A 57,671-nucleotide genomic window follows, 5' to 3' on the forward strand; every position below is an offset into this window, starting at 1 on the left:
TTGTATTTGGAGTCGAGCCACAGGGCTTTGTAGGAATTACTGGAGATCTTCTGGATCATCAGTGCCCAGATAAACGGCGACATCATGACAATACCAATGGCCACACAGAGCAATCGTACACCAAAGGAGTAGCCCAGATATTTGATCACAAAAGGACCGATATAATAGGTGTTCAGCAGGATAATAGCCAGTATGATCACCGTGTTCAGTATAATTACTTTTACATAACTGCGTAGTACAATGCGCCAGTCGCTTTCCGCTTGTAAGGTTTGTGAGCTGGCACTATACCGGTTCAGGGCATTCAACCAGCGTGCGGGAATAATTTTTTCCAGCCAGTTGTATAAGGGCACAGAAAACTTGATCATGTATGGTGTAGTAAACGTAGTAATAGCGGATACGCCTACTGCTACAGGGAACAGGAATTCACTCGTTACCCCAAGGGTAACGCCCAATGTAGCAATGATGAAGGCAAATTCACCCACCTGCGCCATGCTCATACCTACTTGTACGGCCTGTTTCAGTGGCTGACCGGATAACAGGGCACCAATGGTGGTACTGAGAAATTTACCGGTTAAGGTTAATAAGGTAATCCATAATACGGGCCATCTGTATTCCACAATCATTTCCGGGTTAATGAGCATACCAACGGATACAAAGAAGATGGCGCCGAACAGATCTTTTACGGGTTGTATCAGGTGTTCTACTTTTTCGGAAGAAGTGGTTTCTGCGATGATAGAACCCATGATGAAGGCGCCAAGTTCCGCAGAGAAACCTACTTTGGTGGCCAGAATCACCATGCCCAAACAAAGGGCTATACTCAGTATTAGCAGGGTTTCGCCATTCATGTACTTTTCCATTTTGCGGAGAAAAGTAGGGAGTAGGAAGATGCCTGCCAGGAACCAGATGGCGAGGAAGAACATCAGTTTGGCAATGGTAAATAACATTTCAGTGCCTTCAAACTGCCGGCTTACCGCCATGGTAGATAAGAGCACCATCATGAGGATCACTACAATATCTTCTATCACCAATACACCGAATACAATTTTGGTAAAGGGTTTTTTCTTGATGCCCAATTCTTCAAAGGCGCGTATAATGATGGTGGTAGAGGAGCTGGCGAGCAAACCGCCGAGGAAAAGGCTGTCCATGAAACCCCAGCCCATCAGCTGACCGGTAAAATAACCGGCTATGGTAATACAGGCAATTTCAACAAATGCAGTGATGGTGGCGGTGCCTCCTACGCGCATCAGTTTTTTGAAACTGAATTCGAGTCCTAATGAAAACAAAAGAAATATTACGCCGATTTCGGACCATGTTTTAATGCCCGCTGCATCGGCGATGGTAGGAAATAAATTAAAGTTCGGGCCTACTAAAAAGCCCGCGATGATATACCCTAGCACCATCGGCTGCTTCAGCCGCCGGAATAATAAAGTAATAACGCCTGCCGCTCCTAGAATTAATGCCAGGTCAATGATCAATGATGGTAGATGCATACAGTAAAAATCGATTTAAGGTTCGTGTGTTGTACATTTATGGCGATGAGAAATCAGCGCACATATGTGTCAGATGCCAGTTTCCGGATCTTTGAATATCGCTAATATATCATTTTTCCTGCGGAGGAGCAAGATAAAGTTTGAGGGGAGCCGGCAATAATGGTAGAAAAACGCCCGCTATGATTCTCTGTCCGACTGTATTTGCGCTACATACCTGGATGGCAGTATCCCAAACTGTTTCTGGAAATTCTTTCCAAAATTCGTCAGCGAAGCAAAGCCACTCAGCTCTGCTACTTCATTAATTTTATACGCACCGGTAGATAATAACGCCGCTGCTTTTTTAAGTCGCGCAATATTAATCAGTTCATGCGGTGTTAAATCTGATATAGCTTTTATCTTCCTGTAAAAAGTGGGGCGGCTCATATTCATGAAGTCTGCCAGCTGCTCCACATCCAGATCAATGTTGGTGAGATGTTGATTAATCAGGTCGTGTAATTTTTCGAGGAACTGTACATCGGCGTTGGTGTTGGCCATGCTGCGCATATGCACCAGCGGCGTGCTGGCATAATAGGATTTTATTTTATGGCGATTGCTCAGTAAGCTGGCAATTTGCGCCTGCAGAAATTCCGGAGAGAAAGGTTTTTCTATATATGCATCTGCGCCCAGTTCCAGGCCATGTATCTTAGATTGCAGGGTATCACGGGCGGTGAGCAATATCACCGGAATGTGACTGCTCTCTACACCGGATTTAATAATACGGCATAATTCAAAACCATCCATTACGGGCATCATCACATCACTGATCACCAGCTGTACGGGCTGTTCCTGCAGGATTTGCAGGGCAGCGGCGCCATGCAGGGCGGTGGCTACTTTGTATTTCTCTTCCAGGTCATCTGCAATGAAAGATAATATTTCTTCATTATCATCTACTAACAGTATCAGTGGCTTATTTTCCATTTGCTCAGATTGAATTCTATTTCCTGGTGAACAGGCAAGGTTAATGAAAATACGTTGACTCCTCCTTCCGCCGGTAATAGCTCCAGCGTACCTTTATGCAATATGGTCAGTGACCTCGACAACGATAAGCCGATACCCGTGCCGGATTGCGCCGCCGTGGCCTTCACCCGGAAAAAAGGTTCGAATATTTTTTCCTTCATCTCCGGAGGAATAATATACCCATCATTCTTTACCAATATGGTAAAGGTAGTATCTCCGTCGGATACGGGCAACAAGTGTATAGATGCTTTGGTAGCAGCATATTTGATAGCATTGTTCAGCAGGTTGCCGAGTATTTTGTACAATGCTTCTGCATCTACATAAGCAAAGAAATGTAAACTTGATAATTCTATTTTGAATTTGATATTTTTCTGTTCCGCTGCCGGCGTAAAACGCAGGTGGTTTTCTTTCAGCAACTCCGGAATATCGGTGCGTACAAAATTAAGACTGAAACCATGGATCTCCGTTTTGCGGAAGTCGAGCAACTGGTTAGTAAGATCCAGCAGCCGGTTGGTATTGCGCTCCATAATCCGCAGGTTCTTTTGTATAGGCGGCACCTCTGCAGCATGTTGGATCACCTTTTCCATAGGCCCTTTGATGAGGGTAAGCGGCGTCCGTATTTCATGCGCCAGGTGTGTGAAGAATTCTATCTTTGCCTGGTATACTTCCTTCTCTTTTTCATGCGCCAGCAATTCCATTTGTCGCTTTTGTTTTTGTAATGCCCGCTGATGATACCAGCGGATAATCGCATATACAATGCTGCACAGCAATAACAGGTACACGGCATAAGCCGGATAGCTGGCCCAGAATGGCGGCCGTATTTTGATGAAAAGCACGCGTGGTGCTTCTCCCCAGCTACCACCACTGTTGGCGGCTTTCACCATAAATCGATAGGTGCCCGGCGATAACTTCGTGAAATAAACTTTGCGATTGGTTTCCAGGTGGGTCCAGTCTTTATCCAGTCCCTCCATTTTGTAAGCATAGGCCGTCATCTCCGGCGACGTATAACTCAGCGCGGCAAAGTCAATACTGAAAGAGGATTGGTCGTGCGATAAGATAATAGTATCCGTATAGGAAATAGATTTTTTCAGAATATCGCCCACCTGCGCTTCTTTGTTAAACACCTGGAAGCCGGTGATGTACACGGGTGGCAGGAAATGATTGCGCAGGAAATGATCCGGGTTAAAACGAATCATCCCTTTTACGCTGCCGAAGTACATATTGCCTGTGCTATCCTGGTATCCTGAATTGTAATTAAACTGATCATTTAATAATCCGTTAGCTTTCGTAAAAACCACCGCCTTTTCTGTAGCCGGAGAAAAACAACTTAGTCCCTTGGATGTGGAAATCCAAAGCAGTCCCCGTTTATCTTCCTGGATACTAAAAATCATGTTGCTCAAAAATCCGTTGCGGGTATTGTAGGTGATAAAATTATTTTGTTCCGGATGAAACAAACAAAGACCATCATCTGTAGCCAGCCATAACCGATGGTGGCTATCTTCAAAGATACTGTTGGTCCGATTGTCGCTCACGCTGTGAGGATCGGCTGGATCATGCAGGTAGTAGCCTTTTTTGCCGGTGCGGCGATTATAGTAATAAAGCCCGTCTCTGACAGTGCCCAGCCAGATGGTACCTTCGCTATTTTCAAACACCGCCGTATAAAACATATACGGAGATACTTCCGGTACTTCTTCAAAATCGTCCCGTATACGGTTGTACTGATATAATCCCCTCGTAGTACAAATGAGAATATCACCGTTGCGGGTACGCAGCATCGCATAAATAAAATTGCTATGCAGCTGATGCGCAGCAGATCCGGCTTTGTAATGCCGGATGAATTTGCCGGTAGGGATATCCAGTATATCCAGTCCATGCTCGAAAGTACCTATCCACAGGGAGTCGCCGGTGACCATCAGGCCATGTATATTGGTGTGCGACAAGCCCGTTTGCGGCGGTGGCAGTGGCTTAATATTGCTGAAAGCACCGTTGGCAATGGTGAATTTATTGAGGCCGCCATCTTCCGTACCTATCCATAAATGTCCGTAGCGATCGGGATGAATTTCTCTTACGGCATTCCCGCTTAAAGAAGGAATACCGGTTTGTGGGAAAAACTTTTCGAAAGCGGTGTACGGTTGAGGGAAGTAGTTAATGCCACCAAAGTAAGTACCCGCCCATATACCGCCTTCTTTATCTTTACAAAAACTATATACTGCATTATCAGAAAGCGAGTAAGGGTCGTTATATTTTTTTTTCAGGTTGATGATTTCACCGCTTTGAAGATGATAAATATAGATACCTGATTCCGATGCTATCCAGTATTCATCCGGGGTGCGGGGAATGATATCCCGTGCATATATCTCTGCGTGATCCGGGGCGGTAGCGATGAAATCTTTGTAGGTACGGGTGCGCAGATCAAATAATTTAACGCCTTGCGTATTGGTACATACCCAGATGGAGTCTTTACCGAGGCAGGCAATTTTTTGTATCCATTGTGTGCTGGTGGCAGGAGAGTGATCAAAAAGGGGATAGCTGGTAAAGGTGTTTTTTTGCGGATCATATACTGCTATTTTTCCATCGGTAGAAGAAGCCCATAAGTGGCCATCACTCCCCATACAAACAGAGGTGGCATCAAATGCCCGCGGGGTATCGTATAAACTGTCGGTGGCCGTATGATAACGGAATAAACTGCCGCCGGATACAAACCAGATGTTTCCCTGCGTATCTTTTGTGATGGCCCGTATATCTCCGTTCATGCGTTTATTCATGGAACGGAATTTTTCACTGTGCGGATTGTATACGTACACGCCCTTGTCGGTTCCTACATAGAGGAGTCCTGTATCATCCTGAAAAAGACTCAATATAAAATTGCCGCCTAAACTGCCCGGTTCGTTGCTGCGGCGAAATACACGGAAGGTATTGCCATCAAAACGGTTCAAGCCGTAGAGCGTTCCGAACCACATGAAGCCTTGCTGGTCCTGCAGGGTACATATCACTGCACTATGCGACAAACCATTCTCTACCTGGTAGTGAATGAAGTTGGCTTCCTGGCTGTACGTTATTTTGCTCAGCAGCAACAGTAAAAGAAGAATATAATGTCTGGCATTTATCATGAGCACAAAGCATAAGGCATAAAGCAAAAAGCTATTTTAGCGGATAATCTGTCTAATTCTATCCATAGATAAAATACGCTTTGATCATCCGCTAAAATAGCTTTTTGCTTTCTGCTTTCAGCTTTTTGCTTTTTTTTATAAAGTTTGATACAAAAAAGTGAAAAATTGAGATAAATGGATACACAGTGAAGCAAAGGAATTCTTTTCTTTGAAGAACTATTTTAAGCGTGATTTTTACGCTTAACTAAGACCAAAAGCTAAATCCATGTTATGAAAAGTAGTCCACTACTTTCCCTGCTATGCCTGCTACTGATGAGCGTTGTTTGTCAGGCCGCTGCACCGGATACGGCGGGTGTGTTTACCAACCCTTTATTGGGTAGTGGTCCTGATCCCTGGGTGATTCGGGAAAACGGCCTATATTATTATTTAAACACCACCGGACATAATCTGGTGATGCGTAAAACCCCGGCCATGTCGGAGCTGGGGAAAACAAAAGAAATCGTAGTCTGGACACCTCCCGCCAAAGGGCCTAATGCCAGGGACATCTGGGCGCCGGAATTACATCGCCTGAATAATAAATGGTACCTGTATTACACCGCCGGATCATCTGATAGCATACATCCGCAACATACGTTTGTACTGGAAAATACCGCGAAAGATCCTACTACCGGTAGCTGGACAGACCGAGGACAAATAAAGGACACCGCTGCCAATTATTTTGCTATCGATGGTACTGTCTTCATGCATAAAGGTCGTCAGTACTTTATCTGGAGTGGCCACAATGGAAAAGATGGCATTCAGCGCCTCTATATTGCCCGCATGGCCAATCCCTGGACGCTGATATCGCCTCGGGTAGAAATAGCCGCCCCGCAGTACAAATGGGAGCAGAACGGCGTGAATGAAGGACCGGAGATATTGAAGAACGCCAAAGGAGAAATATTCCTGATTTTTTCGGCCAGCGGTTGCTGGACAGAAAACTATGCCCTGGGTATGCTGCAGTTGAAACATGGGGCCGATCCGTTGCAGCCACAAAGCTGGACCAAATTTCCGGAGCCGGTGTTGCAGCGCAAACCGGAGAATGGCGCCTATGCACCGGGCCACAACGGCTTTTTTAAATCGCCGGATGGCCGGGAAGACTGGATCATTTACCACGCCAATTCCAAAGCAGGGGAAGGTTGCGGGCAACGAAGAAATCCACGCATACAACTCATTAACTGGAGAGCCGATGGCAGCCCGGACTTTGGCGAACCGGTGAAAATAAATACCCCCATTAAAAAACCTTCAGGAGAATAAAATCATTTTAAGCAGACATATGAAAAAGACGCACTTAATTATTGCACTGGCATTGGGACTCGGATGGAATACCGTGGAGGCACAACAGCAGTGGAAAATGGTAACAGGGAAAATTGCTACTACCTGGAGTGAACAGGTAACGCCTACCGCTGTGTTGCCTGAATATCCTCGTCCACAGCTGGTTCGTGGCAACTGGAAAAACCTGAATGGCTTGTGGAACTATGCCATTAAACCAAAGAGCGACGACAAGCCCGCTACCTGGGATGGACAAATCCTGGTTCCGTTTGCAGTGGAGTCTGCTCTTTCCGGCGTAGGAAAAAATGTAGGAAAAGATAATGTACTCTGGTATAATACATCGTTGACCTTGCCGTCTGCCATGCAGGGCAAAAAAATACTGTTGCACTTTGGCGCGGTTGACTGGCGTACTACCGTTTACGTGAATGGTCAGGAAGCTGGCAATCATGAAGGTGGCTTTGATCCTTTTACGCTTGATATTACAGCATTCGTGAAAAAAGGCAAACAGGATATTGTGGTAAAAGTGTGGGACCCTACCGACGAAGGGGTACAGCCAAGAGGCAAGCAGGTAAAAAGACCGGAAGGCATCTGGTATACACCGGTAACGGGTATCTGGCAAACAGTATGGGTAGAAGCAGTAGCCGATACTTACATCGCAGGTACTAAACAAACACCGGATATTGATAACCAAAGTCTGACGATATCAGCCAACGTGCAAAATGCAAAAGAAGGAGACGTGGTAACGGTTACCGCTTTTGATGGTGGCAATAAAGTAGCAGAAGGCACGCTGAGTGGAGAAACCACGGTGCTGAAAATTGCGTCTCCAAAATTATGGTCGCCCGAATCTCCTTTTCTGTATGATCTAAAGTTAACGGTTACACGTAAAGGAAAAGTGATCGATGAAGTGAAAAGCTATTTTGCCATGCGTAAATCGTCTATTGGTAAAGATGCCAATGGTATTGAGCGTATGTTGTTGAATAACCGCTTTGTATTTCAATTTGGTCCGCTGGATCAAGGCTGGTGGCCTGACGGATTGTACACTGCACCAACAGATGAAGCGCTTAAATTTGATATTGCGCAAACAAAAGCGATGGGCTTTAACATGATCCGCAAACACATCAAAGTAGAGCCCGCACGTTGGTACTACTACTGCGATCAACTGGGTATTATGGTATGGCAGGATATGCCAAGCGGCGACCTGGGCAATGGCTGGGAACCCCGCCCTGGTGTTATTGACCGTGCTACCGATCAGCATCGTTCCGCTGAATCAGAAGGATACTACAGAAAGGAATGGAATGCGATTATCGATCATTTATACAACTATCCTTCTATTGTAGTATGGACGCCATTCAACGAAGCATGGGGGCAATTTAAAACCATGGACATTGCCAAATGGACCATGGAGAAAGATCCGTCAAGACTGGTGAATACTGCCAGTGGTGGTAACTTCTATCCCATAGGCCATATCATCGATCTGCATAATTACCCGGAACCAGCGATGCCAGATCCGGCTATATACGGCGATAAACGCGCCATTGTGCTGGGAGAATTCGGCGGCCTTGGATTGCCGGTAAATGACCACGTATGGCAGCAAAAAGATAACTGGGGCTATCAGAGCTTCAAAAATGCGGACGACCTCTTCAAACACTACAGCGGTTTTACCGACAGGCTGGAAACATTGATCAAACAAGGATTATCGGCGGCAGTATATACACAAACCACGGATGTGGAAGTAGAAATAAATGGTTTGATGACCTACGATCGTAAAGTACAGAAGATGCCATTGGAGAAATTGAAGGCCATTCATCAGAAGTTATATAACCCGGCTTTGGTAACCATAAAACCATAACAATGAGAAAGCGAAAGTCGTTTGGCTTATTTATTCTTTCTGCTTTTTTTGTAGGTGTTATTCCGGCGGATGCATTGCATTCGCCGGGTACCCGAGCTGATGGCAACACGTATGTAAAACCTGTGTACGAGTCATTACCACTGGGCGCTATTAAGCCACAGGGATGGCTGCGGCACCAGCTACAAATCATGCGGGATGGCACTACCGGTCATTTGGATGAAGTATATAATAAAGTAAAAAACGACAATGGCTGGCTGGGAGGAAAAGGCGACGGCTGGGAGGAAACACCTTACTGGCTGGATGGCGCTGTACCGTTGGCTTACCTGTTGGATGACAAAGTATTGCAGGAAAAAGTATTGCGTTATATCAACTGGACTTTGCAACAGCAGCGTCCGTCCGGCTATTTTGGTCCATTGACGGAGACAGAACGGAAAAACAATACCACCATTGGCGTGAATAACGCCGCAGCCGGGGAAGACTGGTGGCCTAAGATGGTGATGTTGAAAGCACTGCAACAATATTATACGGCCACAAATGATGCCCGCGTTTTACCTTTTATGACGCGGTACTTTAATTATCAGCTGCAGGTATTGAAAGCTTGTCCGCTTGGAAAGTGGACAGAATGGGCTACCTCCCGGGGTTCAGAAAATATCATGATAGCACAATGGCTGTATGGTATCACGAAAGATAAGAAGTTGCTGGAACTGGCGGCGCTGCTGGAGTCTCAGTCGTTTGCCTGGACTACCTGGCTGGGTAATCGCAGCTGGGTGATCGATGCTGCGGCGCAACAAAATGATCAACATTGGATGCGCCGTCATGGTGTGAATGTAGGTATGGGCCTGAAAGCGCCGGCACTAAATTATCAGCGCACCGGCAATAAACAATACCTGCAATACCTGCATACCGGCTTCACAGATTTGATGAACCTGCACGGGTTACCCATGGGTATTTTCTCCGCAGATGAAGATTTACACGGTAACGCCCCTACGCAGGGAGCAGAGCTGTGTGCCGTAGTAGAAGCTATGTTTTCACTGGAGGAGATTATCGGCATCTCTGGTGATCCTGCTTATGCAGATGCATTGGAACGCATGACGTTTAACGCCCTGCCCACGCAAACAACAGACGACTACAACGCCAGACAATATTTCCAGATGGCGAATCAGGTAAATATTAAAAGAGGGGTATTTAATTTCTCCTTGCCCTTCGACCGCGAAATGAATAATGTATTAGGCATGCGCAGTGGTTGCACCTGCTGTCTGGCTAACATGCACCAGGGCTGGACGAAGTTTACCACTCATCTCTGGTACAGTACCGCTGGAAAAGGATTAGCAGCATTCACCTATAGCCCGAATGAAGTGACCACTAAGTTAGGAAAAAGCAACACCGCGGTGACCATCAAAGAAGTGACCAGCTATCCTTTTGAGGAACAGATACAGTTTAACCTGACAATGCCGAAAGCCGTGGCTTTCCCTTTACAGCTGCGTATTCCGGCATGGTGTGCTGAAGCTGTTGTGTTGCTGAATGGCCAACCGCTTCGCAGAGATAGCGGCGGTCAGATCATTACCATACAACGTACCTGGAATAACAATGACCAGCTCACCCTGCAACTACCTATGTCCGTGCGTACCTCCAACTGGGGGCGTAATTCAAGAGCGATAGAGCGGGGTCCGCTCGTATATGCGTTGAAGTTAAATGAGCAGTGGGAGAAAGGACATGATGAGGTAGAAGGTGATTATTTCAGTGTATATCCTAAGGAAGACTGGAACTATGGCCTGCCGGAGAAAGTGATTCAGTCGCCCGCTCAATATCTGAAAGTCAGCAATGTACAACCCGCAGCTGCCGACTTTGTATGGAACCTGGCCCACGCGCCCATCGCCATTACCACCACCGGGAAAAAGATCCCTGAATGGAAGTTGGTAGATGATGTAGCGCCACAACCCATCACCGATAGAAATGGTGTTTATAAAGGCAAAGTAAACGATAAAGAAGAAGTGATTACCCTGGTGCCCTATGGCTGCACCAAAGTGAGAATAGTAGCATTCCCCGTAGTAAAATAAATCGACAGAACTATCAACCAGCGACAGTTATGGAAGACTGATCATTTATAAGACCACACAAAAAATAGTTATGAAAAAACGATTACGTATCCGGGATCAAATCCGGAATGTAATACTGGCCGGCCCATGCCTGTACTTAACAGTATTACTGCTCTTTGCTGTGCTTATTGCGCATGCTGCACCCACAGATATTAATATCACCGGTAAGGTTACAGATGAGCAGGGCGTGGCATTGCCCGGCGTCACCATTAGCCTGAAAGGTACCGCCAAAGGGACTTCTACCACCGCTAATGGTACCTATAATCTGGCTGTTCCCGATCAAAACTCAGTACTGGTGTTTTCTTTTGTAGGCTATATAAAGCAGGAAGTAACCGTAGGTGATAGAAAGGAAATTAACATACGACTCGTAACAGATAGCAAAGGTCTCGGTGAAGTCATTGTAGTAGGTTATGGTACACAAAAGAAAGAATCCGTTACCGGCGCCATTTCCGGCGTTACCAGCAAGGAACTGGAACGGGTACACGCTTCTACGGTGAGCGCTACCCTGGCGGGTAAAATACCAGGGGTTTCTTTCCGTATGCCCGACGGTCGCCCTGGCGCCGGCGCCAATATACAGATCCGTAATTTCGGAAACGCCTTGTATGTCATTGATGGTATCCAGAAAGATGCCGGTCAGTTTAACAACATTTCTCCCAATGATATTGAAAGTATCACGGTACTGAAAGACGCCTCTGCAGCTATTTATGGGGTAAGGGCCGCCAATGGGGTGGTTGTGGTAACCACCAAACGTGGTAAAGCCGGCAGTAATACAATTAACGTAGACGGCTATACGGGATGGCAGAACTGGTCGAGGTTCCCTAAAACGGTAAATGCCTACGAATGGATGTTGGGTAAAGCAGACGCTGAAATGAATGCCGAAGATCCCCGTACAGATATCACGAAAGAAGAACTCGCCAAATGGAAAGCAGGTACGGAAAAAGGCTACCAGAGCTTCGATTGGTACGATTTCATCATTAAGAAAAATGCGCCGCAACATTCCATCAACGTAAATGCTACCGGCGGATCAGAAAATATCAACTATTATTTGTCGGTAACACGACTGGATCAAAAGTCCGTGCTCGGCCGCGAGTTTGATTTTAATCGCACTAACATCCAGAGTAATGTAGATGCCAAAATAGCGAAGCGATTGAAAGTAGGTGTACAAATCAACGGGCGTATTGAAGAACGAGACAACCCAGGTGTGCCCGGAGGCGACGACTATTGGGCGCCCCGCTTTGCCTTATTCCGCAACCGCCCCACTGAACGACCCTATGCTAACGATAACCCGAAATATCCAAATGACATCGGACACAATACGGAGAACTGGGCAGTACAAAGCAAAGCCATCTCCGGATACTGGACAGAAGACTGGCGGGTGCTGCAAACCAACTTCAATGGTACTTATGAAACGCCCATCAAAGGACTGACATTAAAAGGCATGTATTCTTACTACTATGCCGATAAGCTCATGAACGGTCACGAATATACGTACGATACGTATACCTACCGGGCGGAAACAGATACCTATGACCGTACCGGCGGTAGCTCCAATCCATGGCGGGAACGCGGCACCCATAAAGTGCTGGAAAATGTACTGCAGGGACAGGTGAATTATAATAACACCTTCGGCAGACATACCATCGGCGGCACTTTTGTATCCGAAAGAATTAAACGGCGGGAGCTGGATGTATGGGTACATGCAGTGCCTAAAAGCAACCTGTTGCCATTGATCCAGTTTTCCGATATGGATACCTATAATGATGCCGATTGGACCGAAGCCAGGATAGGCTATATTGGCCGGTTTAACTATAGCTTCGGCGACAAATACTTCCTGGAAGTAGCTGGCCGTTACGATGGTTCCTGGAAATTTGCGCCGGATAAAAGGTGGGGCTTTTTCCCTTCTATATCTGCCGGATGGCGTTTAACAGAAGAACCTTTCTTTAAAAAATGGCTGGGTAGTAATAGTATCCTCACAGAATTGAAAGTCCGCGGATCTTATGGCGAATTGGGAGATGATGATATCGGCATCGGCGCTTACGATTATATGCGTGGTTATACCTATGCTACTTCTACCGTAATCCTGGATGGTACTGTTATCAAGGGTTCCCGCGATAAAGGGGTGCCTAATGACCGTCTTTCCTGGTTTGTGAGTAAGATTGCTAACGTGGGCGTGGATTACCAGTTGTGGAATGGTAAGGTGTATGGCGCACTCGATTTCTTCAACCGCAAACGGTCTGGTTTGCGCGGTCGCAAATACGATGTACTGGTGCCCGGTGAAATTGGCTATGGGTTACCCGATGAAAATGTAAACAGTGATCAGCAGAAGGGGGGCGAGTTTTCAGCGGCGTATACCACGCATGTAGGCAAAGTGAATTTCGTGGTAGGCGGTAATGTATCTTATTCAAGAAGCAGGTTTTTGCAGTCGTATAAGCCGGTGTGGGGCAACTCCCTGGATCACTACCGCAATTCCATTGAAAACCGCTGGAATGGCATCTATTGGGGATATGAAGCTATCGGACAATTCCAGTCGCAGGAGGAAATTAATAAGTATCCGGTGAACATAGATGGGAAAGGTAATAAAACGTTGTTGCCCGGTGATATCATCTATAAAGATATGAATGGAGATAATGTGATAGATGGAAACGATGAAAGGCCTATCGGCTACCAGACTACCGGCAACCCCACCGTTAACTTCGGTTTTAACCTGGGCATAAGATGGAATGGGTTTGACTTTGCGGCTGATTTCTCCGGAGGATCTATGTATTCTTATAATCAAAACTGGGAAATGAGATGGCCATTTCAAAATGGCGGCAACCTATTGAAGCAGTTCTACGATGACCGGTGGCACCGCGAAGATCCTTTCGATGTAAACAGTAAATGGATACCGGGTAAAAATCCGCCCTTACGCTTTAATAAGGGCGATCACAGCAACTACAATAAGCCTTCTACTTTCTGGCTGCATAATGTGCACTACATCAGGCTGAGAACCATGGAGTTGGGCTATTCCATTCCACAGCAACTGTTGGACCGGGTTCGGTTTAAGAAAGCCAGGGTTTATATCAACACGTACAACCTGTTTTCGCTGGATAACGTGAAAAGCCTGGGGATAGAGCCGGAAATTACGGATGAAAACGGGTTGCAGTATCCGCAGAATAAGCTGGTGAATATTGGGTTGAACCTTACTTTCTAAGTACTAAACAGATTCGTTATGAAAAAAAGTTGGTTATATATATGCATGGCCATACTGGCATTGAGTGCAGGGTGTAACGATAAAGATTTCCTCAATGTGGCTCCTTCCAATGTATTGCAGGACGAGCAACTTTGGAATGATGAAGGGCTCATCCTCTCCGTGCTGGCCGATTTGTACGACCGTTATCCGGATCGTCAAACAGATGTGAATAATAGTAACATTCCTTCCATGGTAGTGCAAACCATTGATAATTGGGGAGAATTTGCACGCCTCGATGAAGCATTTGCTTCAGAAAATGGCCAGTACTGGCGACACAGTTTTACGGAGTATCCGTATGTGTTTCCGGGTATGATTATAAAAGACGCCGGAGAGGTCACCTATTGGGATTACGCTTATATCCGCGAGCTGAATATCTTCATTGATAAATGTGGTACTTCTACCAAATTAAAAACCGATGTAAGGAACCGGTTTATTGCAGAAGCGCGGTACCTGAGAGCAGTGGTATATTTTGAAGAAGCGAAACGGGTAGGTGGCGTACCGCTGATATTAACGCCACTGGAATATAACTATCAGGGTGACCCTGCATATCTGCAGCATCCACGGGCGAAGGAGTCGGAGATCTACGACTTTGTAATCAGTGAAATGGATACGGTGAAGAGGTACCTGCCTTCCAGCCCTATTAGTAAAACCCGTGCTACTGTTGGGCTGGCGCTGGCCACCAAAGCACGTGCAGCACTATACGCCGGCTCTATTGCGAAGTATGGCGCTACAACGCCGCAGGTTACGTTGCCAGGTGGGGAAGTAGGTATCCCGGTTGCCAAGGCGAATGGCTACTACACTACCGCGTTGCAGGCAGCGCAGGAGCTGATCACCAGCGGTAACTACGCGTTGTATAAAAAGAACAGCGATAACCTGACACAGAATTTTATCAGCTTGTTTATCGACAAAGGTTCTAATCCGGAGGTGATTTTTGCGAAAGATTTTAAACTGCAAAGTGGCAGAGTACAGCCGTGGACGTTATGGAGCCAGCCCCGTTCCAATGCGGAAGAGCAGCAGGGTGGACGTTTGAATCCCTCTTTAAATCTCGTGCAGTCGTTTGAGTTACTGGACAACACTTTTGCGCCGTTGAATATCAACGCAGCAGGGGGCGGCTATGTATACTATAGTGATCCACAGGACCTGTTCGCCAACAGAGATCCACGTTTAGCCGCTACTGTTATTCTGCCCGGATCTGAGTTTAAAGACAAGAAGGTAGACATCTGGGCGGGATACCAGCTGAAAGATGGTCGCGTTATTACCGGTGACAACTTCGGCGCCAAAGGAAAGCTGGAGCCCAATGGTCCGGATGTACAGGTGGTGGGTTTTGATGGCCCGGTGAACAACCTGGAATTCAGCGCCCAGTCTGGTTTTATCATCCGGAAATATATGGACCCAACGGTGGGTTCCGGTCGTATTGGTACGCAGAGTGAGGTATGGTGGATCAGGTACCGGTATGCGGAAGTATTGCTGAATGCAGCGGAAGCAGCCTTTGAGCTGGGGCAGCGCGATGTAGCGGCGGGATACATGAACCAGGTGCGCGAAAGAGCGGGCTTCAAAACGCCGTTAACGGCTGCTGATATCACTTTTGATCGTATCGTGCATGAAAGAAAAGTAGAACTGGCATTTGAAGGCCATGAGTTCTGGGATATGAAACGCTGGCGTTTAGCGCATAAGGTATGGAATGGCGTGAAAACGCCGCTGACAACGCAACCCGGAAAAAGCGATGAGTCCAGCACGCGGGTGTTTGCATTATGGCCTTACAAGGTATATGATCCGGGTGGTGCCAATAACGGGAAGTATATCTTCAAGCAGGTATTGCCGGGAGCCGTTACTTCCGCGCATCTGTTCCGGATGGGCAATTACTATGGGTTTATCGGAGATGATATCCGGAACAACAATCCGAAAATAGTGAAAAATCCTAACCAGTAAAGCGATGTATGATGAGAACTAAGTTGCAATATATGATCATGATGGTGGCAGGTATATTGGCTGCCTCCTGTAAAAAAGATAATTATAAAGCGCCTTCCAACACGTTCAGCGGACGGTTGGTATATCAGGGCGAGTCCATCAATGTAAGTTACAACGATGTGTATTTTGAGTTGTGGGAGCCGGGATGGGGAAAAAGTATACCCATTAACGTGAGCATCAGCCAGGATGGTAAATTTTCCGCGCTGTTGTTTAATGCGACGTATAAGCTGGTCATTCCTGCGGCACAGGGGCCTTTTCGTTCTATTCCGGATAAAACCACGAATACAGATACTATTCCATTGACCATTTCGGGTAATCTCACGCGTGATATTGAGGTGTTGCCTTACTATATGATCCGTTCCCCGAAGTGGGTGGTAGCTGGTAAAACGGTGACCGCTACTTTCGCGGCAGAGAAGATTATAAAAGACTTGAATGCGCGGGATATAGAGCGGGTATCGTTGTATGTGTGTAAAACACAGTTTGTGGATGGACGTAATAGTATCGCCACGAAAGACCTGAGTGGAGGAAGTATTACAGATCCTGCCAACATTAGTTTACAGGTAGATGTACCCGCATTGGTACCTGCGCAGAAAACAGTTTTTGCCCGTGTGGGCATCAAAATAGCTGGCATCGAGGATATGATTTATTCGCCGGTGCAAGAAGTTTCCTTGTAAAGGGATGATGAATAAAGACAGATGCCCCCCGCTTCCGCGGGGGGCTTTTATTTAACGCCCTTTTTAGGCTTTTTACGGATGTCGTTCAGCTGTGTGGTGATGGTTTCATGCAGAATGTCGATCAGCCGTTTAATGGCCGGGGAAGGTGTTTTTTGGCGGGTGAGCATAAATACAGCCACCTCTGGTAACGAAGGAAGACCACTGGAAGTAGGGAGTACCTGGCAGGTAGGGGGCATGCCTATTTCTGTGCGGATGGTAACGCCAAGGCCTGCCTGGGCGGCGGCCCACATGCCAGCCACACTACCGCTGGTCAATGCCGGCCGCCATTTGCGTTTTACTTTTTCGAGTGCTGTGAGGCCGTTGTTACGGAACAGGCAGGGCGCTTCAAACAGGAGCAGGGGCAAGGGCTGCAGTAGTGCGGCGGTGCTGTCTTTTCCACCTATCCATCTTACAGGCAGCGTTCCAATGGGGAGTGCGTTTTTAGGAGTGGTTTCTCCGAAAGAGACAACGATATCGAGTTTACCGCTTTGCAGTTGTTGAGTGAGTATGAATTGCCGGTCCAGGGTGACTTCAATCTCCATTTGCGGATGTATGGCGGCGAAGCGGGCCAGCGCTATGGGAAGTCCACTTTCTGCAAAATCTGCCGGAAGGCCCAGTTTTACTTTGCCTGCTATCTGAGTGGCTGTGAGTGCGGTAATAGCCTGCTGGTTAATGTCGAGCATTTGCCGGGCATAACCCAACAGCATTTCTCCGCTGGCGGTGAGGCGCCAGCCACGGCCCTGTTTAAGAAACAGCTGCTGCCCTGTTATTTCTTCGAGTCGCTGCATTTGCAGGCTTACGGCCGATTGCGAACGGGCTACCTGATCTGCCGCTCTGGCGAAGCTGTCCAGATCTACTGCCAGTACAAATGTGCGTAGCAAATCAAGCTCCAGCAGGTCGATATTCATGATTTAGTTTTATTAAAGTGTTGTATTAAATGTTTCAATATTATAAATGTATGGAAAGATAGTAAGTTTGTGAGGAAATCTTCTTCCAATGAAAAAATTACTGGTGATTATGTCGGTATTATTAGCGGGAAGCGCCGGCGCACAAACGCCGCTGGCACGCAAAACATTATTGCAGCAACCATTGCCTGCCACAACCATAGAACAGGTAAGAATGGATCAAATTACGTTGGGCCCCGGAGAAGGCGCCCCGGTACATTATCATCCCGGAGAAGTATACGGCTATATTGTATCCGGCGAAGTAATTTATCAGCCTACAGGAGAACCTGCTGTAACCCTGCATCCCGGCGATGCTTTCCGCGAAATGGCAGGAAAAGAAATTGCTGTTTTTAAAAATGCACAAACAGATAAACCGGCCACTTTTGTAGCCGTATATCTCTTGAAACACGATCAGCCACCTATCATCATAAAAAAATAAGTTATGCCTTTTGTACAAATCTATCTCGGTGCTCATCTCACCGCCGCCCATAAAAAAGATATTTCCCTTGCCGTACATCATAGTTTGGAAGAGCACTTCAATGTGCCGGCGGATGATTATTTCCAGGTCATTCATTCTATGCAACCCGGTGATATACTTTATCCTTCCAGCTTCCTGGACGTACCACATACAGATAACCTGCTTTACATACGCATTACTGCCAGAGGCGGCAGGACAGTAGAACAAAAGCAGGGACTGTATAAGAGTATTGCTACCCGGATAGCAGCCACCACGCCCGTTAGTATCAATGATGTGGTGATTGTTCTGGTAGAAAACGATTTGGCTGGCTGGTCATTTGGTCAGGGCGTGGCGCAGTATGTGAGGTAGCTTTTAGCCATTAGCTTTTAGCTTTTAGCAAAATGCAGCGGAGGTAAACATTTAGTATGTTCTCCGCTGCATTTTGCTAAAAGCTAAAAGCTAAAAGCTAAAAGCTAAAAGCTAAAAGCTAAAAGCTAAAAGCTTACATAATGTAGTTCCAATACGCCGCTGCTATAAGTCTTCGTATCTACCAACCGGAAAACTTTCTGCATAGCAATACCTCCAAACAACGGTAGTCCATCTCCCAATACTACTGGTATCACATGTACAATCATTTCATCTACTACATCTGCCTGTAACAATGCTCCATTTAGCTGTCCTCCACCAGCAAGCCAAATATCTTTACCAGGGGCAGCTTTCAACTTACTTACAAATCCTTCGATATCGCTGTTGATGAATTGTACGTATTCCGTATCCACTTCATTGTTACCGCGTGTAAAAACGTAATTGGTTTTATCCGGATAGGGATACGTTTCGCTGAGTGTTAATACATCCTTGTATGTGTTATTTCCCATAAGGGTGGTGTCGATACCTGTCATGAAAGCAGCATAGCCATAGTCCGTTCCTTCGGGATTAGGAAAGCTGGTCAGCCAATCAATGTTTCCCTCTTTCGTGGCAATGTATCCATCAAGACTCATCGCAGTATATATTTTCAGTTTTCGCATTTGTTTTTTATGCAAAGGTGAAGAATAGAAAAGAAGAAAAATTGTACAAAATTTCCGCTTGTTTTGATCGGATAAGAATCAGTCTGATAGGTAGTTTGGCGAGATAATAGTGCAATAAAAAATATCTGATAAGATATGTTTTTGCACATTCATTTAGCAGTAAATTTGAGGAATCAAAATTGCCAAAAAAAATGGATACACAAGACGTCTTAAAACTTTTCGGAAGATTAGAGCATGCGATTGTGACAGGATTTGATGCGATAGACGAACGTTTCAACGCCATCGACGAGCGCTTCGAAGCTGTAGATCGCAGGTTCGATGCGATGGACCGTCGGTTTGATGCGATGGACCGTCGGTTTGATGCCATGGATCTTAGAATGGATGCCATGGACCTCCGCTTCGATGCCATCGACAAACGTTTCGATGCCGTTGATGAACGAATCGATGTGCTAGAAGAAAAAATGGATCACCGCTTTGATGTACTGGAGCTGCGGGTAGCCTCCATCGAAGTCAGCATCGACAAGATTGCGGAGTGGGTGCCTTTCAGAACACCTCCTTTCGGCGGATATTAAAACTACATTTCTACCATACTGTTACTAACGTCCCCCAAGTGATTTAGCAGCCTTACTATTTTGTAGTAAGGCTTTTTTATTGCAGGAAGATAGTATTCGGAAACGTAGCAGGCACGCGATTTTCCCGCACAGCGAATCGATATGCGGAAGGTGTAATCCCCGCAAAGGATTTGAAGATCCGTATAAAATGTGCCTGGTCATAAAACCCATTATCGTAAGCAACGGTGGTGAGGGACAATTCCGGATTCGCGGCAATTTGTTTAATAGCAGCATTGACTAACAACAGGTGCGTATATTTTTTAGGCGGTAAGCCCAACACCATATTGCTGGTGTCAATAAATTTTTTGGAAGAAATGAGGGTATCGGAAATATGTGATTTAATATGTCCTTTGTGTAAAACCGGGGCTAACTGCAACGTATGTATTTCTTCCGGTATGCTTTGCGGGCGTGCCATGCGTAATAGAAATGCTTCTAATGCTTTGATTTTCTCCTGTCGCGTAGTCATGTTTTCCAGCTCAGTGAGTAAAGGCAACGCCGCATCACCCCAGATGGCGGTGAGGGTTAATGGCTGTTTGCTCAGCGTGGCTGCTGAAATACCAAACAGGCGATACCATCCAAAAGGTTTCAGCATTATTCCCAACGCGGCATAGTGCCCCTGTGCCTTGGTGATGGTAGGTTGTGAATGTACACCGGTGATGCCGCCGGCGCGTGGATACCCGAATCGTAGCTGCCGCCGGGTAAGAGAAAAATGTCCGCCTAAATTAATAATCAGTTCCTGGTGAAGGAAAGGAATATTATAGGCCTGTAGTTTTACCCTTGCAGCCTCATGATACCAGATATAATCGATGGCCTCACGTAGTTCATTCTTTGGTATGTAGATATGGGCATCCATGCGGCATAAAGTTAGTTATTTAGCGGCAGATCGCCTTGCCAACGAAAATTAATCAGTAAATTGGGCCCGAATAGGGCAGGCATGGAAACCGTTACAACAGCAAAAATATTACCCCGTTGGCAGTTATTTCTGCTTTCGTTTAAAGACGCATATAAAGTATTACAGGCAAATGATCCGTTGCGTATGGCAGGGGCCACGGCCTTTTTTACCACCTTCGCCCTGCCAGCCATTCTTATTATCCTCATTCAGTTACTGCGCATTATTTTCAGGATACAGCATGCTGGCAAACGCTTAATGGTACAGCTGGAGGGAATGTTTGGTACTGAAACTACCGAGGCCATTTTGCAAACGCTCCGGGCATTCCGGAGTATTGCACAAAACTGGATCATTGCTATTGCAGGGTTCATGTTTTTATTGTTTGTAGCCACTACACTATTCAAAATTATAAAAGGCTCCCTGAATGAGTTGTGGAAAATACGGGCTATGCATAAAGCAAGCTTCGGGCAAATTATGTTATCCCGGTTGAATGGGGTGCTGGTGATTATTTTTGCGGGCATCTTATTTATCATCGACCTGGTGGCAGATGCCGCCCGTACTTTCCTGGGTAAGTACATTAATCAATATGTGCCAGCCGTTGGCATCTATTATGATAGTGCGCTTAATTATGTGATCTCCGTAATTATTGTAACGATTTGGTTTTTCCTGGTTTTTAATTTCCTGCCAGATGGCCGTCCACGTTGGAAAGTAGGGCTCACCGGTGCATTAGTGACCAGCATTCTGTTTAATATAGGGAAGGCCATCTTAAAGGTAATGCTTACCTATAGCAGTATTAACAGCATTTATGGTGCATCAGCATCTACGGTGTTATTATTGCTTTTCATGTTTTACTCTTCACTGATCTTCTATTTTGGCGCCTGTTTTACTGACGCGTGGGGAACCCGTACACAGCGTCCCGTACACTTATTGCATAATGCCAGTCGCTATGAAATTACCGTAGCGGAAGCCTGATTTGCCCAATGGATAACAAAGCACCCGGAATAGATAAATAAGTATTACAAAAAATGCCTATTATAGAGATAGATTTGCCATTGGCAACGTTATGAACTTTATAGTATAATTCCACCTATGAGTAATAAAATTACCTTAAAAGAAAAAGTAGGGTATGGCTTTGGAGATATGGCTTCTTCTATGTTCTGGAAGCTGTTCGGCATGTATTTGTTATTTTTTTATACCGATGTAATGGGACTCACTGCAGCAGCGGTAGGTACCATGTTTTTGATTACCCGGATCTGGGATACCTTTTTTGATCCGGTAGTGGGCACGTTGTCCGATAGAACCCACTCCCGCTGGGGCAAGTTCCGTCCCTATATTTTGTATATGGCTATTCCTTTCGGTGTTATTGGGGTGCTCACCTTCACTACGCCGGATTATACACCTGCCGGTAAACTTATCTACGCGTATATTACCTATTCTGCCATGATGATGATTTACTCTTTGGTGAATGTACCGTATGCTTCTTTGCTGGGCGTTATATCTGCTGATGGAAAGGAACGGAATACGCTGGCTTCCTTTCGCATGGCGTTTGCTTTTGGTGGTAGTTTTATTGCCCTGGCGCTCATTGAGCCACTGGTGAATTTCTTTAGCAAAAGCACTACCGGCGTTCCCAACCTGCAACGGGGCTGGCAGCTGGGCGTAGCGGTGATTGCATTGATTTGTGTGATGTTGTTCCTGCTATGTTTTGCCTGGGTAAAAGAAAGAGTACAGTCGATTGGGGAAACCCCTGCGTCTCTGAAGGATGATCTCCGTGACCTTTACCGCAATAGGCCCTGGTGGATTCTGCTCGGCGCAGGCATTGCGGCATTGATCTTTAATTCTATCCGCGACGGCGCCACACTATATTACTTTAAATACTACATACAAAACGTAGATGCGTTTAAGTTAGGCAGCATGAATGTCACTTACTCCACGCTTTACCTGATGGTAGGGCAGGGGGCTAATATTCTCGGCGTGATCCTGGCATCGGCAGCTGGCAATAAATTAGGGAAGAAGAATACCTATCTCGGCGCCATGGTGATAGCTTCTATATTCAGTATCCTGTTTTACTGGTTAGGCAGGGAGCAGCTGGTGTTGATCTTTGTATTTCAATTCATCATCAGCGTATGCGCCGGCATTATTTTTCCATTGCTATGGTCCATGTATGCCGACATTGCCGACTACTCCGAATGGAAGAATGGCCGCCGTGCTACAGGACTGATTTTTTCTTCCTCGTCTATGTCGCAGAAGTTTGGCTGGACAATAGGCGGCGCGCTTACTGGCTGGCTGCTTGGTGCGTTTGGATTTAAGGCGAATGAAGTACAGGCAGATGGAGCACAGCAGGGTATCCTGCTGATGCTAAGTTTTTTGCCCGCCATCGGATCTGTTTTATCTATTGTATTTATCGCTATGTATCCGCTGTCTGAGGAGCGGGTAACGACGATCTCTGCTGAACTGGAACAAAGAAGACCATGACACCACTCACACTGAAAGCGGCATTACAACAGGAGTTGATCAATATTTTGTCGTACTGGATGAAATATACGCCGGACGAAATACACGGTGGATTTTACGGTCAGCTGAAAAACGACAATATCCCCGTGCCAGGTGCTTTGAAGGGGGCGGTATTGAATGCCCGTATTTTATGGACGTTTTCAGCAGCATACAACGCCAGCGCCAATCCCTTGTACCTGGCCATGGCCGATCGCGCGTATCATTATTTTTCCACCCATTTTATAGACGATACCTACGGCGGCGTATATTGGACCGTACATGAAAACGGAGAACCGGCGGAAACAAAAAAACAGGTATATGCCATTGCGTTTGCATTGTACGCCTACAGTGAATATTATAAAATCACCGCATCCCCGGCCGTGCTGACAACAGCCAAAGCACTCTATCAAAGTATTGCAACGCATAGCCTCGATCCTGTGCATGGTGGCTACTTTGAAGCGTTTACCCGCGAGTGGCACGACCTCAGCGACCTGCGCTTAAGTGATAAAGACGCCAACGAAAAGAAGACGATGAATACCCACCTGCACGTGGTGGAGGCCTATGCCAACTTATATACGATTTGGCCGGACCTGCAGCTGAAGTCAGCCATACAGGATTTGTTGCTGTTGTTCTACGATAAAATCATCGACAAAAAAAGCGGTCATCTGCACTTGTTTTTTGATGAGCAATGGGCCATAAAAGGTAATAATGTTTCTTACGGTCATGATATTGAAGCCAGCTGGTTATTATTGGAGGCGGCGGAAATTATTGGTGACAGCCGGCTGGTAGGGCAATACCGGCAGCTGGCGTTGGTGATTGTTAATGCTACTATTAGCGGCGGACTGGACAAGGATGGTGGATTATGGTATGAATATGAAACAGCGCAGCGCCATATGGTCGCTGAAAAGCATTGGTGGCCGCAGGCAGAAGCATTGGTAGGGTTTATCAACGCCTGGCAGTTGCAGCCAGCAGGCCGCTACCTGGAACATGCGGTGAATACCTGGCACTTTATTGACCGCCATATGATTGATAAAACCAATGGAGAATGGTATTGGGGGGTATATAAAGATGATAGTGTGATGGAGGAAGATAAAGCAGGCTTATGGAAATGTCCTTACCATAATGCGCGTGCATGCCTGGAAGGTATAAAACGACTCGGGTAGCTACCTCTCCCGGTCAAATACAAAATTCACATTTGTTAATGGCTAATTCGCAATTGCCGCTTTGAGCTTTCACTGCAGCGGGATTTTATATATCTTGATGCTCATGAACTGCAAGCTATATTCCACATTACAAACTGTATGTTTATTAGGCGCCCTGACGTTGTCGGCGCAATCAGATGTTACGGTTCGTTTCAGCGAACCGGCCACCCATTTTACGGCATCTGCTCCACTGGGTAATGGCCGCTTAGGCGCCATGGTATTTGGAAATACCAACCGGGAGCGGATTGTGTTAAATGAGATCTCTATGTGGAGTGGTGGTGTTCAGGATGCCGACAGCAAAGCAGCGGCACCCTATCTCCCTAAAATCCAGCAGTTGCTGTTACAAGGTAAGAATATTGAGGCACAGCAAATGTTGCAGCAATACTTTATTTGCCAGGGCCCCGGCTCCGGCAGTGGTAATGGCGCTAATGTAAAATTCGGCTGCTACCAGACGCTGGGAGATCTGTTTATTCAATGGAAAGATACGGTGTCGGCTACACGTAATTATCAGCGTCAGCTGAAATTGGATAGTGCTATCAGCACTGTTAGCTGGGAGAAGAATGGCGTTACCTATAAAGAAGAAGTATTGGTATCTGCGCCACAGCAGGTAACGGTTATTCGTTTGGTCGCCAGCAAGCGGGGTAGTTTGTCGTTTACCACGGGCCTGTATCGCCAGGAACGGGTGAATATGAGCACCACCAATGGCGATGTGATCATGCGTGGTACTTTAAATGGTGGTAATGACGACGAAGGCGTGAAGTACGCCGCTATACTGAAAGTATTACCAAAAGGAGGTACCAAAACCACGCATAACAACCAGGTTACCGTGAGCGGTGCAGATGAGTGCCTGTTGCTGATAGGCGCGCATACCGATTTGAACTGGCCGAATGTAGAAAAGAGAGGCGCAGACCCATTGCCAAAAACAGTGGTCGATATCACGAAAGCAGCTACCGTAGCGTGGCCTGCAATGGTGGAGGCACATGTGAAAGACTATACATCGTTGTTCAACCGTTGCCAGTTGTCGTTTACAGACAATAGCAATGATGCGGTAAAAAATCTCGCTACGATTGATCGCTTACAACGTTTACAAACAGGTGAAAAAGATGCCTCATTGGTGTCGCTGTACTTCAATTTTGGCCGCTACCTGCTGATCAGCTCTTCCCGCAAAGGCGGCATGCCAGCCAATCTGCAGGGACTCTGGGCAGAAGAATACCAGACGCCATGGAACGGGGATTATCATCTCGATATCAACGTAGAAATGAACTACTGGCCGGCAGAAGTAACGAATTTATCCGACTGTCATCAGCCTATGTTTGCACTGGCTAAACAAATGGCGAAGTTTGGTAAGCACACTGCGCGTACGTATTACAACGCGGATGGCTGGATGGCCCACGTGATCTATAATCCATGGGGCTTCACTTCACCGGGCGAAGGAGCCGACTGGGGATCGGCATTAACAGGCGGCGCCTGGGTAGCTTCCCATCTCTGGAAACATTATCAATATACCAATGATAAACAGTTTTTGAAAGAAGTATACCCGGTATTAAAAGGGGCTGCCACATTCTTCAGGGAAATCCTGATTACAGAACCTTCGCATCAATGGCTGGTGACTGCGCCGTCTAACTCGCCGGAAAACTCTTACGTATTGCCTAACGGAAAGACGGGATCAACCTGTATGGGGCCTACCATGGATATGCAAATTTGCCGCGACTTGCTGGGGGCTAACCTGGAAGCAGCGCGTATCCTGCAAACGGATAAGGGCTGGGCAGATAGCCTGAAAGTAGTGATATCGAAACTGGCGCCTAATCAAATCAGTCCTTCTACTGGCGGCGTGCAGGAATGGCTGGTAGATTATAAAGAAGCAGATCCGCATCACCGCCATGTATCTCCGTTATATGGCCTGTATCCTTATGATGAAATTACGCCCTGGGATACACCGGAAATGGCTGCTGCCGCACAAACAACGCTGAATAGACGCGGCGATGGTGGTACAGGTTGGTCACGCGCCTGGAAAGTGGCTTTCTGGGCCCGTTTGGGAGATGGCAACCATGCGTATAAAATGCTGAAAGAATTATGGGTGCCTGCTGCTGCTGGTAGTGAGATCAAGATGAGTTCCGGCGCCGGTACTTACGCCAACCTTTTCTGTGCGCATCCGCCGTTTCAGATAGATGGCAACCTCGGTGCTACTGCCGGTATCGCCGAAATGTTGTTACAAAGCCATGGTAAGGAAAATATCATCCGGTTATTGCCTGCGCTGCCGGAGGGTGAACAGTTTGCTGCCGGCCATATCAAAGGCCTCCGTGCGATGAATGACTTCGCCGTAGATTTTAGCTGGAAGAATAAAGCCGTACAGGAAGTAAGTATTTTATCTGGCAGTGGAGCGCCCTGCAAGCTGGTGCTGCCGGAAACGGCTACCGTAAAGGATGCTGCCGGAGCAGCGGTGCCACATCAGTATAAAAATGGCGTGTTGCGCTTTAATACTAAAAAAGGAATGCGTTATAGGATAACGGTTTAATAAAGTTTATCCTGATCTTTGCCATATAATATCCTGATATGGAAGATCTGAAACAAGTGGCTGCAAAGGCGGCATTAGACTTTATAAAACCCGGTCAGTTAATAGGCATAGGTGCGGGTAGTACGATTGCGCACCTGGTAAATTTTTTAAAAGAAGAGGTCACCTTAGCGAAAAGTATTACGCTGGTGACCTCTTCTTTTAGTACCCGGCAGCTCTTGCTGGAACACGATTTTCAAATAAAAGATATCAGTGCAGTTTCGCGGCTGGATATCTATTTTGATGGCTGTGATCAGTTTGATCACCAGCTGAATGCCCTGAAAAGCGGCGGTGGTATCCATACCCGGGAAAAGTTGCTGGCAGCCATGGCAGATAAGTTTATCCTGTTAGGAGATGGATCTAAGTACGTAGGACAGCTATACACGACTTTTCCGGTGGTGATAGAAGTGATCCCCGATGCGGGTCCATTTGTATTGCAGCAACTGACAAAAATATTTTCGCTGGCTAATCCCGTGATCCGGATGGGTAGTAAGAAAGATGGCGCCGTTATTACAGAAAATGGCAACTTACTCATCGATATCTGGTTCCGTTCCTTCCCGCCTCTGGATAGTTTGAATCACCGTTTAAAGGAAATTCCCGGTATCCTCGAAACCTCTCTTTTTTATAATATGGCACATGCCGCTATCATCGCAGGAAAGAAGGGTGTGGAAATTATCCGGAAAGATCCTGCCTACCTCATCTGAAAAAAATAAAAAAAAGATAGATCGATCTGTCTATTTTTGTATATCTTTGTTTTATGAAGAAGAAGATAAGCGATCCGAAGCAGCGTTTATTGGATACGGCTACGCAGCTGTTTTACCAGCAGGGTTACCATGCCACCGGCATTAACCAGGTGCTGGCAGAAGCGGGGGTGGCAAGGGCCAGCTTATATATGCACTATGAATCGAAGGAGTCGTTGTTGCTGGCGTTTTTACACCAGCGTCACATCGACTGGATGGCGGGTTTAAAGGCATTTACCGACAAGGGGAGCAAGGCGAAGGAGAAAATCCAGGCAGCCTTCGATTTCCTGGCCAGCAACAACGAAAAGGAGCATTTCCGGGGCTGTGCCTTCCTGAATGTATTATCGGAAACTACGGAGAAGGATACGGCGGTGCTGACGGTTATCCAGGACCATAAGAAGGACCTGCGTGCTTTTCTCAGCGATATCCTCAACAAAGAGAAGCAGGCCGTGAAGGATCATGTATACCTGTTGTTTGAATCTGCCATTGTAGAAAGCCAGTTGTATAGGCATCAGTGGCCGGTACAGGAAGCGAAAGCCATGGCAGTGGCTTTAATATAAGATGCTCGTGCATCTTTTTTTTATCATCTTAAATAGACAGATCGATCTATCTAAATTTAATTATCTAAATTCAATAATCATGGAACAGAAATTTCCCCTCCCTCCGTTTACACGTGAAACCGCCCTGCAAAAAGTACAACTGGCAGAAGATGCCTGGAACAGCAAAGACCCGCAGAAAGTATCGCTGGTATACACAACAGACACCACCTGGCGCAACCGCGATCAGTTCATTAACGGCCGGGAAGAAGTAGTGGCCTTTCTCACCAAAAAATGGGAAAAAGAACTGGACTACCGCCTGAAAAAAGAACTCTGGAGCTTCAATGATAACCACATCGCCGTATGTTTTGAATATGAATGGCACGATCAGGCCGGTAACTGGTTCCGCTCCTACGGCAACGAATTATGGGAGTTTAATGCCGATGGACTCATGCAACGCCGCCTGGCTGCCATTAACGACGTACCCATTAAAAGCAGTGAACGTAAATTCCGTGACCCGGAAGAGCTGGTGCTGGCGTGCTGATGAGCCGAAAGCAAAAAGCCGAAAGCAAAAAGCTATTGTGTTGTGTTGAGGAACAGGATTAAAACCGCATTGAATTTTGTAACTTCGGTAAATGTTAAAGACAGAAACATTACAGGCGTTTTACGAGAAGAAATTCAATGCGGTTCCGGAAAAACTGGACCAGGAGCTCGGACACTTTAATGTGTTTCGCATGGGAGACTGTGTGGTAGATGGAGAAATGAAAGTGAATTATAGTCGTCGTGATTTTTATAAAGTGAGTCTGATAAGAGGACATTACCTTTTTCATTATGCGGATAAAACGGTGGAAATAGAAGGTACTGCGCTGATTTTCTTCAACCCGCAGGTACCTTATGCCTGGGAGTCCCTGTCGGGGGACAGTCTGGGCTACTTTTGCATCTTCCGGGAATCTTTTTTTTCGAGTGCAGGCAGAGGGCATATTCATGAACTGCCGATGATGGTTCCCGGTGGTATTCCTTCTTACCCACTAACTAAAGTACAGGATAAAGAAATATCACAGTTGTATGAAAAGATGCTGACGGAAATCAATTCCGATTATGTATATAAATATGATTTGCTCAGGAATTTTCTGATGGAAATCATTCACTATGCACTCAAAATGCAGCCCTCAGAAACGCTTTATCAACACGCTGATGCAAAATCACGCATTACCGCCGTGTTTACGGATTTGCTGGAAAGACAGTTTCCCATCGAATCGCCCTCACAACGTTTTGCGCTCAGATCAGCCAGCGACTTTGCCCGGCACCTTGCTGTACATGTGAACCACCTGAACCGTGCCATCCGTGATACCACCGGTAAAACCACCACTACGCATATTGCAGAGCGGCTTACCAGCGAAGCCAAAGCCTTACTGAAACATACCAACTGGAACGTATCCGAAATCAGTTATGCCCTGGGCTTCGAAGAACCCGCGCATTTTAATAACTTTTTCAAAAAACAAACCAGCATCACCCCCGGCGCTTTCCGGATTGTTTGAATTTTGCAATCATTGGTTTGATTAGCGTAAGAACCGGGACCATATCCTGATCTACTTTTGTGTTAACAAATTAAAACACAAAAAATCATGGAAAGTAACAAAATATGGTTTGTAACCGGCGCTTCGAAAGGATTAGGACGTTCGCTCGTTTTACAGTTATTACAACAGGGACATAAAGTAGCAGCTACTTCCCGCAGCATCGACGACCTGCGCAAAGTGGCCAATCATGCTAATTTCCTGCCACTGTCAGTTGACCTTAAAAGTGAAAGCAGTGTACAAACAGCGGTTGCTGCTACTATCAGCCAGTTCGGCGGCATCGATGTACTGGTGAACAATGCCGGCTACGGCCAGGTAGGTGGCGTGGAAGAAACTTCTGATGCGGAAGTACGCGCCAACTTCGATGTGAATGTATTTGGCCTGCTCAATGTTACCCGTGCAGTATTACCACAGATGCGGAAACAACAATCCGGACACGTCTTCAATATTTCCTCTATTGCCGGCTTCACCGGTATGTTCCCTGGTTTCGGGATCTATTGCGCTACCAAGTTCGCAGTAGATGGACTGTCAGAGGCCTTATCTGAGGAAGTAAAACCATTCGGTATTAAAGTAACCATTGTATCTCCTGGTTATTTCAGAACAGAATTCCTGTCTGCCGGCTCTCTGGCGGTACCTGCACATCCAATTGATGCTTATCAGTCAATACGGGAAGTACAGAATGCACACCAGCACGAGATTAATGGCAATCAGGCCGGTGATCCTGAAAAAGCGATTGCAGCCTTGATTGACGTAGCCGGGCAAGAAAATGTACCATTGCATTTATTCCTGGGTGAAGATGCTTATGGTATGGCTTATCAGAAAATAGACTTCCTGAAAGAGCAATTGGAAACGTGGAAAGAAGTGACGGTGAGTACCGCTATTGAAGCGTAACAATTATTTGGTCCCGCCTCGCGGCGGGACCAAATAATTTATTCAATGCCCACATTAAAATCAGGCCCCAACACCAGCTTCCCTTCTTTTTCTTCACTGCTGCCGGGTACTTTAAGCCCTTTTATTTTGCCGGTTTTGCCTTTGGTTACCAGGTCGGCTATTTGTTTTTCATTTAATTTTTTGCCCAGCAGTTCAAAGGGAAGTTTGAAACCACATTCTTTAAAGTTAGCGCAGCCATAGGCGGTATTGCCTTTTTTGAGCAAATGCGTTTTGCATTTTGGGCATTGCATTTCTGCGATGACTACGGCTTTTTTGGGCTTCGGTTCTTTGGCTTTCTTTTCCTTTTCCGGCGGTGCTGGTGGCGGATCGGGTGCTACGGTGATAAATTTATAGCTGGAAGTTTTTACTTCTTTGGTCAGGTCTACTACCATTTGGATAAGCTCATCTTTGAAGGTATCCATGGCGTATTCTCCTTTTTCAATCAGGCGCAGTTTGCGTTCCCATTGCCCGGTTAACTCAGGACTTTTGAGGAGTTCTGTTTGTATGGTATCAATGAGGTCTATACCAGTTTGGGTGGCATAGATATTCTTCTTTTTCTTTTCGATATATTTTCTGCGAAACAGTGTTTCGATGATGTTGGCGCGGGTAGAAGGGCGACCAATACCATTGTCTTTCAGCATTTCCCGCATTTCTTCATTATCTACCTGTTTACCGGCTGTTTCCATAGCTCTCAGCAAACTCGCTTCTGTGAAGGCTTTGGGCGGAGTTGTTTTCCCCTGGTGGATGCGCGGCGTATGTGGTCCGCTTTCGCCGGGTTCGAAGTGTGGCAGAATTTTTTCTTCTTCTTCTTCCCCTTCTTTTTTCTCTTTTACATCATTCGCATACACTTCTTTCCATCCGGGTTCGAGTATTTGTTTACCGGTTACTTTAAAGGGTACTTGCCCTACTTTGCCCAACACGGTGGTATTAGAGATTTTACATTCCGGGTAGAAGGCGGCAATAAAGCGGCGGGCTACCAGGTCGTAGATCCGTTTTTCTTCCAGTGGCAGGCCACCGGGATGCATACCGGTAGGGATGATGGCATGGTGATCTGTTACCTTTTTATCATCGAACACCGTTTTCAGCTTAGGGATAGGGTTGGCCAGTATGGGTGCAATCAGTGCGGCATAGGGCGTCATATCCGTTAAGATGCCGGCAACTTTCGGATGCAGGTCTTCCGAGAGGTAGGTGGTATCTACCCTGGGATAGGTCGTTAGTTTTTTCTCGTACAGATTCTGAATGTATTTGAGTGTATCATCGGCAGAGAACCCAAATTTTTTGTTCGCTTCCACCTGTAAGGCGGTGAGGTCGAACAGTCGTGGATTGCCCTCTTTACCATCCTTTTTTTCGAAGGAGGTGATCTCAAATGGATGCTCTTTCAGGTAGGCCAGTCCTTTTGCGGCCTTGTCAATGCTTTTGAGCCGGTCGATGCTGGCGGTGAATTCTGTATCGCGGTACACGGTTTTCAGCTCCCAGTAATCTTCTGATACAAAGGCGTTGATTTCTTTTTGCCGTTGCACCAGCATGGCCAGGGTGGGCGTTTGAACGCGACCAATCGACAAAACCACTTTGCCTTGTGCAAATTTTTTAGTGAACAGGCGGGTGGCATTCATGCCCAGGAGCCAGTCGCCGATGGCGCGGGCGCTGCCGGCAGCATACAGGTTATTATATTGTTCGGATGCTTTCAGGTGCTGGAAGCCATCCCGGATGGCTTCTGTCGTCAGGGAAGATATCCATAATCGTTTGATAGGTGCGGTACATTTTGCTTTCAGCAGTACCCAGCGTTGTATCAGTTCTCCTTCCTGGCCGGCATCCCCGCAGTTAATCACTTCTTCACATTGCTGTACCAGGGTTTCAATAATCTTAAATTGCTTCTGTACGCCGGTGTTTTCAATCAGCTTAATACCGAAGCTCTGCGGTATCATGGGCAGATCTTCAAGTCGCCAGAACTTCCATCCCTCGTAGTAATCATGTGGCTCTTTCAGGGTACAGAAGTGTCCGAAAGTCCAGGTTACCTGGTAGCCATTGCCCTCATAGTAGCCATCTTTGCGTTGTTTCGCGCCGATCACTTCTGCAATATCCCTTGCCACGCTTGGTTTTTCAGCAATGCAAACTTTCATAATCGATTAAAATTGGGTAACAAATGTCGGATAAATAGTTTAAAAGAATGAAGGTAGAAAGATAGCATTTTACCCTCGGTTACACAAGCATTGGTTGGGGGATAGCGGATATATTTTCCGGAGATGGATACTGCCGTGTAGCCGCTTTGGTGGCAGTTAGTGTCTCGGCTATCGTTTAGGCAGGGCGTATTTTTTTGCCACCTTCCGGTATCGTTTCAGGTATTTGCGGTCTTTCTTCACGCCCACGGCGGTCACCATACCGGAGGCTTCGGCTTTTACCCAGTAGTTGAAAATAAATTTCTCCCGGTCGCGTATAAAAAACATTTTGGTGGGCCGCTGGTTGTTATTTCTCAGGATGAGATTGGCCAGCCAGGTTTTCAGGTTAGCCATGAAACCTTGCCGTGTGCTGTCTTTTTTATTGAGGACTTGTATATTCAGTTGCCGGTAATAAAAGTTCATATCACCAAGGGTAGCGTATTTATTACCTGACCAGTGGGAGTAAATCGTATCGGCATAGCCGCGCCTTACTTTCACGGCTGCCATAGGAATGGCTATTTCATTGAACCGTTTCAGGTCCATGGGGGCAAGGTAGCTTTGGGCCGTGAATCCGGACAAAGAATCCCCATACGATTCGTGATACGAAAAGTAACGAATGGGACTGCCCAGCAGGTAGCCGCTGGCCTGTACCCGCAGGCTATCGCTGTGTGGATGTACATTGCCAAAGTCGGTGATCAGCGCATTGATATTTGTGATAGGCACAGCCGACCATTTATTAGTGGATTTGGAAGATTCATTCACCGTAACGGCACTGTGCTGCAATACAATGGAATCTACCTGCAGTCCTATGGGCAGGGTATTGATGAGTTTAGTAGGCATAAATTTTTCAATACCATGTTCAAAAGGAATTCGTTTATCCCTGGCCGTTGTAAGTAGTGTATTGGTGGCCGTTATGCTCCGGATATACAACGTAGTATCGCCGGGAAGCTGGCGACTGGCAATGCCAGCCACTTGCAGAGAATCGCCCTTTACGGTGATATAATCCCGTTGCCAGCGGGCTGTCCGGAAGGTTTCTTCGGTACTGAGATTGGGCGCCATACTGAAATCATTCAACTGCAGCGTGTGGGTGGCGGTATCCAGTTGCAGTTGACCGATGCTGGCATGCAGTTGTTTATTCTTGTAAAATAATCCACCCTGACTAATATGCGTATGGGCCAGGAATGCCTCCCACGGTAGCTTCTGGCCCTGATGGAACCGGAATGCCGGATCTTTGAATATCCCGGATAGCTTATTCACTAATAGTTCCAGGCTGTCGCCGCGATGCAGTCCAAGCTGTGCCTCGTCCCATTGCACGGCTACGCCGGAGTGTAATTGCAGTGGTCCCTTATTCAATTTTCCGTGATGGAGTTGCAATGATAACTGCGGAATAGCAAGATCGATACTTTGATGGTGAAATTGTAACGGGGTGGCGGTGGCCCGAATATGGTCGTATTGCAACAGTTGTTCACTGCCGGTATGGAGTGCCAGTTTGTTGGCGTCGAGTTGTACCCGGGTGTGTAGGCGACTGCTGTCTTGTCCATTCACCTTTGTATACTGCACGTTTGCCTCATTAACAGTCAGTTGACCGATATTAGCCCGTAAGGGCTTGCCCTGCTTCGTTTGCCTGGCCGTTTTGCCGTTGTTGAGGATGTCAATGTCCACCTGGTCTGCCGCTATTGCAGGGATGTTCAGGTGACTGAAGTCTGTGCTGTGAATATTTGTTTGCAGTTGTAGCGCCGGCAATGATATTTTAGTATATCCTTCTCCGTTATATAGCGTGGCTTTTGCCTGAGTGAGCGTGGTAGTGCCGTTGGGATTCAGTGAAACAGCGTCAACATCCACATCCATTTGCGGGCTGTGGTGATGTAGTTGCCGCAGTTGGGCCGATGCGCTACTCCAGGTGAAAAATTGTTGCTGTGTGCGCAGGTTGCGGAGAGAAATTTTATCTGCGTTGAAACTACTTTGCTGCGAAGCGCCGTTGGCGCTGAATTGCGTGGGCCCCACATCCAGTTTCGCGATACGGATCACCGGCAATGCTTTTGGGGCTTCGTGTTTGCTAGGTGTCGTATTTTGTAACTGTACCTGAAGAGTACCCAGGCGGATCACATCTACCTGAATATCCTTTGACTGCTGAAATACATCCCAGTCAAATACTTCCCAGTATAAACCGGTGCCGGTAATGCGGGTGCCATTGGCGAGTGATACCTGTAACTTATCTGCTTTGTTTTGCCGGTGAGTGCCGTCAAAAACATAATTGCTCACGGTGATATTTGCGGGTGCAGCTGCCACGCTCATTTCCCGTATATGCAGGTTGGGCATGGAGTGTTTTATATCTACCAAAGAATCACTCAAAAAGAAGTTGTGTAAAAGAATATCTGTGTTTACACTTTTGAGTTGTAGTGTTACCGGATTTTTTCCGGTAGATATCAAATTCACATTGCCATCAGTGATACGGAAGGTGTTCACCATAATCAGCTCGCTGAGTCCATGCAGGGTTTGGTAGAAGGCTGGCATTTTAATAGCAATACTATCTACCGCTGGTTTTCCTTTCGTCTTTTTCTTTGATTTGGTGAGCACGGAAATGCGGGGCGAGAACAGTTCGGCGCTGGTCGCTTTCAGGTGCTTTCGCAGCAAGTCTTCCAGGCTCACATTATTCAGTTGCAGTGATGGCGCCGTAAAGATAAGCCCTTTGCCGGAGTGGTTTTGCGGGGTAGGGCCATATTCCACGTTATTAAAGATAACATCGTTGCGTTGCAATATAAATTCATCTACACTCAGCTGGAACATACTATCCAGTGAATAGAACTTTATTTTATTGAGGTTAAGTGAAATGCTGTCGGTGGTGATACCCGGCGTGGTATCGTGTGCAATGGTGAGGTTATAAATACGCAGATTTGTTTTCTGCGTAGTACCGGTAGATACCTGGCCTTTGAGCGCCAGGGCGCCGTCTTTCACCGCAATGTATTTGAAATTTATTTTTCTGAAGAGGGTATTGGGAAGACTGTCCAGCGCCTGCCGTTTTTCTTTCTCTGTTGCGGTATGGCCGGGCAGGTGTAGCACCGGGCGTATACATACCAGCGTGTCTATCAGCAGTTCCTGCCGCATATAAATAGCCGGCAGGTGGCGGGCATTGAAATAAAATTTATCTGCCTGCAAAAACATTTCTCCTTTGCTGGCATTCGGTGCGCTGGTGAGTATACAGGAATCCAGTTCGAACACCTGCTTTTTGCCAGAGAAGTGGAGTCTTTTGAAACTAATGGTATTCCGGCCATCGGGTAAAATCCAGTGCTGGTTATCGAATGAAAAGTCGACATCTTCGGAGCCCAGAATGTGATTATCCGCACTGGTGACTTTAGAGAAGTTTACAATAGAGAAATTGAAATGATCCATGCGCAGCGGCGGAGGACCATTCACCTTGCTGTACACCAGTGAACCATCCTGCAGGTGTATAATCCGGGCATTCACATATTGCAAGGCCTTTTCCAGGTGGTCTACGATGGAAGAAAGCTGGAAAGTGCTTTCCGGGCGCGGGCCATGTGGCGTGTGTTCATGAATGAGCAGGGAAGGGCTAATGATAGAAAGACTATCCACCAGCAGTTTCTTATCGAGGATAAGGGCACGCCAGGATTGTATGGACAGGTAAATCCGTGGGATGGTCACATCATAGTGAGCGTTGACGTTCACGGTATCTTTACCTACCAGTCGTGCGCCATGTACAACGATATTTCTGTTCCACAACGAAAAGTCAATTTTTTGCGCATCAAACTGGTAGTTGCCGCCGGATTCTTTTTGAACGATGTACTGTATAATGCGTACAAACTTATGTTGCACCAGGAAGTAAAGCAAAATACTGAACACGATCCTCGCCACGAGGAGAATGAACAGTATTTTGAACCACTTTTTATACCGGGGCGCTATTTTCATATGTTGGTAAACGATCGTTTATGTTGCTAACATTTCTACGGCGTTTATGTTTAAAATCAGGCCACTAATTTAGCGATGCCGAAAGCAGCAGCAGCGGCCAGTACACCAATCATGGTCACCTTCAATGCGCCTTGTAGCGGTGGCTGACCGGTTACTTTACTTTTGAAATACCCGAATACAAACAGGCAGATGATGGTAAGAATAGTGGACCCAATCAGACCACGTTGAGGCGTGTCCGTGAACAGATAGGCCGATAGCGGCAGCAGGCCACCCACAAAGTAAGAGGCGCCGATGGTGAGCGCGCTGTTTTTGGCCCTGTTGGGATTAGGCGCTTCCAACCCCAGTTCAAACTTCATCATGAAGTGGACCCATTTGTCTTTATCTTTCGAAAGTTCGGTAGCGATCAGGTCCTGCGCAGTCTTGCTTAAGCCATATTCCGCGAACACTTCTTTTACTTCTTCCATTTCTTTTTCCGGCACTGTGTCTACCTCGGCATATTCTCTTTTTAATTCACTTTCGTAGTGTTCTAATTCTGTTTTTCCGGCCAGGTAGCCGCCCAGTCCCATGGCGATGCAGCCAGCTACTATTTCGGCGATACCGGCGGTCAGAATAATGTTGTTGCTGCTGACAGCACCGCTCAACCCGGCTGCCAGCGCAAAAGGTACGGTGAGGCCATCGCTCATGCCGATGACCATGTCAGTAATAAAATCGGAGCTTTTTAAATGTTGTTCCTGGTGCATTTTTTGGGTTTATGCGGGATATTCGTGATATAAATATAATGGCTTTATCGTACTTTGTACAAACAGTAAAGGTAAGTGCTGCAGGGCATCATTGCTAATCAAAGCCGGAAAAATTATGGCAAATGAAATTGTATGTTTTGGGGAAATGTTATGGGATATCCTGCCGGATAAAGAATTACCCGGTGGCGCCGTGATGAATGTGGCCTATCACGTGCAGCAGCTGGGCGAAAAGGTATCGCTGGTATCCCGCATTGGAAAGGATGCACGCGGACAGGGACTATTGGACATGCTACAGGGTTTTCAGCTGAATACAGCTTTTGTTCAGGTAGATGAAAAACAGGAAACGGGTAAGGTATATGCAGACATGACCAATCCCACCGATGTGCATTACGATATCGTATATCCGGCGGCGTGGGATTTCATTCAGTGGGAACCCGCGTTGGCGCGATTACTGAAAGGTGCGGGTACGCGTTACCTGGTATTTGGCAGTCTTTGTTCCCGGGATGTGGTGACCCGTCATACCTTGCAACAGGCGCTGCAGGAGAGCCTTGTAAAAGTGCTCGATATCAACCTGCGGGAACCGCATTATACACGTGATCACGTGGAATGGCTGTTGCAGCAATGTGATTTGCTGAAACTAAACATCGCAGAGTTGGAGTTGATCAGCAGCTGGTATCATCCCTATGAAGATAAAGAGTGGGCCGTGCGGGCATTATCTGCCCGTTTTAATATTCCCGTGATGGTGGTGACTATGGGGGCAGAAGGAGCGTTGCTATTCATGAACGACACCTGTTACGTAGAACCCGGCATTGCTGTAAAAGTGGTAGATACCATTGGTAGTGGGGATGCGTTTTTAGCGGGATTCCTGCATAGCTATATCCACGAACGGCCGGCCAGAGAGTGTTTGCGTTTTGCGAATGCATTAGGAGCGTTAGTGGCATCGTATGCAGGCGGATGCCCGGATTATAAGCCGGAGCAAATAAATATGGGAAAGCAGAAGGCATAAAGCTGAAAGCAAAAAGCTATTGAAGCGAATGAGTAAAGCGTATTGATATCCGCCATGGTCAATTGCTTCAATAGCTTTTTGCTTTCAGCTTTATGCTTTCTGCTCTTCCCGAATAGCTACCCCCAATATCCTCGTAAGCGCCTGCTCCAGGGTATACGTACCATCTGCTGAGTGCCAGGCAACAAATCCATCAGGCCGAATCAGCAACGCATCTCCTGTTGACAAGTTAGCGGCTGTTTTCCATTCTGCATCTGTAATTACTTTAACGGAAATGGGCACACGAAAGTTATCTGCGATAGCGGAAATGGCAGTATGCCAGGCGAAACCATTTTCATCTGTAACCAACGTGAAATGTGTGACTGCCAGGTCGAGTGTGGAGAGGCGGGTATCATTTTCGTGTAGCCAGTGATGTGGTACGCGTGTACCGGGTTGTCCGCCTGCTTTTACGATGTTGGTGTCGGTGATAGCTTTATCACCGGCAATAGCGCTGGAAATATAGCGGTAGTCAGGCACTCCCAGCATGGCGAATAGCCAGGATAAGGCTTTTTCTTTGTCGGCGCCCCGGAACCTGGTGAGCGCATCGGCTTTGAGTATGCCTTTTTCATCGGCCATTTCGCCGGAAGTGAGCGCGTTTTTCAATCCGATAGGTTGTCTTTCGGGCGAGTAGGTATCCAGTAAAGCCGGATGTGCCTGTTGTTTCAATACGAGGGCTAGCTTCCAGGCCAGGTTATGTACATCCTGTACGCCGGAGGCGGCGCCTTTCCCGCCGTAGGGTGTCATTTGGTGGGCAGCGTCGCCGGCCAGGAAAAGGCGGCCATATTGCATGTTGTTCACCACTTTCACCGTAGGTTGCCATGGCAGCATGCTGATGATGCGCACGGGTACCTGTGGCAGCTGGATGATGTCATGCAGAATGCTTTCCAGTCGTGCGGTGGTAAAGTCTTCCGGCCGCTCTGTTTGCGGATCATAGTGCAGATGAAGCACCCATTTATCATTGTTGTTGATAGCAGTAAACATCCCTTCGATGCCTGGGCGCTTAATCAGGCCGATACTGAATTCACGTCCTTTTACATAATCTCCCAGCGGGGCTTCGAAATAAATATTGAGGAGATTACCCAATGCGCCGCGGCCGGTGGTTTCAGCGCCCAGATGCCGGCGAACAGGGCTGCTGCCACCATCTGCTGCAATCAAATACTGACAGTGAACGATGGTGGTTTCATCGGTATGACGATCACGGATATACGCAGTGATGCCATCTGCATCTTGTGTGAAAGAAACCAATTCGGTATCGAAGCGGATATCGGCTCCGCGGTCGATGGCAGCCTGCAGCAAAATGGGTTCGCTCAGGTCCTGGGTACAGCGGGCGCCACTCACCGGGCTGAGGGCGGCTATTTTCTCCAAACCGGGTATTTCTATGGGATGCTTTATGTTGGCCCGGTCGGTGGGTACCTGGTCTACAATAGCGGGTAAGTCGGCGCCGGCATAAATACCCCAGGCGGCCGACAGGGATTGGCCGGCCTCCCGGATAGCCTGGTCCAGCTGTAGTTCCCGGAACAGCTCCATGGTCCGCACATCAAAACCACGGGCGCGGGGATGTATGGAAGTACCGCTGCGGCGTTCAATCAATACGGGGTGTATACCTTGCTGTAACAGGAAAAGCGCCGCCGATAATCCGGTTAATCCGCCGCCTGCAATGAGTACCGGTATTTGTTCTTTATTCTCTTTAATTTCGTTGGACATAGCCATTTATTTTATGAGGATAAAATTGACTTTTTGTCCGCGGGACCGATGGCATAAAACGGATAAATTTGTACCATCTCTGAAAATTTAAATGTACCGGCATGGATATATTTGCGTTACCCTCCACTGCGGCCGACTATCATAAGATCTTTTCTCCCGGCAACGGCATCGTACAGGAACGGGCTTTGCCTTTTGAAGATAAACCGGGTGTGCTTACGGTGGCCCTGCTAAAGGATATGGGGCTGGTCGACAGCCGTTTTCATACCAGCCAGCCTACTGCTGCATGGAAACATATCAACAATACATTTGTGGAGATGGGGTTCATCCTGGATGGCGATTTTTATCAGACGCAGGATGGCTTTACCAGCAGGCAATTGTGTGTCAGGGGATCACATAATATCCTGTACAATCCCCTGGGTGTAGAAACCAACGAAGTACTGGGACAAGGCAACTATCGCTCTTTTGGCGTGCATATGAAGCCGGAAAAAATGTCGGAGTTATTTATCGCCTATGTACCTGCCCTGGAACCTTTTGCGGAGAAATTATACGTCGGCAAACCATTTATGCTGCATGCAACCGGTCAACGGGTGACTGCAAAAATGAAGTATATCTTTGATACCATCTGGCAGGGCCCTCAGCCAGAAGGATTAAAGCAATTATATATCGAGTCAAAAGTATTGGACTTGTTTGCCCTACAATGCGAAGCGCTGTTGCAGGCGCCTGCTAAAAAAACAGCTTTGTCAGCAGGCGATATTGAAAAACTCTATGCTGCGCGGTTATTGCTGGAACAGCGTTTGGAGCAGCCTCCCACGCTCACGGAATTGGCGAAGTTATGCCAGCTGAATGAGTTTCGATTGAAGAGTGGATTCCGGGAGTTATTTGATACCACTGTACATGGCTTTATACAAACCAGCCGGCTTGCCCGCGCAAAGCAAATGATTCGCAACAGACAGGGGAATATCTCTGAAATAGCCTATCAACTGGGGTATAGCCATCCGCAACACTTTCAACGGGCGTTTAAGAAGGAATTCGGTATTACGCCGGGAAGTTTGCTGCAGTAAGCAGAAAGCATAAAGCGAAAAGCAAAAAGCTATTGTAGCGAGTGAACTAATGGGGATATAATATCCGCTAAAATCATCCGCTACAATAGATTTTTGCTTTTCGCTTTATGCTTTCTGCTCCCAAGTTACTTCCTCGTCAGCGCTATTTCCATCTCCTTATGTTCTTTCCCGTCCTGGGTCCTGAACATTTCCATTACCTGGTGGTCTTTGTCTTTCCACGTGGTCACCTGCCTTAGCCAGCAGTCTTTTCCGGTGATGGGATCTACTACTTTACCCTTTAATTCCAGGGAGTGGGTGGCATCATTCCAGTTGCCTTCCATAATGGTGACACCGGTACCCATGTTGTCGATCCAGGTGTCAATAAATACTTTGCGTTGGTTATCAAACGCCATGGTGCCAATACCTTCAAACGGCATTCCCATCATATTGGCGGTATAACGGCTTTCGCAATAGCGGCCGCCCAGGATCATTTTGTTGACGCAGGCGCCGGTGGTTTTGGTCGGAGGGCCATCGGGCTTATCCCACATGGTCATGTCAGCGGTCCATTCGCCATCGGCTATGGCCATTTTCTGATGTACAGGTCCTGGCGTCATGTATTCCATCCAGGCCTTCATCATGGCGGCAGAATCCTGCTGTGCGTAAGTGTTGGAGGTAATTAACAGGCATAATGCGGCCGTTAATAAATAGATCGTTTTCATGATGTGTAGTTGTTTAGTTGTTGTTATAACTGGGGTATCTTGAATTACAGGTCAACAAGGTAAGTTATTTCTATAAACGCGCCATGGTATGCGTGTTACACCTTCCAAATTCCATACCTTTGATAACGAAAGAATAATCCCAGTCGTTATGCGAGCAACCATATTGGATGTGTCGGCAGAAAAAGGACCGCCGCCGGCTATAGATGCCGCTATTTCCTTTGAACCCTTTATGTCATGGCTGAAGAAGCGGATCAGTGAGGAACATACCGTAAAAGGACGCATTTATTCAGAAACGCTCAGTCGTTTCGAAGCTTCCGGTATCTGTCACCAGGACATGAGCCTGGCAGATACCCAGCAGTATACCGAATTATTGGAATACGTATATGCGTGCCTGTCGCCTTCCATGAAGGCAGAAGATGAAGTCGCCTGGGGCCTCAGCTTCCCTTTTTCCCCGGGTACGTTTTATGGTACGGAGCCGTTGTATGAGTTGCTGGAAGTGCGACTTGAATATAGTAAGTATGAGGTAACCCGTACTGCCACAGATTATCGCCGCGACTGGCTGCAGCTGTTTTATTCTTTCATACTGCAACGGCTATATAATTTTTTTGTACCGGTTACCCGGGAGCAATATCATACGGGTACTAACAAAGCCACGGGGCTATTGCAACATTATGCGGTGACCATTAATACTGATTTTATAGACGTTACTGCCAGCGGGCCTTTGCCGGAACTGGATGCGGTGCAGTTATATGCCCATCTGAGTGAAGGCGGAGGTTTTGAAATACTGGAAGATTTGCTGCCATTACACTTGTTCCGCTGCCGCGGATTTTGTGTGATCACTGTCACCGATGTTACCGCGCAGCAGGCGATAGAGAATATTGAGAAAGTAAGACTTTCCCGCACCTCGCTGGTAGCGGAAAAGAATTTTCATGAAGTGATACAGGCGCTGAAATCGTTGGTACGTAACAGTAAGATTGAATTCGACCTGTTCCCTTTTTTGCGTGTCAATGGGATGCCTGTATATAGCCTTGAAAAAGGGGGGACCGGTATTTTGTTTGAGGTATGGGGAGAAGACCGGCTTTCGCCGGAAGAGTTTGCGCGGCAGGCGAAAGCGTTTGCTTATAAACCCATCTTCTTTTTTTCTTCTGATATTTGGCGCGAAACCCGTAAGGAATATGCGTTCCTGGAGCATTTTCGCAAGCAGGGGGTAAGGTCGCTGGGGCTGCTGCCGGTTTTCCATTTGCATGAGCTGGTAGGCATCGTAGCGGTGCATACCTGGGGCGAAGATACCTTTGATGACAAAACGCTGGCATTGCTGGAACCCGCCAGAGGAGCGATTGCACAGCTGTTCCAGATTTATATAGAAGAATTTAATCTGGAGATAGAATCCGTGATCAAGGAGAAGTTTACGTCTATACAACCTGCTGTACAATGGAAGTTTAATGAAGCCGCGTGGCAGTATTTGTATCATACCAAAAAGCATCTGCCGGCAACTATTCAAAATATTCTTTTTGAGCAGGTATATCCTTTATACGGCGCTATTGATATCCGTAATTCTACCATAGAAAGAAATAAAGCCATTGTGGCGGATCTGGTAACACAGTTGGGCGTGCTTGCTGCTACCCTGGATAGTTTGCGCGCGGTGCAGGAAAATGACCTGCTCCGGCAGATGATTTACCATTGTCAGCAATGGCAGCAGGCGCTGGTAGAAGGCCAGTTGAGTCCTGCCCAGGAAAATGAATTGAACCGTTTTCTGAATGAGGAGTCGGTGCAGTATTTACAGCATATTGCTTTGCAGTTTCCCGGAACGCGGGAAGCGATAGAAGCTTGTTTGCAAAGTCTTTCTGGTGATGCCAATAAAGCGGCGCTGGAAAGTGCGATGCAGCTGATCAATTTAACCATCAACGAGTTTTTCGAATCGGAGAAAAACAAATTCCAGGAATCTTATCCCTGCTATTTTGAGAAATTCAGAACAGATGGGGTAGAGTATGATATCTACGTGGGGCAGGCTATTGCGCCTAATAAACCTTTTGATCATTTCCACCTGAAGAATCTCCGTTTATGGCAGTTGTCGTCTATGGTAACGATTGCGGGCCTGACGCATGGTCTGTTATCAAAAATGGAGACGAAGCTGCACACTACGCAGTTGATCTTTGTGCATAATCATCCGATAGACATCAGCTTCCGGGCAGATGAGCGTAAATTCGATGTAGAGGGTGCATATAATATCCGTTATCAGATGATTAAAAAGCGAATTGATAAAGTGCATATCCGGGATACAGAGGAACGTTTAACACAACCCAATAAAATAGCGTTGATTTACTCCGATCGCAAGGATGTGGAAGATTACCTGCCTTTTATCCGTTATTTACAGGATACCCGCGTATTACAGCCGGAAATGGAGGAATTGGAGTTGGAGGATTTGCAGGGACTCGGTGGTTTACAAGCTATCCGCGTGGAGATTGTGTTGCCGGCGTAAGGAGTAGTGGATTTAAAGAAGCGTTTGCATTCCCGTGAATGGTTTATTTTATTTGCAGAACGCATCCACCGGATGCCAACAGCCATGGAGAAAAAAGACATTGATGTTATTATAGTTGGATCGGGGCCTAATGGCCTGGCTGCCGGCATACGCCTGCAGCAGGCGGGAGTATCTGTATTACTGCTGGAGGCAAAAGATACAATAGGTGGAGGCATGCGTACGCAGGAGCTGACGTTACCCGGTTTTTACCACGATGTTTGTTCTGCCATACATCCGATGGCGATGGGCTCTCCTTTTTTCTCGAAGCTGCCGTTGGCTGATTATGGGCTGTCGTTTATACAACCGCCGCTGGCTGCCGCGCATCCTTTTGATGATGGTACGGCGGCTTTCCTGGCCCGGTCGCTGGATGAAACTGTGGCTGCGCTGGGCGCAGATGGACCCGCATATCGCGGGTTGATTCAACCGGTAGCCGATCATTGGGGATTGGTAGCGGAAGATGGCCTGGGCCCTTTTGCCATTCCGCGTCATCCATTGATCATGGCGAAGTTTGGGTGGAATGCATTACGTTCCGCCGAAGCGGTGTCCAAAAGATTTACTACTACTGCTGCGAGGGGACTATGGGCGGGCATGTGTGCCCACTCCATTTTGCCGCTCACCAATTTAGTCTCTGCAGGCATTGGCATGGTACTCACCGCAGTAGGACACCAATATGGCTGGCCCGTACCCAAAGGTGGTTCACAGGCTATTGGTCATGCGCTGGCGCAACATTTCATTTCACTAGGCGGAAAAATTCAAACAGGCGTACACGTTAGTTCGTTGTCGCAGTTGCCGTCGCATCATGCGGTGATGTTTGACCTCACGCCCAAACAGTTGCTCGGGATTGCGGGCGACCGGTTTTCAGCTGGTTATAGGAAGCAGTTGACCCGTTATCGTTATGGGCCGGGCGTGTTTAAAATAGATTGGGCGCTGAGTGGGCCGGTGCCTTTTACTGCGGAAGCTTGTCGCCGTGCGGGCACGGTACACCTGGGTGGTACGTTCGAAGAAATAGCATTGTCGGAGCAACGTGCCTACGATGGCCGGCTGAATGAATCGCCTTATGTACTGCTCACGCAGCAAAGCTTATTTGATGAAAGGGCGCCGGCCGGCAAACACACTGCCTGGGCCTATTGCCACGTACCGAATGGCAGCGACGTAGATATGACTGCCATCATAGAAAAACAAGTAGAGCGATTTGCCCCCGGTTTCCGGGACCTGATTCTGGCAAAGCATACCATGAACACACAGCAGATGGAAGCCTATAATCCGAACTATGTAGGCGGTGATATCAATGGCGGGATACAGGATATCCATCAATTGTTTACGCGCCCGGTGTTGCGACTAAACCCTTACCGGACTTCCGCCAAAGGGATCTACATCTGTTCGTCTGCCACACCGCCGGGAGGCGGCGTACATGGTATGTGTGGATATCATGCCGCTAATACGGTATTGAAGGATATGTTTTAATACGTCACTATCTTAATGAATCTATATGCGGGTAGCAAAGCCTTATTTGCAGGAAGACTGGGCCATTGTTGCGCTTGGTTTTCTGATTATCCTTCTTTCCATGGCCGGTGTAGCAGTGGGCATACCTGAATATAAATGGGCCGGCACGGCCGATTTAACCGGCAAAATATTGACCGGTGCCAACCTCCTGAAAATCGGCGCACAATTTATTTATGTGATACTCATTGCCTTACCGGGATCTTTCTTAACAGGAAAATCATTGAAAAATACGTTGCTGGTTTTTCCGGTGGTGTTTGTATTAACAACGCTGGCGCTGATGGTAGCCGGCAATGCTACGTTAAATGATTACGGACTGGAAGCCGTGATTTTCAGTCTTATTATCGGGCTGTTGATAGGTAACCTCTTTTCCTTGCCTGCCTGGTTCAGGGAATCGCTCACCTCGGAGTTTTTTGTAAAAATAGGATTGGTGTTGCTGGGTACCACCATCATTTTTTCGGATGTAATGAAAGCGGGTGGCCTGGGGCTTATACAGGCGCTGGCAGTGGTATTATCAGTATGGTATTTTTCCTATTGGGTATGTAAGCGGTTGAAGATAGATAACGAACTCACGATGATGCTTTCCAGCGCGGTATCTATTTGTGGGGTATCTGCCGCCATTGCTACGGCTGGTGCTATTAAGGGAGATGCAAAGAAGCTGTCGCTGGTAATTTCCCTGGTACTGATTACCGCCATTCCTATGATGATTTTTATGCCGATGATTGCTCATTACTTTAACTTCCCGGAAGCAGTAACCGGGGCGTGGCTGGGCGGCAGTATTGATACTACCGGCGCGGTGGTGGCTTCTGGTTCACTGGTAGGGGAAACGGCTCTGAAAGTGAGCACCATCGTTAAGTTTTCACAGAATGTATTATTAGGCGTTGCTGCTTTTGCGATCTCTGTTTACTGGACGTATACCAAACATCCCAATGCCGGCGATGCTAATACCAAGCCTACGTTGAAAGTAATCTGGGAGCGGTTTCCAAAATTTGTGATTGGATTTATCCTGGCTTCGCTGGTGTTTTCCTTTTTTGTTTCACCGGCTACGGTAGCCACTTTAAAAGGGCCCTTGAAAAGTTTGCAGGGACTCTGGTTTGCGCTGGCATTTACCAGTATCGGCCTGGAAACAAATTTCAAAGACCTGATTGGTACCGAAAGCAGGAAGCCCGTATATGCGTTCCTGATAGCGCAGTCGTTTAACGTGGTAGTAACACTGGTACTGGCTTACCTCTTATTTTCATAAAGTAAATTTTTAGTACTTTGGGGAGATATGAAATACCTTAATCCCGTTGCCGTTTTGGAAGAAATGAATGGTGCTGCCGTAGATGTAGCAGATACCGCCGCGGTATCCCTTCTCCGGAAAAAAATGATGGCAGAACTGGAACTGACTACAGACAAGGTATTACAGATCAACGGCGTATGGTGGAGTAAAAACGACCTCCTGAATTTTTTTGATCAGCTGCAAGACAACACCACTTTACATTATCATCAGGAAATAAATGCAGATCCGGTATTATCAAACTTCCTGACAACAGGTAATATCACCGGACTATTCATAACAAAGGCGCTATACAAAGACAAATCATTCCTGTCTTTTGTAGCGCCTTTTTATGAGCCGTTCTTTACGCATACAGTATTGTCTGGCTTGCAACAGCAGCAGGTGGCTTCATTGCAATCTCTTTTTGCCAACCCGGTATTGCTGGACGGCGAAAGTATGAAGCGGAGTTATGATAAAATATTCCGTTTGTTAAAAGAACAGCGGCAGCAGGTAGAATCGAAGAGAGATACCGTGAGCGTTTACGGACATGCCAGCTGGGAAGAAGTGGAACATTTGGTAAGTCTTACACAGGTAGCACTGTTGAATACGCTGCCGAAGGCTTTTCATATGGAAAGAAGTGAATTCGGTATTACGATGATCAACTTTGCACTGGCACTACATCACTTTGGATATAAGAAGAGGGCGCTGTTGGTGATGGCGAATGTGCAACAGTTGAAAAGTGTGGAGTATGTGCAGGAAACCGCTATAAAATATACCGCGTATATCAAAGAAGGGGTGGAGCCTACGGCGCTGCCGGTGTTCCGGCCGGAGCCGACTACCGCATTGGGCAAGCTGCTGGCCAAATGGGGACTAACGAGAGAACGGCTGATACAAATAGGTGTGATGATATTCACGGTAATGGTGATCATGATAGGATCACAATTTGAAAAAAAGGAAATCCCCCGGCAATTATTTGCCCCCGCGCAAGGGAATGCTTTTTCCGGTTCCCGTACTTATTGGACCATGGAATACCTGTTGTCGCAACTGGTGATGAATCCATACGCACCAACAGAGGGCGTGGAGAAACACCCGTCACTGAAACTACTGGCTACCGGTGATGATGTATATGGTCCCGCCTTTATGGAAGCGTTGAGCCATCAGGGTGCTGTGGGCGAATTTTTTGTGCAGCCTTTATACTATCATCCGGGACCACTGGTGCCAGAAGATAGTGCCTGGATGGATGCGAAGCATTCGCGGAATTTATGTGTATTTAATCATCAGAAAAGTGGATTGATTGTATTGGTACAAACACCGGATTCTTTTTATTCCCGCTTTGTTAGCCCGCAGGATAGTGCTTTTATGCCATTGCCTTTGCTGCTCAGTAAAGTATTCTTTTATGTAGGTGATGAATGGAATTCCGACTGGGAAGGTTATAAACACATGGATTATGTACCTGATTATACGATAAGAGGGTTGTTTATGAAACCAGCCCTGAACCAGGATATTTTTCTACGTAAAGCTGCCCTGCAGTTTATATTGGACAAGGATTACTGGAAAACATCCGACAGATATATTCCTGTAGAAATAACGTTGGCTGCGGACGATCGGCCGCTATTGAAGCTACTATCGGATAATACCAATGGTATTCAGTTGAAGGTAGGAGATTAGTGTTATGCTTTTTTCTTATTTTGCTGTCAGATGAAGTACCTGAACCCACTGGATTTTCTGACAGCATTGCATGGTGGACCCGTAGATTTGCGGGACAACAGCGCGTTATCCCTTCTCCGGAAAAAATCATTAGCAGAACTGGAATTATCGGATGATAAAATGTTACGGGTCAATGAGCAGCTGCTCAGTAAAAATGACCTGCTGCTGTTTTTCGACCGGTTACAATCATCCCAGGAACTGCTATATCACCAGCAAATAGCGGCAGACACCATCCTTTCCCATTTCCTGCAAACCGGTGAAATAACCGGAAGGATAGCTGATCATCCATTGTACCACGATAGGGAATTCCTGTCTTTTATAGCACCTTATTACGAGCCCATGTTTACTACCGGTGTGGTGAACAGTTTGAAAACACAGGATATTGCTACCCTGAAACACCTGTTTAGCGGCCCGTTGCTGCTGGATGGGCCTCATATTACCACCAGTTACCGGCAGGTGTTGCGTTATCTGAAAGCATTGGATAATGAACTGAAGGCGGCCATCGAGGATATTTATAACGGTGGCGGATATACGTGGAAGAAGCTGGAACGATTTGCCAATGTAACATTCATCACGCAGCTGAATATATTACCGCCGGAGTTTGAAAAGTGGAGAAGCGATTATGGCATTAGCCTGATTAACTTGTCACTGGCTATTTATAAAACAGCATTCAGGCAGGGAAAGCAAGTACTGGATTTGGTGGCGCAATTGCATACCACTGATTATGTGCAGGAGCGTCAGCAGGTACGGAAGAAGGAATTAAAGGAGTACAAGATAAAACACCGGCCACTGGTAGATCTGCTGGGATCGCTGACAGACTCTTTTCGGCCCGATTGGTTGACGGAGAGAGCGGCGGGTAGATGGGTGCTGCTATTGGTGGGATTAATTGTGTTTGGAATCGGTATCAATAAGATGGGGAGTATGCCTCATAGCAGCCCTGCCAGCAAGCTGCACAAGGAAGTGGATATATTTTCCAACATGCGTACCCGGCTCCCGGTGAGCTTCCTGCTAGAGCAACTGGATCATGCAAAGGTCGCAAAGCTGGAACTGGATACCAGCAAGCCTGGTTATAAAACAGGTGATGACGTATACGGACCTGATGTGATGAAGTCTATGAGTGGCATTCCTTATACGCCACCATTCCGGCTGGAGGAAATAAAAATAGAGGAAGATAGTACAACATCTGCTGACGGAACTTTTACAGATCCTGCACACCGGCAAAGTCTTCACTTATTTAACCGGCTGGAAGTGCCTATGGTGGCGCTGGTACAAACACCGGACTCGTTTTACTCCCGTTTTGTATCGGCACATGATAGTCTTTTTATACCTCTGCAAACAACGGCTAACCGTATCTACTTTTATATAGGTCAATATTGGACTATTGCTACCCAGGCACCGGGTAGCAATACGATACTGTTACCGGGATATTTTGCAGGCAGCTATAAAAATTCAGATACCTTTCTGCGGGAGAGTGCGTTAACGTTTATACTGGACCCGGTGTACTGGCGCCGTTCCAATAGATATATTCCATTGGAGATCGGCGCTGACGAACATTTATATACTAATCTGCTGGATAATGATGCATCTGGTGTATCCCTGTACCTGGGTAATTAGCGTTTAGCCGATACCGGTACCTTTCAGTGGCTGATTGTTTTTCTTATCATCCGGCATCAGGTTGTGAAGCTGATACACAGCGGCTTTCAGCTCTTCATAGTTTTGCCGGGCCAGTGCTTTTTCTCCGATTTCCATGAACCTCGCCGCCATTTGCGGATTAGTATAATCGTTGGGAGGAATGTTGGCGTAAAAATGATAGTTATTGATCCAGGTGGATGGTTTATTACGAACAATTTCCCAGCCAAGGTTAATGAGCTCGTCTGTTTTGGCTTTGATGGTATAATAACTCAGTGAGGAGAGGAAGGTGCTTTCTTCTTTGGTAATTTGCTCAAACCGCGCTAATCTGCCTTCATCTTTTTCTTCCTGGATATGCCACAGGCAATACTCTTTTTGCTTGAAATATTGCTCTGTTACTTCCACTATTTGCTGGTCTTTCCCGGTGTTATCCAGTTGTTGCGCCAGTTTACGTTTTCGTTCTTCCAGCTGATATTTTTCATCGGTTACATCATCTATGGTGAGCATTTCCAATCGATCGCTGATAGTATCCAGGTCGGATTGGATGTCCTGCACGATAGCCGCCAGCTCGTATTGCTGGCTGTTTTTAAACCGTTTCATTTTGTCGGATGCTTGTATTTTCAGCTGATGGATATCGTCCTGTAGTTTGCCGATGTTGATTTGCCGCACCATGGGGTTGAAGATTTCCGAAAACTCCTGGTCGTTCATAAGCAGCACGGCTTTAACAGAAAGGTCTCTGCTTTCGCTGATCTGCAAGGTGATTTCCACATCGGAGCCTTTCACCAGATCGGTGATGAGGTCGGAGCTTTTGATTTCAATCATGCCCAATGGTACACAGCTACCGGGAATGGCGTAGCGGCTTCCTTCCACTACGTTGATGAGTAAGCTATCGTGTCCGCTGCGGAGGATTGTTTTCATCACCTCTTTGATAATGGTTTTGCGCAGGGGGAGGATAGCATTCTTTTCAAAGATAAGTTCCAACTTGGTGGTATTGTTTTCCAGATCATCTATTTCTATGCAGATGTCGTTGGGCAGTGGCTGTCCATGGATGTTAAATTTCCCCTGCGTGATAGCAATAGCCGGGGCGCCTACTGCCAGTTCGTTGTGGGCGGCATCAAATACCAGGATATTGAAAATGTTATTGCTGTTTTCGGCCAGCAGCAGCATTTCAGAAATACGTTCCTGTAGTGGTTTAATACCGCTGTCGTAGCCACCATCGGCGCGCACAATGCGATAGCTCAGTCCTGTTACGGGGCCGGTAACAATGGCGGTGAAATATTCTTCTTTGTCGGCAGTATTTTTTTGATAGGCTGTTTTGAAATGTATGTCGGGGGCGTTGCTGTCGGCGGGTTTATTTTCCCGGGCTTCCGGTGCAGATACCGAGCGGGTGCCGGCGTACCATGCGGCGCCTACGGCCACGGCGGTAGTAGGGTCTACACTGCAATTAACCGGGATGCCTAGTTGCGACGCCACCAATGTTTTTACTAACGGTATATACGTGCTGCCGCCAATCATCACGACTTCCATCACATCGGCAGCCGTGAGCTGGTTGCGGGTCAATATCTTTTTAACGAGGTCTACAGAGTATTGGATACTATCGTATATAGTGGTTTCGAAGTCCTCGCGGGTGATGGTCAGGTAAATATCCTGGTCATCGATTTCGAATTCTATTTCCGCGGTGGCGCTGCTGGTGAGTTGTACTTTTACTTCTTCTGCTTTTTTCAGCAGGATATGATACAGGGTATTGTATTTACCACGGGCGCTGCGCAACTGGTTGAGCAGGTCTGGATAATTACCTTGTTGCTGTAGTTGCGGTACTACCAGTTTTTCGATGATTGCAATGTCGAAGTCTACGCCACCGAGGTAGTTATCGCCTTCATGGTCTACCACACGCATTTCTCCATCCACGATTTTCACCAACGCCACGTCGAACGTGCCACCACCAAGATCATATACGAGCCATTGTCCCTGTAAACCGGCGGCATTGCTTTGTTTGTTGGCAAAGGCAAGACTGGCGGCAATAGGTTCCTGCAACAGCTGTACTTCGCGGAATCCGGCGTCGTTGCCGGCTTTCTTGGTAGCATTGGATTGTATGGTATCGAAAGATGCCGGGATGGTGATCACTACGGCATCCGGTTTTTCTCCGGTATAAATAAAGTTTTTCAGCTCCCGCAGCACCAGGGCAGATAATTCCATCGGTGTTTTAAAGTCGGCTGTATTGGGCACAAAGAAAGATTCCGATGTACCCATTTTTCTTTTGAAAGAAGAGAATACATTTTCCGGATCTTTTTCTATCAGTTCACGGGCTTTATCGCCAACAATGATCCGGTCTTTCCGGAAAGCGACCACTGACGGCAGTGTTTCTTTCTGGCCAAATGGATTCTTGAATATTTCAACGCTGCCGTTCTGGAATTTGCCGATCAGGGAATTGGTGGTACCGAGGTCTATTCCGAAATTAATTTGGTGGCTCATAGGCTTATTTTGCTGCGGCGATGACAACACCTTTTTGTAAAATGGATTTTTGTCCGCCGTTGGTATAGTATACAACCGGTTTAATTACGTTCACAATTTCCATTTCCGGCGCCATATCACCGGTAATGCTGGCTTCGTAATCTATTCTTGTTTCGTGGTAAGTTTCACCCAGTGGGTTCAGGATAGTATATCCCGCTTCCTCAAAATGTTGTTTGATCCGGTCCACATTCCGTTGGAGGGACTGCAACTCAGGTTTGGCCGCTGTTTTCTTGTCCAGTTCAAATACCTGGTTGATGATCCTGATGTGAAGGGTTAATAATGGGTCCATTCGGTAAATTGTGTTGTTCGCAAATATATTGATTTGGAAATAGAAAGCGATTGCATTTTGTTTTTCCGGAATTACATATTATCTTAAAGCTGTTCCAATTCCACATAAAATTACCCGGACGTTATGAAAACATGGTTACTACTCCTTTTTTCTGTCTGCTTTGCCCCGTTTTTGCAATCGAATGCACAAACGCCTTTGCCGGCCATAGGCATCTGTGCTTCTTTGTCGAATGATAGCCTGGCTGCGGGCAGCGGATTTACTTATCTGGAAGAAACGGTGCGTAAAGTATTATCTCCTTCACTCACGGAAGCGCAGTTCCGAGAGCAGCTACCCGCGCTGCGTGGCAGTCGCTGTAAAGTGCAGAGCTGTAATGTATTTATCCCGGGGTATATGAAACTCACCGGCAACGAAGTCAATGAAACAAGGATACTCGGCTACGTGGACTCTGTGATGCAGCGCGCCAAAATAGCCGGTGTAAAGCTCATAGTACTGGGAAGCGGCGAGGCCCGTAAAATGCCGGATGGGGCAGACCGTAAACAGGTAACTGAACAGTTCATTTTATTGTGCCGTAAAATGGCGGTTATTGCGGCCAAATACGATTGTGTGATTGCCATGGAGAACCTGAATAAATCAGAAACCAACTTCGTTAATACACTGGCAGAAGGCATTGAAATAGCAACAGCCGTGCATCATCCCAATTTCCGGCTCACCGCGGATATCTATCATATGCTGCGGGAAAATGAATCCCCGGCCAGCATAGAAAAAGCCGGTAGCCTGCTGATACATTGCCATATTGCAGAAAGAGAAAATCGCGCAGCCCCTGGCGTAGCCAAACAGGATTTTAAGCCTTATTTCGAGGCGTTGCATAAAATAGGATTCAAGGGGCATATCATGATGGAATGTAGATGGGACGACCCCGCCAAACAATATAAACCTGCCTTCGATTACCTGCAGCAGCAATTAAAAGAAGCCTGGGGCCTTCAATAAATCACCACAGAAAAAAATCGCTCTTATATGTCAGCATCTAAAAAAACAAGGCGGGAATTCCTGCAACAATCCTTACTGGCGGGAGCCGGTATTACTATCAGCGCCATGGGTATGCCTGCCAGCAGCTATGCCCGCATTATGGGCGCCAATGATCGTATCAATGTAGGTTTGGTAGGGTTTTCTGACCGCGCCAGACAAGCACTGATGCCGTCCTTCTTTAATAACAACAAAGAGCTGAACTTCGACCTGATCGCCGTGTCCGATATATGGAACCGTCGCCGGGAAGAAGGTAAGGCTTTCCTGGAGCAGAAAACAGGGCATAACGTACAAGCCTGTATGAATAATGATGAGTTGTATAATATCAAAGGACTCGATGCCGTATTTATTGCATCGCCCGACTTTGCACATGCCCATCATACCATAGAAGCTGTAAAAAATAAATGCGATGTATACAGCGAAAAGCCATTCGCTGAAACCATGGAAGATGCCCGCAATGCACTGAAAGCGGTGAAATCTTCCGGACGTATTATGCAGGTAGGTACGCAACGCCGCAGTGGCCCCAGCTACCACGCTGCCGCCAACTTCATCAAAGAAGGCAAATTTGGTCCTATTACCATGGTGGAAATGACCTGGAACGTGAATCAACCCGGCCGCTGGCGCCGCCCGGACCTGGTAAAATCCATCCGTGAATCGGATACCGATTGGAAACGTTTCCTTGCAGGCCGCCCCGCCGATAGCTGGGACCCGCGTAAATACCTGGAATATCGCCTGTTCTGGCCTTATTCTTCCGGTATCTTCGGCCAGTGGATGACACACCAGATTGATACTGTACATTGGTTCAGCGGTCTGAAACATCCACGTAGCGCCGTTGCCAACGGTGGCATCTATATGTGGAAAGATGGCCGTAAAAATCCGGATACCCTCACCGCCGTATTTGATTATGGTCCGGAAAATGACCCCGGCAACGGTTTCCAGGTAATGTATAGCAGCCGTTTCCATAACTCTGCCGGCGGTACCAAAGAAATTTATTTTTCCAATGGCGGTACCATCGATATGTCTACCAACAAGATTACTTCTACCGGCGGACTAACCGAAAGAGAAGCACAGGAAATGGGCATGCATGCCAACCTGCTGACACCACAAACCCTCAGCAATGAAGATGCAGCAGCTACCAGTGCCAACACCGGCGGCGATCCACTCACCAATGCACACGTTCGTAACTGGATGTCGTGTGTGCGTGAACGTAAGCAACCCAATGCACCTATTGAAGCCGCATATTCCCATTCTATTGCACTGATCATGGGCAATGCCGCTTATCGCACCGGCATGAAATCCACCTTCGATGAAGCGACCCAGGAAGTAATGGTAGGTGGAAAGGTGTTTACTATGTAGTACACTTACAGCGAACAATATCTCCCGAAGGCAGTAACAGCAAAACATTGGTTGTTACTGCCTTTTTGTTGACATTCACCCGATGGGAGCTCTTTACTGATTTAATTTTTGCCATATCTGCCCCTGTGACCGTTTTGTATAAAAAAATGCCCGCTTGATAGAAAAAGACCTACCCGTTTGCCCCCCGTTCCGTAATTTTAAGATGAATAGCTATACAGTAATAGTGGAACCACCCAATATGCTGAACGATACTTATAAGAATCCATTTCTGAAATTTTTGCTAACTCCGCAAATGAAGGTTTACCGCCATTTAACCTTCATTTGTTCGTTATTAGTGATCATCACCACAGGGAACTCCGACCTGAAGCAGGGAATGGAGCTGTACCTAAAGCTCACGGTGTTTACGCTGTTGATGCTGCCTCCTTATATCAACCTGTATGTGCTGGTGCCCCGGTTGCTGTTTACCCGGAAATACCTGCAATACTTCGGAGCCGTCATATTGATTATTGTTTCTTTTTATTGCCTCATCGCGTTTGTGCTACGCCCTTATTTCGAGCAGTTCTCCCGCGCTCCCAAAGAAGATAAGTCCACCCCCATGGATATTCTTTCTTTCAGCATCCTCTTCGGCATCTTCATTGCCGCCACCACGGCTATCAAGCTGTTTCAACGATGGATCATCGACAGCCAGCGTATTCATCAGCTGGAAAATATACGGCTGAACACGGAATTACAGGAGCTGAAAAGCCAGATCAATCCACATTTTCTGTTCAATATGCTCAACAATGCGCATGTGCTCACGCAGCGGGACCCGGTGAAAGCTTCGCAGATATTACTCCGCCTGTCGGCCCTCCTGCGTTACCAGCTATACGACAGCAATCGCGCACAGGTATTGTTAAGCGCCGACATTCGTTTTTTACACGATTTCCTGGATCTTGAAAAGATCCGCCGCGATTTTTTTGAGTTTACCATCACTGATCATACTGGCGGCGACCAGGTATTGATACCACCTTTCCTGTTCATTCCCTTTGTGGAAAATGCCGTGAAACATAGCGTAGATCCCATGGGGAAATCGTACGTTCATTTGAAGTTTAACCGGCAACAGGATAAGCTTATCTTTGAGTGTATTAATTCAAAGCCGGCGGTGATGCCGCCAGCAGAAGAATATGGACGCCTGGGGCTCACCAACGTGAAACGCCGGCTGGACCTGCAATATCCGGATACCCACCGGCTGGTGATGGTAACCGATGCCACAGAATATCATATCACTTTAACCATACCGGTATGAATTGCATCATTGTTGATGATGAGCCATTGGCCAGAGAAGGGCTGGAAAGCTTGATAGCAGCGGATCAGCGACTGCACCTGAAAGGTTGCTTTAACAATGCCCGCTCTGCGGCCGACTTCCTGGCACTGAATAAAGTGGATCTTGTATTCCTGGATATTCAAATGCCCGGCATGAATGGACTGGATTTTGCCAAAGCCATCTCCCCGGAAACACTGGTCGTATTTACCACGGCTTACTCCGAATATGCCCTGAACAGCTATGAAGTAGATGCCGTCGACTACCTCGTAAAACCCCTCTACCAGGAACGCTTCGTGAAGGCGGTGAACAAGGCGCTGCTATACCGCGGCATGCTCGATGAATCGCACCAAACCACAGGTAGCGCGTCTGTAGCTAATGACGCTGTATATGTGAAGGCCGACCGGAAATTTTTTCAGGTGTATTTCAAAGACATCCTGTTCATTGAAGGACTGAAAGATTATGTCATCCTGCATGTACCCGAGCGGAAAATTATCACCGCCATGAACATCAAAACCATTTATGATCAGCTGCCGCCACAACTGTT

42 protein-coding genes (2 of these 42 cut by a window edge) are annotated in these 57,671 nt (G+C 46.9%); 29 read left to right on the forward strand and 13 right to left on the reverse strand.

What is annotated here, in order from left to right; translation table 11 throughout:
* The 3 genes from AC1DFM_RS27245 to AC1DFM_RS27255 form a co-directional block, all read right to left on the reverse strand.
* Positions 1–1,490, reverse strand: partial view of a monovalent cation:proton antiporter family protein gene (locus tag AC1DFM_RS27245; protein WP_477079930.1) — the 5' portion only. 754 nt of this gene lie to the left of the window's left edge; 1,490 of the gene's 2,244 nt are visible here — the first part of the coding sequence; it begins with the start codon at positions 1,488–1,490; its stop codon lies off the left edge, out of view.
* A gap of 177 nt (positions 1,491–1,667) precedes the next feature.
* Complete coding sequence (locus tag AC1DFM_RS27250) at positions 1,668–2,447, reverse strand: response regulator transcription factor (protein ID WP_477079931.1); 780 nt, start codon at positions 2,445–2,447, stop codon at positions 1,668–1,670.
* On the reverse strand, positions 2,429–5,596 hold the full coding sequence (locus tag AC1DFM_RS27255; protein WP_477079932.1) for a ligand-binding sensor domain-containing protein: 3,168 nt from the start codon (positions 5,594–5,596) through the stop codon (positions 2,429–2,431). Before AC1DFM_RS27255 ends, AC1DFM_RS27250 begins: the two co-directional genes overlap by 19 nt.
* 270 nt (positions 5,597–5,866) lie before the next feature.
* On the opposite strand from AC1DFM_RS27255, the gene AC1DFM_RS27260 reads away from it, so the two are divergent.
* The 6 genes from AC1DFM_RS27260 to AC1DFM_RS27285 all read left to right on the forward strand — a co-directional run bounded on the left by AC1DFM_RS27260 (position 5,867) and on the right by AC1DFM_RS27285 (position 16,720).
* The gene (locus AC1DFM_RS27260) at positions 5,867–6,889 is read left to right on the forward strand and encodes a glycoside hydrolase family 43 protein (protein ID WP_477079933.1); all 1,023 of its coding nucleotides are present in this window, start codon (positions 5,867–5,869) and stop codon (positions 6,887–6,889) included.
* Between the two features lie 19 nt (positions 6,890–6,908).
* Complete coding sequence (locus AC1DFM_RS27265) at positions 6,909–8,753, forward strand: glycoside hydrolase family 2 protein (protein ID WP_477079934.1); 1,845 nt, start codon at positions 6,909–6,911, stop codon at positions 8,751–8,753.
* 2 nt (positions 8,754–8,755) lie between these two features.
* Entirely contained in the window at positions 8,756–10,810 is a 2,055-nt protein-coding gene (locus AC1DFM_RS27270; protein ID WP_477079935.1) for a beta-L-arabinofuranosidase domain-containing protein, read from the forward strand.
* A 70-nt stretch (positions 10,811–10,880) separates the two neighbouring features.
* Positions 10,881–14,039, forward strand: coding sequence for a SusC/RagA family TonB-linked outer membrane protein (locus AC1DFM_RS27275; RefSeq protein WP_477079936.1), 3,159 nt, complete (start codon positions 10,881–10,883; stop codon positions 14,037–14,039).
* Between the two features lie 18 nt (positions 14,040–14,057).
* Complete coding sequence (locus AC1DFM_RS27280; RefSeq protein WP_477079937.1) at positions 14,058–16,007, forward strand: RagB/SusD family nutrient uptake outer membrane protein; 1,950 nt, start codon at positions 14,058–14,060, stop codon at positions 16,005–16,007.
* A gap of 8 nt (positions 16,008–16,015) precedes the next feature.
* Positions 16,016–16,720, forward strand: a complete 705-nt coding sequence (locus AC1DFM_RS27285) for a DUF3823 domain-containing protein (protein ID WP_477079938.1) — start codon at positions 16,016–16,018, stop codon at positions 16,718–16,720.
* Positions 16,721–16,767: 47 nt separating this feature from the next.
* Here the strand turns inward: AC1DFM_RS27285 and AC1DFM_RS27290 are convergent, their stop codons facing one another.
* The gene (locus AC1DFM_RS27290) at positions 16,768–17,667 is read right to left on the reverse strand and encodes a LysR substrate-binding domain-containing protein (protein WP_477079939.1); all 900 of its coding nucleotides are present in this window, start codon (positions 17,665–17,667) and stop codon (positions 16,768–16,770) included.
* 88 nt (positions 17,668–17,755) lie between these two features.
* Between AC1DFM_RS27290 and AC1DFM_RS27295 the strand changes: the two genes are divergently transcribed.
* Positions 17,756–18,142, forward strand: coding sequence for a cupin domain-containing protein (locus tag AC1DFM_RS27295; protein WP_477079940.1), 387 nt, complete (start codon positions 17,756–17,758; stop codon positions 18,140–18,142).
* Between the two features lie 3 nt (positions 18,143–18,145).
* Entirely contained in the window at positions 18,146–18,529 is a 384-nt protein-coding gene (locus AC1DFM_RS27300; protein ID WP_477079941.1) for a tautomerase family protein, read from the forward strand.
* 125 nt (positions 18,530–18,654) lie between these two features.
* Here the strand turns inward: AC1DFM_RS27300 and AC1DFM_RS27305 are convergent, their stop codons facing one another.
* The gene (locus tag AC1DFM_RS27305; RefSeq protein WP_477079942.1) at positions 18,655–19,185 is read right to left on the reverse strand and encodes a dihydrofolate reductase family protein; all 531 of its coding nucleotides are present in this window, start codon (positions 19,183–19,185) and stop codon (positions 18,655–18,657) included.
* Between the two features lie 191 nt (positions 19,186–19,376).
* Between AC1DFM_RS27305 and AC1DFM_RS27310 the strand changes: the two genes are divergently transcribed.
* Positions 19,377–19,757, forward strand: a complete 381-nt coding sequence (locus AC1DFM_RS27310) for a hypothetical protein (RefSeq protein WP_477079943.1) — start codon at positions 19,377–19,379, stop codon at positions 19,755–19,757.
* Between the two features lie 76 nt (positions 19,758–19,833).
* Here the strand turns inward: AC1DFM_RS27310 and AC1DFM_RS27315 are convergent, their stop codons facing one another.
* Positions 19,834–20,649, reverse strand: coding sequence for an AraC family transcriptional regulator (locus tag AC1DFM_RS27315; protein ID WP_477079944.1), 816 nt, complete (start codon positions 20,647–20,649; stop codon positions 19,834–19,836).
* Positions 20,650–20,730: 81 nt separating this feature from the next.
* Between AC1DFM_RS27315 and AC1DFM_RS27320 the strand changes: the two genes are divergently transcribed.
* The 9 genes from AC1DFM_RS27320 to AC1DFM_RS27360 all read left to right on the forward strand — a co-directional run bounded on the left by AC1DFM_RS27320 (position 20,731) and on the right by AC1DFM_RS27360 (position 30,669).
* Positions 20,731–21,657 carry a YihY/virulence factor BrkB family protein gene (locus AC1DFM_RS27320; RefSeq protein ID WP_477079945.1) on the forward strand — a complete coding sequence of 309 codons (927 nt, stop codon included), beginning with the start codon at positions 20,731–20,733 and terminating at the stop codon, positions 21,655–21,657.
* 117 nt (positions 21,658–21,774) lie between these two features.
* On the forward strand, positions 21,775–23,157 hold the full coding sequence (locus AC1DFM_RS27325) for an MFS transporter (protein ID WP_477079946.1): 1,383 nt from the start codon (positions 21,775–21,777) through the stop codon (positions 23,155–23,157).
* Positions 23,154–24,338: an AGE family epimerase/isomerase gene (locus AC1DFM_RS27330; protein ID WP_477079947.1), complete on the forward strand. Its 1,185-nt coding sequence runs from the start codon at positions 23,154–23,156 to the stop codon at positions 24,336–24,338. The genes AC1DFM_RS27325 and AC1DFM_RS27330 overlap by 4 nt, the downstream gene beginning before the upstream one ends.
* Before the next feature lie 103 nt (positions 24,339–24,441).
* Complete coding sequence (locus tag AC1DFM_RS27335; protein WP_477079948.1) at positions 24,442–26,892, forward strand: glycoside hydrolase family 95 protein; 2,451 nt, start codon at positions 24,442–24,444, stop codon at positions 26,890–26,892.
* 38 nt (positions 26,893–26,930) lie between these two features.
* A complete protein-coding gene (gene rpiA, locus AC1DFM_RS27340) occupies positions 26,931–27,632 on the forward strand; it encodes a ribose 5-phosphate isomerase A (protein WP_477079949.1) in 702 nt (233 codons plus the stop codon).
* A 53-nt stretch (positions 27,633–27,685) separates the two neighbouring features.
* A complete protein-coding gene (locus AC1DFM_RS27345) occupies positions 27,686–28,228 on the forward strand; it encodes a TetR/AcrR family transcriptional regulator (RefSeq protein ID WP_477079950.1) in 543 nt (180 codons plus the stop codon).
* Between the two features lie 79 nt (positions 28,229–28,307).
* The gene (locus tag AC1DFM_RS27350; protein ID WP_477079951.1) at positions 28,308–28,748 is read left to right on the forward strand and encodes a nuclear transport factor 2 family protein; all 441 of its coding nucleotides are present in this window, start codon (positions 28,308–28,310) and stop codon (positions 28,746–28,748) included.
* 91 nt (positions 28,749–28,839) lie between these two features.
* On the forward strand, positions 28,840–29,742 hold the full coding sequence (locus AC1DFM_RS27355) for a helix-turn-helix domain-containing protein (RefSeq protein WP_477079952.1): 903 nt from the start codon (positions 28,840–28,842) through the stop codon (positions 29,740–29,742).
* Positions 29,743–29,829: 87 nt separating this feature from the next.
* Positions 29,830–30,669 carry an oxidoreductase gene (locus tag AC1DFM_RS27360; protein ID WP_477079953.1) on the forward strand — a complete coding sequence of 280 codons (840 nt, stop codon included), beginning with the start codon at positions 29,830–29,832 and terminating at the stop codon, positions 30,667–30,669.
* A gap of 38 nt (positions 30,670–30,707) precedes the next feature.
* Here AC1DFM_RS27360 and AC1DFM_RS27365 read toward each other — a convergent pair whose 3' ends face one another.
* The 3 genes from AC1DFM_RS27365 to AC1DFM_RS27375 form a co-directional block, all read right to left on the reverse strand.
* Positions 30,708–32,828, reverse strand: coding sequence for a DNA topoisomerase 3 (locus AC1DFM_RS27365; protein WP_477079954.1), 2,121 nt, complete (start codon positions 32,826–32,828; stop codon positions 30,708–30,710).
* 168 nt (positions 32,829–32,996) lie between these two features.
* Complete coding sequence (locus tag AC1DFM_RS27370; protein ID WP_477079955.1) at positions 32,997–36,788, reverse strand: AsmA family protein; 3,792 nt, start codon at positions 36,786–36,788, stop codon at positions 32,997–32,999.
* A 56-nt stretch (positions 36,789–36,844) separates the two neighbouring features.
* Positions 36,845–37,528 carry a VIT1/CCC1 transporter family protein gene (locus AC1DFM_RS27375; protein WP_477079956.1) on the reverse strand — a complete coding sequence of 228 codons (684 nt, stop codon included), beginning with the start codon at positions 37,526–37,528 and terminating at the stop codon, positions 36,845–36,847.
* Between the two features lie 115 nt (positions 37,529–37,643).
* Here AC1DFM_RS27375 and AC1DFM_RS27380 point away from each other — a divergent pair, with 115 nt between their 5' ends.
* Positions 37,644–38,534, forward strand: a complete 891-nt coding sequence (locus tag AC1DFM_RS27380) for a carbohydrate kinase family protein (RefSeq protein WP_477079957.1) — start codon at positions 37,644–37,646, stop codon at positions 38,532–38,534.
* Between the two features lie 90 nt (positions 38,535–38,624).
* Here the strand turns inward: AC1DFM_RS27380 and AC1DFM_RS27385 are convergent, their stop codons facing one another.
* Entirely contained in the window at positions 38,625–40,274 is a 1,650-nt protein-coding gene (locus AC1DFM_RS27385; protein WP_477079958.1) for an FAD-dependent monooxygenase, read from the reverse strand.
* 101 nt (positions 40,275–40,375) lie between these two features.
* Between AC1DFM_RS27385 and AC1DFM_RS27390 the strand changes: the two genes are divergently transcribed.
* Complete coding sequence (locus tag AC1DFM_RS27390; RefSeq protein WP_477079959.1) at positions 40,376–41,335, forward strand: helix-turn-helix transcriptional regulator; 960 nt, start codon at positions 40,376–40,378, stop codon at positions 41,333–41,335.
* A gap of 125 nt (positions 41,336–41,460) precedes the next feature.
* Here the strand turns inward: AC1DFM_RS27390 and AC1DFM_RS27395 are convergent, their stop codons facing one another.
* Complete coding sequence (locus tag AC1DFM_RS27395) at positions 41,461–42,033, reverse strand: DUF1579 domain-containing protein (RefSeq protein ID WP_477079960.1); 573 nt, start codon at positions 42,031–42,033, stop codon at positions 41,461–41,463.
* A 148-nt stretch (positions 42,034–42,181) separates the two neighbouring features.
* Here AC1DFM_RS27395 and AC1DFM_RS27400 point away from each other — a divergent pair, with 148 nt between their 5' ends.
* From AC1DFM_RS27400 to AC1DFM_RS27420, 5 genes are read left to right on the forward strand one after another with little or no spacing between them, the layout of a single operon-like run.
* A complete protein-coding gene (locus AC1DFM_RS27400) occupies positions 42,182–44,512 on the forward strand; it encodes a GAF domain-containing protein (protein ID WP_477079961.1) in 2,331 nt (776 codons plus the stop codon).
* Between the two features lie 24 nt (positions 44,513–44,536).
* A complete protein-coding gene (locus tag AC1DFM_RS27405) occupies positions 44,537–46,015 on the forward strand; it encodes a phytoene desaturase family protein (protein ID WP_477079962.1) in 1,479 nt (492 codons plus the stop codon).
* Between the two features lie 25 nt (positions 46,016–46,040).
* Complete coding sequence (locus tag AC1DFM_RS27410; protein WP_477079963.1) at positions 46,041–47,294, forward strand: YeiH family protein; 1,254 nt, start codon at positions 46,041–46,043, stop codon at positions 47,292–47,294.
* Positions 47,295–47,321: 27 nt separating this feature from the next.
* A complete protein-coding gene (locus AC1DFM_RS27415; RefSeq protein WP_477079964.1) occupies positions 47,322–48,977 on the forward strand; it encodes a hypothetical protein in 1,656 nt (551 codons plus the stop codon).
* A gap of 30 nt (positions 48,978–49,007) precedes the next feature.
* Positions 49,008–50,630, forward strand: coding sequence for a hypothetical protein (locus tag AC1DFM_RS27420; protein WP_477079965.1), 1,623 nt, complete (start codon positions 49,008–49,010; stop codon positions 50,628–50,630).
* 3 nt (positions 50,631–50,633) lie between these two features.
* On the opposite strand, the gene AC1DFM_RS27425 is transcribed toward AC1DFM_RS27420, so the two are convergent.
* Complete coding sequence (locus AC1DFM_RS27425; RefSeq protein ID WP_477079966.1) at positions 50,634–53,117, reverse strand: Hsp70 family protein; 2,484 nt, start codon at positions 53,115–53,117, stop codon at positions 50,634–50,636.
* A 4-nt stretch (positions 53,118–53,121) separates the two neighbouring features.
* Positions 53,122–53,445, reverse strand: a complete 324-nt coding sequence (locus AC1DFM_RS27430) for a hypothetical protein (protein ID WP_477079967.1) — start codon at positions 53,443–53,445, stop codon at positions 53,122–53,124.
* Between the two features lie 123 nt (positions 53,446–53,568).
* Between AC1DFM_RS27430 and AC1DFM_RS27435 the strand changes: the two genes are divergently transcribed.
* The 4 genes from AC1DFM_RS27435 to AC1DFM_RS27450 all read left to right on the forward strand — a co-directional run.
* Complete coding sequence (locus AC1DFM_RS27435; RefSeq protein WP_477079968.1) at positions 53,569–54,432, forward strand: sugar phosphate isomerase/epimerase family protein; 864 nt, start codon at positions 53,569–53,571, stop codon at positions 54,430–54,432.
* Positions 54,433–54,459: 27 nt separating this feature from the next.
* Positions 54,460–55,824: a Gfo/Idh/MocA family protein gene (locus AC1DFM_RS27440; protein WP_477079969.1), complete on the forward strand. Its 1,365-nt coding sequence runs from the start codon at positions 54,460–54,462 to the stop codon at positions 55,822–55,824.
* Between the two features lie 202 nt (positions 55,825–56,026).
* A complete protein-coding gene (locus AC1DFM_RS27445; protein WP_477079970.1) occupies positions 56,027–57,109 on the forward strand; it encodes a sensor histidine kinase in 1,083 nt (360 codons plus the stop codon).
* Positions 57,106–57,671: the 5' portion of a LytR/AlgR family response regulator transcription factor gene (locus AC1DFM_RS27450; RefSeq protein ID WP_477079971.1), read on the forward strand. 157 nt of this gene lie beyond the right edge of the window; 566 of the gene's 723 nt are visible here — the first part of the coding sequence; its start codon is at positions 57,106–57,108; the stop codon falls past the right edge of the window. Before AC1DFM_RS27445 ends, AC1DFM_RS27450 begins: the two co-directional genes overlap by 4 nt.

This window comes from Chitinophaga sp. 05T412, from assembly GCF_056396465.1.

What these genes read in the sequence shown, in the direction of transcription:
- AC1DFM_RS27250 (WP_477079931.1), bottom strand. Translation starts at nt 2,447, where the DNA reads ATGGAAAATAAGCCACTGATACTGTTAGTAGATGATAATGAAGAAATA.
- AC1DFM_RS27255 (WP_477079932.1), bottom strand. Translation starts at nt 5,596, where the DNA reads ATGATAAATGCCAGACATTATATTCTTCTTTTACTGTTGCTGCTGAGC.
- AC1DFM_RS27260 (WP_477079933.1), top strand. Translation starts at nt 5,867, where the DNA reads ATGAAAAGTAGTCCACTACTTTCCCTGCTATGCCTGCTACTGATGAGC.
- AC1DFM_RS27265 (WP_477079934.1), top strand. Translation starts at nt 6,909, where the DNA reads ATGAAAAAGACGCACTTAATTATTGCACTGGCATTGGGACTCGGATGG.
- AC1DFM_RS27270 (WP_477079935.1), top strand. Translation starts at nt 8,756, where the DNA reads ATGAGAAAGCGAAAGTCGTTTGGCTTATTTATTCTTTCTGCTTTTTTT.
- AC1DFM_RS27275 (WP_477079936.1), top strand. Translation starts at nt 10,881, where the DNA reads ATGAAAAAACGATTACGTATCCGGGATCAAATCCGGAATGTAATACTG.
- AC1DFM_RS27280 (WP_477079937.1), top strand. Translation starts at nt 14,058, where the DNA reads ATGAAAAAAAGTTGGTTATATATATGCATGGCCATACTGGCATTGAGT.
- AC1DFM_RS27285 (WP_477079938.1), top strand. Translation starts at nt 16,016, where the DNA reads ATGATGAGAACTAAGTTGCAATATATGATCATGATGGTGGCAGGTATA.
- AC1DFM_RS27290 (WP_477079939.1), bottom strand. Translation starts at nt 17,667, where the DNA reads ATGAATATCGACCTGCTGGAGCTTGATTTGCTACGCACATTTGTACTG.
- AC1DFM_RS27295 (WP_477079940.1), top strand. Translation starts at nt 17,756, where the DNA reads ATGAAAAAATTACTGGTGATTATGTCGGTATTATTAGCGGGAAGCGCC.
- AC1DFM_RS27300 (WP_477079941.1), top strand. Translation starts at nt 18,146, where the DNA reads ATGCCTTTTGTACAAATCTATCTCGGTGCTCATCTCACCGCCGCCCAT.
- AC1DFM_RS27305 (WP_477079942.1), bottom strand. Translation starts at nt 19,185, where the DNA reads ATGCGAAAACTGAAAATATATACTGCGATGAGTCTTGATGGATACATT.
- AC1DFM_RS27310 (WP_477079943.1), top strand. Translation starts at nt 19,377, where the DNA reads ATGGATACACAAGACGTCTTAAAACTTTTCGGAAGATTAGAGCATGCG.
- AC1DFM_RS27315 (WP_477079944.1), bottom strand. Translation starts at nt 20,649, where the DNA reads ATGGATGCCCATATCTACATACCAAAGAATGAACTACGTGAGGCCATC.
- AC1DFM_RS27320 (WP_477079945.1), top strand. Translation starts at nt 20,731, where the DNA reads ATGGAAACCGTTACAACAGCAAAAATATTACCCCGTTGGCAGTTATTT.
- AC1DFM_RS27325 (WP_477079946.1), top strand. Translation starts at nt 21,775, where the DNA reads ATGAGTAATAAAATTACCTTAAAAGAAAAAGTAGGGTATGGCTTTGGA.
- AC1DFM_RS27330 (WP_477079947.1), top strand. Translation starts at nt 23,154, where the DNA reads ATGACACCACTCACACTGAAAGCGGCATTACAACAGGAGTTGATCAAT.
- AC1DFM_RS27335 (WP_477079948.1), top strand. Translation starts at nt 24,442, where the DNA reads ATGAACTGCAAGCTATATTCCACATTACAAACTGTATGTTTATTAGGC.
- rpiA (WP_477079949.1), top strand. Translation starts at nt 26,931, where the DNA reads ATGGAAGATCTGAAACAAGTGGCTGCAAAGGCGGCATTAGACTTTATA.
- AC1DFM_RS27345 (WP_477079950.1), top strand. Translation starts at nt 27,686, where the DNA reads ATGAAGAAGAAGATAAGCGATCCGAAGCAGCGTTTATTGGATACGGCT.
- AC1DFM_RS27350 (WP_477079951.1), top strand. Translation starts at nt 28,308, where the DNA reads ATGGAACAGAAATTTCCCCTCCCTCCGTTTACACGTGAAACCGCCCTG.
- AC1DFM_RS27355 (WP_477079952.1), top strand. Translation starts at nt 28,840, where the DNA reads ATGTTAAAGACAGAAACATTACAGGCGTTTTACGAGAAGAAATTCAAT.
- AC1DFM_RS27360 (WP_477079953.1), top strand. Translation starts at nt 29,830, where the DNA reads ATGGAAAGTAACAAAATATGGTTTGTAACCGGCGCTTCGAAAGGATTA.
- AC1DFM_RS27365 (WP_477079954.1), bottom strand. Translation starts at nt 32,828, where the DNA reads ATGAAAGTTTGCATTGCTGAAAAACCAAGCGTGGCAAGGGATATTGCA.
- AC1DFM_RS27370 (WP_477079955.1), bottom strand. Translation starts at nt 36,788, where the DNA reads ATGAAAATAGCGCCCCGGTATAAAAAGTGGTTCAAAATACTGTTCATT.
- AC1DFM_RS27375 (WP_477079956.1), bottom strand. Translation starts at nt 37,528, where the DNA reads ATGCACCAGGAACAACATTTAAAAAGCTCCGATTTTATTACTGACATG.
- AC1DFM_RS27380 (WP_477079957.1), top strand. Translation starts at nt 37,644, where the DNA reads ATGGCAAATGAAATTGTATGTTTTGGGGAAATGTTATGGGATATCCTG.
- AC1DFM_RS27385 (WP_477079958.1), bottom strand. Translation starts at nt 40,274, where the DNA reads ATGTCCAACGAAATTAAAGAGAATAAAGAACAAATACCGGTACTCATT.
- AC1DFM_RS27390 (WP_477079959.1), top strand. Translation starts at nt 40,376, where the DNA reads ATGGATATATTTGCGTTACCCTCCACTGCGGCCGACTATCATAAGATC.
- AC1DFM_RS27395 (WP_477079960.1), bottom strand. Translation starts at nt 42,033, where the DNA reads ATGAAAACGATCTATTTATTAACGGCCGCATTATGCCTGTTAATTACC.
- AC1DFM_RS27400 (WP_477079961.1), top strand. Translation starts at nt 42,182, where the DNA reads ATGCGAGCAACCATATTGGATGTGTCGGCAGAAAAAGGACCGCCGCCG.
- AC1DFM_RS27410 (WP_477079963.1), top strand. Translation starts at nt 46,041, where the DNA reads ATGCGGGTAGCAAAGCCTTATTTGCAGGAAGACTGGGCCATTGTTGCG.
- AC1DFM_RS27415 (WP_477079964.1), top strand. Translation starts at nt 47,322, where the DNA reads ATGAAATACCTTAATCCCGTTGCCGTTTTGGAAGAAATGAATGGTGCT.
- AC1DFM_RS27420 (WP_477079965.1), top strand. Translation starts at nt 49,008, where the DNA reads ATGAAGTACCTGAACCCACTGGATTTTCTGACAGCATTGCATGGTGGA.
- AC1DFM_RS27425 (WP_477079966.1), bottom strand. Translation starts at nt 53,117, where the DNA reads ATGAGCCACCAAATTAATTTCGGAATAGACCTCGGTACCACCAATTCC.
- AC1DFM_RS27430 (WP_477079967.1), bottom strand. Translation starts at nt 53,445, where the DNA reads ATGGACCCATTATTAACCCTTCACATCAGGATCATCAACCAGGTATTT.
- AC1DFM_RS27435 (WP_477079968.1), top strand. Translation starts at nt 53,569, where the DNA reads ATGAAAACATGGTTACTACTCCTTTTTTCTGTCTGCTTTGCCCCGTTT.
- AC1DFM_RS27440 (WP_477079969.1), top strand. Translation starts at nt 54,460, where the DNA reads ATGTCAGCATCTAAAAAAACAAGGCGGGAATTCCTGCAACAATCCTTA.
- AC1DFM_RS27445 (WP_477079970.1), top strand. Translation starts at nt 56,027, where the DNA reads ATGAATAGCTATACAGTAATAGTGGAACCACCCAATATGCTGAACGAT.